Here is a 56,503-nt window from a genome sequence, read left to right on the forward strand (position 1 = left end):
GGCGCTGGCGCGGCTCGCGGCGCTGGTGGAAGCCGGGTGACGCACCGATCGCGCCGGTAGCGAAACAGCGATGCGGCAGCGTAAAACGCCGCCGCGTGCGACACTCGTCCGCACCCGATCCATCCGGACCCGCACGAGGAGACTCTCGCGATGAGCGCCGCACGCCCCGCCACCTGGTATTTCGATTTCGTTTCGCCGTTCGCCTATCTGCAGCAGGAACAGTTCGACCGGTTGCCGCCGGCCGCCGCGTTCGAGCCGCGGCCGATCGTGCTCGGCGCGCTGCTCACGCACTGGGGGCAGAAAGCGCCGGCCGAGATCGCGGCCAAACGCGTCTTCACCTATCGTCACGCACAATATCGCGCGAACAAGCTCGGCATCGCATTCCGGATGCCGCCCGCGCACCCGTTCAACCCGATCAAGCCGCTGCGCCTCGCGATCGCGATGGGCAGTTCGCGCGACGCGATCCAGCGGATCTTCCGGCATATCTGGCGCGACGGCCAGGACGTGTCGACGCCGGAAGGCTTCGCCGTGCTGTGCGAAGCCGTCGGTTTTCCGGAAGGCGTGACGGCCGTTGAAGCACAGCCCGTGAAGGACGCCCTGCGCGCGAACACCGATCAGGCGATCGCCGACGGCGTATTCGGCGTGCCGACCTTCGCACTCGACGGCGACCTGTTCTGGGGCGAGGACGCGACCGACATGTTCGTGGACTGCGCGACGTCGCGCACGTGGCTCGATTCGCCCGAGGTGCGCCGCATCAGCGCGCTGCCGGAGGGGATCCGGCGCGGCTGACGGCAGCCATCCGGAGCCGCCTTCTCCTCCTGCCTCGAACGTCGCGCCCATCGATGCGAGCCGCACGACCTCGCACATCAATGCGGCGCACAACGCGGGCCCGTCGCGCAGCCGGGCAGGCAGGCCCACAGGGCTTGCCCGCCTTTTCTTTTATTTTCGATCGGCGCATGCGTGACGCTGCGCGGTCCGGCAGATTCGCTCGCATCGCGCACGGCAATCGTGCATCCGGCGCAAGGTCCGCGACGCGCTGACGAATTGTCCAGTTCAACCAATTATTTTTACAACGGTCGTACCCGCTCGCACGCAAACGTCGGACGATTCGACCCTGGCCCACCGCACGGCGCTCTCCCATCCGTCCCCACCACTCAACCCCGTTTTATCAGGGGATTCCCGGTATTTTTTCGCATTTTCTTCGAAATAACGGGTGACATACTTGCCCCCCGTTGCGCTCCGGGCGAGCGCGCTTCCAGATCCTGCCGGCCGCGCGTGATGCGTTGCGGGTCCGCCGGGGTCGCAGAACATGAACAATTTCGACACCACGATCCAGATCTTCCTCACCCACGTGACGTTCGGCCCGCTGATGAATCACGCGATCCGCGTGATTGCCGGCCTGTACACGTTCAAGGGCTTCGTGCTCATTCCCGTCCTGTGCTGGCTGTGGTTCCAGCCGGGCCCGCACCGCGAGCGGCAACGCGAACTGGTGGTCGCGACGATCGCGAGCGGGCTCGTCGCGCTCGCCATCGGCCGGGTGCTTGCCCAGGTGCTGCCGTTCCGCGTGCGGCCGATCTATAACCCCGACTTGCACCTGCACTTCCCGTCGGCCGGACTGCGTGCCGCGACGTTGCAGGCATGGAGTTCGTTTCCGAGCGATCACGCGATGCTGTGGATGGCGATCGCGACCGGCATCTTCATCATCGCGCGACGCATCGGCATCGTCGCGCTGCTGTATTCGGTCGTCTTCATCTGCCTGCCGCGCGCGTATCTCGGCTTTCACTACCCGACCGACCTGATCGCGGGCGCCGCGATCGGCGTCGCGATCGCGTGGTTGCTGACGCGCGACGCGATCCGGTCGCGCTTCGCGCCGCAGGTGCTGGAGATGATCCGGCGCTTTCCCGCGCCGGCCTATACGCTCGCATTCCTGCTGTGCTTCGAGCTGATCACGCAGTTCGACGAACTGCTGACGCTCGCGCAGTCGGTCACGCATACGATGTAACGGGCCGGTGCCGCGATGCTGCCCCTGCTGCTGTCGTTCCGTCGCCCTGGTACGCGCTGCCGGCCATGCGCGGCGGCGGCACGCCGCGCGACGGCCATGCACGTCAGTCGCGATCGGGCGCGCCGAGCGGAAAGAATGAGCGAAACGGCCGTGCCTCGTCGACCGCGCGCGCAAACGACGGCCGCGCCAGCAGACGCTTGCGGTATGCGATCACGTTCGCAAACTTCGGATCGATCCGGTGCGTCCAGTCCGCGTAGAACAGGAACGGCGCCGCGCCGCAATCGGCGAGGCTGAAATGATCGCCGGCCGCCCATTCGCGATCGGCCATCTTCTTGTCCAGCCACGCGTACGACGTATCGAGCATCGCGCGCGCATCGGCGACGCCGCGTGCATCGCGCTCGGCTTCCCGGCGCAGCGCGTCGTGCACGACCTTCTGCTGCGGCGTCGACACATAGTTGTCGAAGAAACGATCCATCATCCGCACCTCGAGCGCGGCGTGGGGATCGTCGGGCAGCAGGCGCACGGGCCCCGGATGGTTCAGACCGAGATACTCGATGATGATCGACGCCTCGATCACCGTGCGGCCCGCCTCGACCAGCACCGGAAAGCGCTTCAGCGGCCACAGCGCGGTCAGCTCCTGCATCGGCTTCGGATCGTCGTGCGCGAGCAGGCGATACTCGAACGGCGTGCCGTTCTCGTACAGCGCGGTCAGCACCTTCTGGCAGTAGGACGAAAAGGGATGGGCGTAAAGCGTCGGCATCATCGCGCCTCTCTCAGGGTTTCGGCGTCGCGTCATGCGGCGCCATGTGATCGGATACCTTGACGACGAACGGCGCCGGGCCGTTTCGACATCGGTCCGGAAATTATTTTCGGCTTCGGATCGCTACGACCGGCCGTCCCTCACGACGCGCCCTTCGGCACGCCAGCGCAGCATCCCGCCGCCGAGGTTCGCGACCGCGTCGAAGCCCGCCTTCAGCAGGATCACGGTCGCCTGCGCGGAACGCCCGCCGGCCCGGCACACGGTCACGACCGGCCGGTCGCGCGCGATCTCGCCGGTACGCGCGGCCAGTTCGCCGAGCGGGATCGGCGTCGCGCCTGGCAGGTGGCCGAGCGGACCCGTGAATTCGTCCGGCTCGCGCACGTCGACCACCTGCACGGCCGGCAGATGATCCTCGAGCCATTGCGGATCGATTTCCCAGAAGCCGGCGAACGTATAGACGAGCGGCGCCCAGTCGGGCGCCGCCTGCACGTCGGGCGCGTTCGCGGCAACGCCGCATTGCAGGTTCGCCGGCACCGCGACGTCGATCTGGCGCGGATGCGCGAGCCCGAGGTTGCGCATGTAACCGGCGAAATCGTCTTCGCTGAGATCGCCGCCGAGGCGCGGATTGAAGCGCCGCTCCTCGCCGACGCTCGTCACCGTGAGCCCGCGATAGTCGTGCGCCGGATACAACAGGCACGCGGCCGGCAGCGTGAAGAGCCGGCCGTGCACCGCGCGATACAGCGCACGCGGGTCGCCCTGCTGGAAGTCGGTGCGTCCGGTGCCGCGGATCAGCAGGCAATCGCCGGTGAAGGCCATCGATTCGTCGTCGAGCACGAGGCTGATGCAACCGCTCGTGTGGCCGGGCGTCATACGCACGGTCAGATAGCGCGCGCCGAACGCGCAGCGGTCGCCGTCGTTCAGGTAGCGGTCGGCGCCCTGCGCACCGCTCGCGGCCGAGATCGCGATCGCGCTGCCCGTGCGCTGCTTCAGCAGCCACGCGCCTGTCACGTGATCGGCATGCACGTGCGTGTCGACGGTCGCGACGAGCCGCAGCCCGAGCTCGTCGAGCAGCGCCGCGTCGCGGCGCACCTGCTCGAACACGGGGTCGATCAGCAGCGCTTCGCGCGACGCGCGGTCGGCGAGCAGGTACGTATACGTCGACGATTGCGGGTCGAAAAGTTGCCGGAAGATCATCGCGAAGGTGCTCCGTCGCAGGTTGATGCGTATTGTCCGGCCCGCGCCGCCGCTATCGCCGCGGCTGCCGCGCGGGCCGCCCCGTCGTGGTTCTGCACTGCCGGCATCCGGCCGGCACGGCGCGTCAGCCCGGCTGCTTCACGTAGCGCAGGTACGGCTTCAGCGTCCGGAAGCCCTGCGGATACTTCTGCTTCGCCGCATCGTCCGACACCGACGTCGGAATGATGACATCGTCGCCGGGCCGCCAGTTGACCGGCGTCGCCACCGTATGCTGCGCGTTGAGCTGCAACGCATCGAGCAGGCGCAGCACCTCGTCGAAATTGCGTCCCGCGCTCATCGGATAAACGAGCATCGCCTTGACCTTCTTGTCCGGCCCGATGACGAACACCGAGCGCACGGTCGCGTTGTCGACCGCCGTGCGCGGGCCGCCGCCCGCATTCGGATGAATCATGTCGTACAGCTTCGCGACCTTCAGCTCGTCGTCGCCGATCAGCGGATAGTTGACCGCGTGACCCTGCGTCTCGGCGATATCCGCCACCCACTTCCGGTGATCGCTGACCGGATCGATCGACAGCCCGATGATCTTCGTGTTGCGCTTGTCGAATTCCGGCTTGAGCCCCGCCATGTAGCCGAGTTCGGTCGTGCATACCGGTGTGAAATCCTTCGGATGGGAAAACAGGATCGCCCAGTGGTCACCGATCCATTCATGAAAGCGGATCGTTCCCTCGGTGGTCTCCGCGGTGAAATCGGGCGCGTCCTCGCCTAGTCGAATCGACATGTTCGTCTCCGTCAAATGGGAATCGTCACGACGCCCGCGCCGCGGCTTGCGCGCGACGCGCGATCGTCCACGCGCGAAGGGCAGGCATGGCACATGCCGGGTTCCGCGCGTTCATATAGCCTAGTTCAAAATGCGCGCACCACCGGCATGCGGCGTACGGCACGCGTCATGCTCTGGCCGATTCCAACGACGAATGCGGCACCGCTGCACGATGCGCCCAACCGGGCGCGTGTGCGGGGCTGTCTTACACTAGCGGCTGTTCTCGTCTTACGTTCACAGGAATGCCATCGACATGTCGATGACGATCGATCCGAAGCAGGCCGCCGCGCTGCTGGCCGTCGCCGACACCGGCAGCTTCGAGCAGGCGGCCGTGCGCCTGCACGTGACCGCATCCGCCGTCACGCAGCGGGTCCGCGCACTGGAGGCGAGCCTCGGCACGCCGCTCGTGCTGCGCACGCGGCCGTGCCGCCCGACGGTGGCCGGCCAGCGCGTGCTGCAGCACCTGCGCCGCGTCGCGCTACTGCAGGCCGACTTGCAGAGCACGCTCGCGACCGAGCGCGAATCGCCGATCTCGGTGACGATCGCGCTGAACGCCGACAGCCTCGGCACCTGGTTCCTGCCCGCGCTGACGTCCGTGCTCGCGGGCGAGCGCATCCTGTTCGAGCTGATCATCGAGGACCAGGACCACACGTTCGCGCTGCTGGAAAGCGGGATGGCGGTCGGCTGCGTGACGACCGAGCCGAAGCCGATGCGCGGCTGCATCGCGACGCCGCTCGGCACGATGCGCTACCGGCTGCTCGCGGCCGCCGCGTTCGCGGTGCGCTGGTTTCCGCGCGGGCTGAACCGCGCGAGCGCGCGCAAGGCGCCCGTCGTCGCGTATTCGCGGCGCGACACGCTGCAGTCGTCGTTCCTGAAGGAGAAGTTCGGGTTGCCGGACGGCGCCTACCCGTGCCACTACGTGCCGGGCACGCATTCGCACTTTGCGGCGGTGCGGCACGGGCTCGGCTACGCGATGGTGCCGGAGCCGCTGATCGGCACGACGCCGCTCGATGCGCAGGGGCTCGTCGATCTCGCGCCCGCGCATCCGACCGACGTCACACTGTACTGGCATGCATGGACGGTGCAGTCGCCGACGATGGCGTCGCTGTCCGAACGCGTCGTCGAGGCGGCGCGCCGGCTGCTCGCGCCGCTGCCTTGACGCGCGGATGATCGGCACCGCCGACGCGGTACGCGACGCGGCGAGAATCCCTGCCGCGCCGCCTATACTTTTTCCATCGGCCTCGCGAACGCGCCGCGCGGTCGATCAAGCCGATCCGTCCGTTCCCTTTCCCGCAAGGAGAACATCATGTCCCGCCGCTATATCGATTGCCGCGAGTTTCCCAGCGCGATGAACTGCTCGGTCGCGATTTCCGCCGACTCCGACAACGAACTGCTGGAAGCCGCTGTACAACATGCGGTGCTGGTGCACCAGCACACCGACAGCGCCGAACTGCGCACGCAACTGAAAGCGCTGTTCCGCGACGGCACGCCGCCGGCCGACGCACCCCGGCAAGCGTAACCCGCCGGCTAGCCCGATATCGACAGACGGGTTGCCACGTCGCCCCCGTCGCCTCTACGCGCCCTGCTTCGCGCCACGTCGCGCCGGCGCTCCCGCCGGCCGGCGCATTCCACCTTACGCGCGGCGCTGTGCGAAATACGCGCCGACCGCATCGATGAAAGTATCGATGTCCGCGCGCGACACGTCGCAGTGCGTGACGAAGCGCGACGCGTACAGCATCTGCGTGAGGATCCCGCGTTCCTTGAGCCACGCCTCGAGCGGCGCGCAATCGGCTTCGGGGAATTGCGCGAACACCATGTTCGTCGCATGCGACAGCACCTTCACACCGTCGATGCGCGCGAGGCCCGCCGCGAGATGCGCGGCATTCGCGTGATCGTCGGCGAGACGCTCGACGTTGTGGTCGAGCGCATACAGGCATGCGGCCGCGAGAATCCCCGACTGCCGCATCCCGCCGCCGAGCACCTTGCGCCAGCGCTGCGCGCGCTCGATCAGCGTGCGGCTGCCGACCAGCACCGAGCCGACCGGTGCGCCGAGCCCTTTCGAGAAGCAGATCGACACGGTGTCGAACGGCGCGCACAGCTCCGCGATCGGGCGCCCCGACGCGACGGCCGCGTTGCACACGCGCGCGCCGTCGAGGTGCGCGGACAGCCCGCGGCTGCGCGCGAACGCGACGGCCTCCTGCACATAGCCTTCCGGCAGGACCTGACCGCCGATCGTGTTTTCGAGCGCGAGCAGGCGCGTGCGGGCGAAGTGATTGTCGAGCGGCTTGATCGCCGCGGCGATCTTCGCGAGCGGCAGCGTGCCGTCGGGGGCGTTCTCGATCGGCTGCGGCTGGATGCTGCCGAGCACGGCCGCGCCGCCGCCTTCGTACTTGTAGGTGTGCGCGAGCTGGCCGACGATGTACTCGTCGCCGCGTTCGCAATGCGACATCAGCGCGGCCAGGTTGCTCTGCGTGCCGCTCGGGAAGAACAGGCCGGCTTCCTTGCCGGCCCGCTCGGCCGCCACCGCCTGCAGGCGCAGCACGGTCGGGTCGTCACCCCAGACGTCGTCGCCGGTCTCGGCGGCAGTCATTGCGGCCAGCATTGCCTGGCTCGGACGTGTCACGGTATCGCTGCGTAAATCGATCATCGCTATGCCCTGAGTAAACGCGGACCGGCATCCCTGCGCCCGGCCCTGCCGAAACGAGACTCAGAGTGTACGCAATTCACGCAGCGCCTGCCGGCCGAAGAGCCGCAAACGCGCGCGTCAGTATCGCGGCGGCGGCGGCTGAACGCCTGCCGGCGGCATCGGCGGCGCCGCGCGCGGCGCGCCGCCGTATCCGCCACCGCCATACCCGCCACCACTGCCGCCGCTCATTCCACCCGGCACCGGCACGCGGTTGCCCGTCGCGTACATGCATTGCAGGTACGCGTAGTCGTAGCGGCGCTGGACGTCGTAGGCCGAGCCCTGCGCGGCGCCCGCGCCGACGACGCTGCCGGCGAGCAGCCCCGCACCGGCACCGACTGCCGCGCCGGTGCCGCCGTTGAATGCGGCGCCGGCCGCCGCGCCCAGCGCGGTACCGACGGCCGCGCTGCCGACCGCGCTCGCGGTCGACGCCTGCCCGGCGCTCACGCCGCCCGATTGCTCGAACGCGTACTGACGGCAACTGCCGTCGTCGGCGCGGAACTGGTCGAACGACTTGCCGGTGCCGGGCAGCGCCATCACGCTCGGCCCGGTCGGCATGTACGCGCATGCGCCGAGCAGGCCGGCCAGCGCCAGTGCGGCCGGCACGCGCAAGAATCGAAATGCGGATGTCATCGTCGCGGCTCCATTATTGCGGCCGCGCCGGCACCGATCGCCAGCCCGACTTGCAGGTCTTCACATGCGGGTAGTAGTGCTTCGACGCGTCGCAGTAGTACCAGAGGTTCGCGTCGCCATCGCCCTGCGGCTGTCCCTTCTCGACATACTCGGGTGGCGGGCCGGGGTCGACCGGTACCGCGACGACGGGCGGCGGATAGTAGTAAGGCGCAGGGACGACAGGGTAGTAATACGGGTAGCCGAAGCCGGGGCCGACATAGACCCCGACCCGGGCGGCATGCGCCACGCCGCCCGTCGCGAGCGCCACCGCGACTGCCGCGCCCAGCGCGAGCTTCGATCCATTCACGTCACGTTCTCCGTCAGGCCGGTTCGCCGATGCGAACCCGATACCCCGAACGCTACGCCGCGCGCGATGCGGCATCCATTACGAGCGCGCGCGCGAATGTTGCGCGACGTTACCACCGCGACAGACCCCACCTGCGACACCCCGGCCGCACGGACACGCGTGTTACGCAGCTAACGCGTCGCAACGGATCGGCCGCCGGCGGCTGCGTGGCGGCCGGCCGAGCGCCCGCGCCCGCATGCGCGAAACCGTTCCGATGATGCGACGCGCCATATTGCCGCACGTGCGTCAGACCGCCACGTAGCGCCCGCGCGCGCCACGAACGGCCTTCTTGATACGAATCAACGATTTATCCCGAAATCGCACGAGGCGGGCTGGACATCTGCGACGAGTTGGCGCATTTCGCGGTGCAACATCGCGGCACATACTCCAGCCAACCCCGACGCCTGTCTGCCGGGGGCCGCCGGCACCCGCCGGCGGGTATCGTCAGCTTCGGTCATCTGGTATGGACACCGCACTTTCGGCCCTCGATCTGGCCCGCCTGCAATTCGCGTTCACCGTCTCCTTTCACATCGTCTTTCCGGCGCTGAGCATCGGCCTCGCCAGCTTCATCGCCGTGCTCGAATACCGCTGGCTGAAAACCGGCAAGCAGTACTACAAAACCCTCTGCCTGTTCTGGTCGAAGATCTTCGCGGTCGCGTTCGGGATGGGCGTCGTCTCCGGCGTCGTGATGAGCTACCAGTTCGGCACGAACTGGTCGGGCTTCTCGAGCTTCGCCGGCGCCGTCACCGGGCCGCTGCTGATGTACGAGGTCATGACCGCGTTCTTCCTCGAAGCCGGCTTCCTCGGCATCATGCTGTTCGGCTGGAACCGCGTGAGCCCGCGCGCACACTTCGGCGCGACGCTGATGGTCGCGATCGGCACGCTGATCTCGACGTTCTGGATCCTCGCATCGAACAGCTGGATGCAGACGCCGCAGGGCTTCGAGATCGTCGACGGCCGCGTCGTGCCGACCGACTGGTTCGCGATCATCTTCAACCCGTCGTTCCCGTACCGCCTGTTCCACATGGCGATCGCCGCGTTCATCGTCGCCGCGCTCGTGGTGGCAGCAACGGGCGCATGGCACCTGCTGAAGGGCCGCCGCGACAAGAGCGTGAAGAAGATGTTCTCGATGGCGCTGTGGCTGCTGCTCGTGCTCGCGCCGCTGCAGGCCGTGATCGGCGACCAGCACGGCATCAATACGCTGAAGCACCAGCCCGCGAAGATCGCCGCGATCGAAGGGCTGTGGGAAACCGAGAAGGGCGGCACGCCGCTCAACCTGTTCGGCATCCCGGACATGAAGGCGGAAACGACGCGCTACGCGGTGAAGGTGCCGCACCTCGGCAGCCTGATCCTCACGCACAGCTGGGACGGCGAAATCCGCGGGCTGAAGGACTTCCCGCCGGAAGACCGCCCGAACTCGACGGTCGTGTTCTGGAGCTTCCGGATCATGGTCGGCCTCGGCTTCGCGATGATCGGCCTCGCCACACTCGCGTGGTTCCTGCGCCGCCGCGGCCGCCTGTATGAATCGAAGTGGTTCCAGCGCTTCGCGCTCGTGATTGGCCCGACCGGTTTCGTGTCGCTGCTCGCGGGCTGGGTGACGACCGAAGCGGGTCGCCAGCCGTGGGTGGTCTATGGCGTGATGCGCACCGCGCAGGCCGTGTCGCCGCTGTCGGTGCAGCAGGTCAGCCTGTCGATGATGACGTTCGTGATCGTGTACTTCCTCGTGTTCGGCACCGGCGTGTACTACATGCTGAAGCTGATGAAGGCCGGCCCCGCGCTGCCCGACGTGAAGCACGACCCGAAACACGACATGCCCGACACGCGCCCCGATCACACCGCGCGCCGCCCGCTGTCGGCCGTCGACGAACCGCTCGAGACCGTCTGAGCCCCCCATTTCCGCATACGAGAAAACCTATGGACGTCACCGTAATCTGGGCCGCGATCATCGCACTGGGGCTCTTCATGTACGTCGTGCTCGACGGCTTCGACCTCGGCATCGGCATCATCTTCCCGTTCTTCCCGGACGAGAAGGAACGCGACCTGATGATGAATACGGTCGCACCCGTGTGGGACGGCAACGAGACGTGGCTCGTGCTCGGCGGTGCCGGGCTGTTCGCGGTGTTCCCGATCGTCTATTCGACCGTGCTGTCCGCGCTGTACCTGCCGCTGATCTTCATGCTGGTGTGCCTGATCTTCCGTGGCGTGTCGTTCGAGATCCGCGCGAAGGCGCGGCGCACCAAGCAGCTGTGGGACCTCGCGTTCATCGGCGGCTCGGCCGGCGCGACGCTGTTCCAGGGAATCGCGCTCGGCGCGTTCCTGCAGGGCATCAACGTGAAGGATGGCGTGTTCGCCGGCGACGCGTTCGACTGGCTCACGCCGTTCAGCCTGCTGACGGGCCTCGGCCTGATCGTGACCTATGCGCTGCTCGGCTGCTGCTGGCTCGTCGCGAAGACCGAAGGCGACCTGCAGCGCCGCCTGCATCGCGTCGTGTGGCCGCTGACCCTAGTGCTGCTCGGATTCATCGCGGTCGTCAGCCTGTGGACGCCGCTGCAGGATCCCGCCATCGCCCAGCGCTGGTTCGATTCGGGGCTGTTCTGGCGCCTGCTGCCGGTGCCGTTCCTGGTCGCCGCGTGCGCGGTGTGGATGCGCCGCGCGGTGCGTAACCGGCACGACATGACGCCGTTCGTGCTCGCGCTGGCGCTGGTGCTGCTCGGCTATGTCGGCCTGCTCGTCACGCTGTTCCCGTATGCGATTCCTCAGACGATGACGATCTGGGAAGCGGCCGCGCCGCGTTCGAGCCAGACCTTCACGCTGGTCGGCGCAGCGGTTATCCTCCCGATCATCATCGCCTACACGACGATGGGTTACTGGGTATTCCGAGGCAAGGTGCGCCATGAAGACCAGCATTACTACCACCACTGATTCCGCCTATCGTCCGCCCGAGGCGCCACGGCCGCGCATGCGCGGCTGGATGTGGTTCGTCGTTCTGTGGGCGGGCGGCGTGATCGGCGCCGTCACGCTCGGTTACGCGTTCAAGATCTTCATGAACCTGACGCTGTTTGCGGTGAAATAAGCGAAACGGTCGCCCCGGTCGAAAGACGATCCGGGCGGCCGTTTTCTCGTTCACGGCCGCGGCTTCGCACCGGTCACCGCTCGCACGACGTCGTACACATCGCCTTGTCCATTGCACTGAAGAAAGTCTGGTAGTAATCGGGCTCGACGACGGTCTTCATCCGCGAATCGCCGTTGCTGTCCCACACCGTACGGTCGAAGCGCGCACGCACGATCGCGTCGCGCGCCGACGTCGCGCGGACCGAGACGACGGCGGCCACGCGCTCGTGATCCGGTTTCGCGGGCAGGCCGCCGATCTTCGCCTTCAGCGCGCCGCGCAGCAGTTGCCGCCACTTCGGAATCAGCGTGTCGCTGCGGCCGCCCTCGATCAGCCCCATATCGCGGTCGACCGTCACCGGCGCATAGCCTTGCGCGCGCAGCACGGCCGCCACCGCGTCGAGCGCGCGCGCCTGCGTCGCGCCCGCATAGCGGCGATCGGTCATCATGCGCAGCGTCTGTTGCTCGTTGTCCGTCAGGTCGACTTCGGTCTGGCTGGAGCTGTAGCGCACCAGCGATCCACCGCTACCGATCTGGCGTTCGTTTTGCGGCTTCGCCGCGCACCCCGTCAGCATCGCGAGCAGCCCGGCGCAGGCGAGCGCCAGCGCGCCATGGCCGCGCATCGATGGCACCGATGACACCGGCGGCACCGCCGCCACGCGACGCATCGCGCGCCGCGCCGCTCGCCGGTCGTGAAGGCGGCGGCGAATTCCGGTTGATCGGCAATCGGGTGGCGCTATGATCGTCATCGCGGTTTTCTCCTGTCGGCGCCATCATAGGGACGCGCCGCAGCCGCCACAAACGACATTTTTTGACCCACTGTGTAGCTTTTCTTCGCGATCTCACGATGCGCCGATTGCCGCCCCTGAACGCGCTGCGCAGCTTCGAAGCTGCCGGCCGCCTGCAGAGCCTCACCCTTGCTGCCGAGGAACTGAACGTGACCCAGAGCGCGATCGCGCAGCAGATCCGCGTGCTCGAATCGTTCTTCGGGCAGAAGCTGTTCGAACGCGACGGGCGTTCGCTGCGGCTCACGCCGCGCGCGCGGCATTACCTCGTCGACGTCGCGAGCTGTCTCGGCCGGCTCGCGCAGGCGACCGGGCAGATGTTCGAGCCCGTCGGCGGCCATTCGATCCGCGTCAATGCATCCGTGTCATTCGCGCATGGATGGTTGCTGACGCAACTGGCCTTGTTCCAGGCCGCGCATCCCGACATCGACGTGCAACTCGTCACGAGCGCCGACATGGAGCGCGACCAGATCGACGAGACGTGCGACATCGTGATCCGCCGCTATACGCCGGAGCTGCGTCGCAAGGGTTTCGTGTCGCGCCCGCTGCTCGCGAATGTCGCGCTTCCCGTGTGTGCACCCGGCCATCCCGCTCTCGAACAGGTGCGCGTACCGGCGGACCTGCGCAATGCGCCGCTGCTCCACTACGCGGGGTTGCCGCAGGCGTGGCAATACTGGTTCCACCAGGCCGGCACGGACGCCACCGAGACGCTGCGCGGGCCGTTCTATCGCGAGTTTTTCCTGTTGGTCCAGGCCGCCGCGAGCGGGCTCGGCGTATGCCTCGCGCCGCGCGCGGTGGTGCGCGACGCGCTCGCGAACGGCCGGCTCGTCGCACTGTTTCCGGAAGTCCACCTGGAAGGGCCTCCGTTTCATTGCCTGTATCGCAACGACGACGATCCGGCGCTGCGCACGTTCATCGACTGGCTGTTCGCGCGGGCCGAGGAACTGGACGGGCCGCCGCCGCAGTAACCGGCGGTGGACGGATCGGCGGCGATGTCTACGTCACCGCCGATCGCGCAACGCCGCGTCGATCTTGCGGTCGGTCTTGTACTGGCTCAGCGCATACACCGACCAGATCGCGGCCGGCAGCCAGCCGATGATCGTGAGTTGCAGGACCAGGCAGATGATCCCGGCAATCGGGCGGCCGATCGTGAAAAACTGGAACCACGGCAGCAGCAGGGCAAGCAGAAGGCGCATGAACGATCCTCTCGGTACGTCGTTGAACGGGTGATGCGCAGCCAATATGACGGGTTGCTCACCTCATTTCAAGCCCGTGCCCGACGCGGCCGCCGGCGCTACGCCGAATCGGCCAGCCACTGCGCGACGCGCGCAATGCCCGTCGACGCCACCGCGTGCGCAATCCGTTCCGCGACCCGCATCGGGTCATCGGTCGCGCCCCGCGCCGGACGCCGCCCGACGGCGGCATCCGGCATGCGGCGTCAGCGCCCGATACCGAGCCCCGGCAGCACGCGCGTGTTCTCGGCCACGACCGCATGCAGCAGGTGCGGGTCGGCGCCGAGCAGCTCGAGGATCGTCGGCGCGACCTGCTTCGTGCCCACGAGATCGTTCACGGTGCGCGCGTGATGGACACCCGGATACGACACGAGCAGGCCGAGGTGGCTGTCGTCCGGTGCGTTGCCGCCGTGTTCCTCGTCCTTCTTCGTGCTCGACGTGTAGATCACGCCCGGATTCGGCTGGACGATGATGTCCGGCGTACGGCCGTTGGCCGGATCGCCGAAGCGGTCGGCCAGCGCCGCGCCGTACAGGACGTACGCCTGCGCACCGTCCGCGCAGATCCCCGGCGCGTTGCAGCCGAGGTTCGCCTTCAGCGTCTCGACCACGGCCGTGCGCTGGCTGCGGTCGCGCAGCCAGATCAGGCCGACGTCGTCGGTCTGCACGAAGCCCGTGCCGACCAGGCCCGAACCGTCGTTCAGGTTGCCCGTCGTCGTGTTGTTCTGGCCGAAGTTGCCGTTCGGGTCGAGGTAGTTGTTCGTTTCGAGCAGCTTCGTCAGCGTATCGCCGTTCTTCACGAGCTTCGTGTGATCGGTCGGCGACTGGCCGTGCTTCGACGTGACGATCACGGCCGTCGACGAATACAGGTTCGCCTGCTTCAGCGCCGCGACGATATGGCCGATCGAGTTGTCGATGTACGTGATCGCGTTCGCGACCTGCCCGTTCGGCGTGAAGTCGGCATCGAGATAACCCCCGCCCTTCGCGACCGGCGACTTCTGCGCGACGCTCAGCGTCTGGAAGTCGCCGCCGAACAGCGTCGGCACCGGCGCGCTCTTCGTGCCCGTCGAGTCGCGGCCTTCGATCTGGTTGATCAGCGCCTGCACGTGCAGGTTGTCGAAGCGCGCGGTGTGCGAATAGACGTCCGTGTAGTCGGTATTCGTCGCCGGGTCGATCGAGTTGATCTCGGTGCGCATCATGTCGTCGACGCCGTTGCCCGACGGGCCGTTCAGCCAGTCGTAGCCCCACGCGTGCTTGTCGGCCCACGCGGTGTGCGCGTTCGGCACGCCGGCCTTCACGGCTTCGAACACCGTGTTGGTCTTCACGTAGTTGTGCGGATAAACGGACACGCACTGGCCGTTCACGCGCGCGTGCGGAATCGCCTGCGGGTTGAACGCGCCGCCGCCGTCGAGGTGCACGAGCTTGCCGCCGTTGATCGCGTCGATGCCGGTCGTTTCGTCGAACACGACGTTCCAGCCTTGCTTGCCCGAGCAGGTCGTATCGCTCGGCGCATACAGGTTGCGGTCATACGACACGTCGTAGAACAGGCCGGCCGTCTTCGGCGAGCCGCCCGTCACGAGCGCCGCGAGCCCCGGGAACGAATCCGACAGGCCCGGCGTGTACGCATTCGTGTACGTCACGCCGCTCTTCGCGAGCACCGCGATGTTCGGGCACGTGTTCGCGCCGATGCAGCGCGCGAGATCCTGCTCGTGCAGACCGTCGACGCTCAGCAGCAGCACGTGCTTCACGACGCGGCTCGCGTGGCCGTGGTCCTCGCCCTGACTGTTGCCGTCCTGCTGCGCCGCGTGCGCGCCTGCGCCTGCGCCTGCGAGCGCCAGCGCGCCCGCCACCATCGCCACCAACTTCCGCTGCTTACCAAGGAAAGACATGATCACCCCACCTCATCGATTGATGTTGAACTGCGTGACTTGCCATCAGGCGCGCAAAATATCGCCGGATCGTGGGGCGCTTGGATGAAGCGGGGCTTTCTGTTTTCTGTCAAACGTAACCAATCGCAAGCGACACGACGCGGTCGCACAGCAACGTGACCTGGCGCACATTGCGACGTGCGCGCTCACCGGCGGGCACCGCGCCGGTGCATCGGTCAAACCTTCCACCGAGTCACCCGCCGCGCGATTTTTTTTCGGCTTGGCCCGCGACTATTGGCGTGTGATAAAGGGTTTTCCCTGACCCGGAGCACGAGTATGTCGACCCTGGAAGCTCTCCGGTTCGTGCTGGACGATGCACGCACCCCCGAAATCATTCGCCACCACGTCGTCGACGCGCTGCAGTACGCGTTGCGCAACTACGGACAGGTGTTCACCGCGAAGGAAATCGAATGGCTGACGCAGTGGGACGATGCGCGTCTGCCGCTGGCCGCGAGGAAGGAACTGGACAAGCGCGAACCGGCGGTCGCCGCGCGCTGAAAAAAAGCCGCCGCGCCCGCTATGTGCGGACGCGGCGGCGGATGACGGTAAGGCTTACTGCAGCCCGAAGTCGACGCGGGTCGTCGCGCCCTTGTCCGAGATGCCCTTCGCGTCGAGCTTCGGCGCGACGACGAACACGCGGCTCGAATCGATCTTCCCGTCGAGGTACTGGCGCACGGCCTGCGCGCGCTGCTGCGCGAGCGCGCGCAGCGCATTGTCGTCGGCCGGCGCGTGATCGGCGAGCGCCTGCTTCATGTCCGCGTCGGGCAGCGTCTTCTGCAGGCCGACCAGGTTGCGCGGCTTCTTGAAGTCGGCGGCCTTGTACGCGCGCGTCAGGTACTTCGAGTATTCGGCCTTGTCGACCTTCACCGACATCGGATCGATGCTCTCGCCCTGGCCGACCACGTCCTTCAGCTTCTGCTGGCGCACCAGACGCTCGACGTACGCGTCGCGCAGCCCCGGCGTGTCCTGCGCCGGATCGACGCGGCCGATCAGGTCGAGACGGATCGACGACTTCTCGGTCAGCATCTTCACGACGGTGTCGAGCTTCTTCTGCTGCGCGTCGGTCAGCTCGTACGAGCCCGGCGCGAACTCGACGTAGCCGAGATCCTCGCCGCCGCCGCCGAACGCGTTCGCGAGCAGCGAGAACGGCGACGTGACGGCCTTCGCGATCAGGTTCAGCACCGCGCGCCAGATCAGCCCGCCCACGCTGAATTCCGGATTCGACAGCGAACCCGACACCGGCAGGTTCACGTCGATCTGGCCGCGCGTGTTCTTCAGCAGCGAGATCGCGAGCTTCACCGGCAGCTTCGTCGCGGTGTCGTTGTCGACGTGATCGCCGAACGTGAGCTGGTCGATGAAGATGTGGTTGTTCGCCTTCAGCTGGTCGTTCTCGAGCGCGTAATGCAGGTCGACGTTGAGCTTGCCCTTCGTGATCGGGTAGCCGGCGTACTTCGCCGAGTACGGCGTCAGGTTGGTCAGCTCGATGTCGTGCGCGGTGGCCGTCAGGTCGAGCGCCGGCTTCTCGATCAGCGGGTTCACCGAACCCTTGATCGAGATCGGCCCGTTGCCCGCGAGGTTCGCGGCGACGTCGACCGGCGCGGCCGTCGTCGAATCGGTGCCGAACGCGCCGACCGTGCCCTTGATCGCGACGAGGTTCGCCGTGTAGTTCGGCTTGATGAAGTTGTCCGTGTACGTGACGCGGCCATCCTGCAGCACGAGCTGGCCGAAGTGCATCCGCACCGGGTTCTGCGGCGGCGGCGCGGCCTTCACGACCACCGTCGCCGACGCGGCGGCCGGCGCGGACGCCTGCTGCGCGGCCTGGGCGGCGGCCGGCGGCGTCATGCCGGGCGACAGCGGCACCGGCTCGCCCTTGCTCGCATCACGTGTAAGCGACTGCGCGGGGCCGGACTCCTTCGCGACCACGTCCTTCAGGTTCAGCCGCCCCTGCGCATCGAGCAGCACACGGCCGTAGAAGTTCGAGAACGTCACGCGCGCGGCGTCGACGTCGGTGCCCTTCTCGTCGTAGTTCACCTTCAGGTTCGACAGCGCGAGCGAGCGCCAGCCCGCGAACGGGTCGGACGTCGCCTTGTCGAGCATCCGCACGTCGACCAGCGCGACGTCGCCGCGATAGGTCGCGCGCGGCGTGTCCTTCACCTGCGCGAACGTCAGGTTGCCCTGCGCATTGAGCAGCGCGCTCGCGATCGTCGCGTTCAGCGCGCTGCCGAAGTACGGCTCGAACGCGGCGGCGTCGAGGCGGTTGCCGTTGATCTTCAGGCCGAGCTTCAGCGGCTGCGCGGTCACGTCGCCCGTCACGTTCAGCGAGCCCTTGCGGTTCAGCGTCGCCTTCAACTGCACGGGCAGCGGCTTCGTCATGTCGTCGCTCAGCTTCTGCACCGACAGCTCCAGTGGCTTGATTGCCAGCTTCACCGGACGCGGCGTCGACAGGTCGGTGAAGTTCGCGGACGAATCCTTCACGTTCAGTGCGTCGATCCGGTAATGCCACGACGGCGCGGCGGCCACGGCCTTGCGCGCGACCGTGCGCTTCGGCACCGACGCCTGCGCGGGTTCGGCCAGCGACGCAAGGTCGATCTTGCCGTCCTTCAGGCGCTTCACGTCGAGCGCGAGCCCGCTCGCGTCGACGCTCGCGATCTCCGCGGTACGCGTGGCGACGTCCACCTTCGCGATCTTCGCGCTCGCGTCGGGCAGCACGATCGCGGGCGCCTTGCTGTCGGGCGTCGCGAGCTTCAGCGACTTCAGGCTGATGGTGCTGTCGGCGACTTCCGCGGCGAGCGGCGTCTTGCCCCAGTCGGTCTTCGCGTTGACGGTCGCGCCGAGCGTGCCGTCGAGCACGCGTGCGCGCGTCGCCTCGCCGAGGTACGGCTGCAGCGCCGGCAGCGCGAGCGCGGCAATCGTCAGCTTCGTGTCGGCCTGCTTGTCGGCGAGATTGAACGCGCCTTCGGCCGTCACGTCGCCGCCGCGCGACAGCGACGTCGACAGCGTGTATTTCGCGGGTGTCTTGCCCTGCATCGAGAAGCCGTCGAGCGTCGCGGCGAGCTTCGTCAGCGACATCGCGGTCGGCGTCGCCGGCACGCGGTCGTCGACGTTGACCGTGCCGCCGTCGATCGCGAAATGACGGATCGTCAGGTCGAGCGGCGGCGCTTCCTTCGCGGCGGCGGTATCGGCCTGCGCGCCGCTGGCTGCGGCGACGGCCGCACCGGAAGCGGCTGCGGCCGACGCGGCCGGCTTGCCGGCTTCGGCCTTCGGGGCAGCGGCCGGCTGCGCGACGAGCTTCTCGACGTTCAGCACGCCCTGCTTGTCGCGCGCCAGGTCGACCACCGGCTGGTCGATCCTGATCTCGTCGAAGTGCATCGCGTTGCGCAGCGGCTCGAGGCTGGCCGCCGCGACGTGCACGCCGCGCGCGGCGAACAGCGGCGCGGACGCATGGTCCGTCACCTTCGCATCGTTCAGGTCGACGGTGCCCGACACGCGCAGCGCAGGCGTCTCGCCGCTCATCACGAAATTGACGGCGAGGTTGCTGCTCAGCAGGCCGCTCGTCACGGCCACCGGCAGCTTCGCCGGCACGTACGAGATCAGCTTCGGCACGTCGAGGCGATCGAACTTCAGCGCGATCTCCGATTCGCGCGACTGCGCGAACGGCTTGGTCTTGCCGTCGATCGAGATCGGGCTGCCGTCGAAGCGCGCGCGCAGCTTCGGCTCGACGAAGATGTCGGTCTTCGAGGCCAGCGTCGCGATATACGGAATGCCGAGCGTCCAGTTGTCGACGACGTGCTTCTCATTCAGCAGGCGATCGTCGAAGTCGATCCGGCCGTCGTTGATCTGGATGTTCGACACCGAGAACTGCGTCGGCTTGCTTGCGGGCTTCGGCGACGGCGCGGAAAACTTCTCGATCAGGTCGGTGAAGTTGAAGCGCTGCGCGTCGTAGCGGACGATGTGAAAGCGCGGCGAATCGAGCCGGATTTCGTTGACGATCGGCGCGCCGCGGAACAGCGACGACCACGACGGCCTGACAACGAGCTTGCCGATGTCGACGAAGTCGCCCTGGCCGCCACGCTCGCCGACGTGGATGCCGTCGGCTTCGAGGTTCAGCGTGTACGGGTTCAGCGCGATGCGCTGGATCGTGGCCGGCCGGTCGAGCTGCTGGCTCAATTGCTGTTCGGCGACGTGGCGGATCAGCGGCGGAGCCGCGAAGAACCCGAGCAGTCCGAACAATACGAGGAAGATCAGCACGCCGATGCCGATACGCCGGGTCCGGCGCGAGCGTGCAACGCCACCGAGGGCATGGAGGGTCGAGGATACGGTTTCTTTGTCTGCGCTTGCCATGCTTGAATGCCTCGGGAATGGATGCCGGGCCGCGCCGGAGAACCAGGCGGCCGCGCACGCTATCCCGAAAGTATAGGCTCAGGAGGTGACGGTACGAGAGTCGGGCGCCGTCGCGCCCGCCGGTCGGACAGCGGCGCCGGTCATCCGTTCATTTCCGGACGACGACGGGCGGCATCCACGACCCGTCGCTCGCCTGCGGCTTCGGTGCGTACAGGCGCAACGCGAGCGCGAAATCGGTGCGCGGCGCAGGCAGCCAGTTGCCCGCATGCGCGCCGCCCGGCGACGCCGACACGACGATGTCGATCGAGCCATCGTGATTGCGGCGCAGCCGGTCGCGATCGCCGAGCGAGCGGCGCGCCGACCCGACGTCGGGCAGCGCGCCGTTCGTCGTGTAGGGCGTGAGCGTCCAGAACGCGCGGGCCGGCGGCAGTGCGCCCGGCGCAAAATGCAGCACGTAGCGGTTCGCGCCGTTCAGCGGATGGCCATCGCTGTCGACGCGGACGACCGCGAGTGTCTCGTCGTCGCGCGTCGCGGTGCCGAACTGCGTGTAGGCCGCGTAGGCGCGCAGCGTGTAGTCCTGGCCGTACTTGCCGGCCGTGTCGCCGATCCAGCTCCAGCCGTTCGCGTTCAGCAGGTTCGACGGCGGCGTCGCAAGCCGCGCGCGCGCCTCGGCGACGCCGGCCGTCGCGGCCGTCAGGCGGTCGCCCGTCCACAGCACCGGGTAGCCGGCCGTCACGCCGATGTCGCCGAGCAGTTCCAGCGCATGCGCGTCGTCGACCGGCGCCGGGTTGTCCTGCAGCGCCTGCGCGAAGCGCGTGAAGAACGCCTTCGGGTCGAGTGCGGCCACCTGCTCGGCCGGCGTGCCGCCGCCCACCGCTTCGGACGGTGCGCTGCCCGCATGGACCGCGACCGACGCGCCGCGCGCGGCGCCTGTGTAAACAGACAGCGGCACCACGCGGATCGCGCGCTGCAGCTTCTTCACGTTCGTCAGGTCGCGCCCGCCGCTCGTCTGCAGCCGTACTTCGAGCCACGCGTTGCCGGACGGCACGTCGACACGCAGCGCGCCCTTCGGCAGCGCGCCCTGCCAGTCCTTCGCGACGAAGGCAATCGTTTGCGATCGCGCGCCGCCGCGGGCGCCGCGTGCAGCCACGCTCGACGACGACCACAGCACGTTGGTCCACATGTCGAGCGCGCGCGCATCCCAGTAGCGGCCTCGCGTGTCGGGCAGCGTGACGATCACGGGTTCGGCGGCGATGTCGAGCCAGCCGGTCGAGTCGAGGGTATCGACGCCCGGCAGCGGCGGATTGACCGCACCGACAGGCGGCAGCGCCTGCGCATGGCGCAGCGTGTTGAGCGGCGCCTGCCCCGGTTGCGCGCCGTCGCCGCCCGTCGCCGCTTCCTTCGCGACGTCCATCAGCACGAGCGGATACGCATAGACATAGGAGTCGGCGACTTCCGCTCGCATCCAGCCGGTTTTCCGCTGGATCGCGTCCGGTTGCGACGCGCACCCCGTGAGCAACGCCGCCATGGCCAGCGACGCGCACGCGCGCCGCAGAGAAACTGATTCCTGCAGGTTTTCAATCATCGATTACTGGCCGAATATCGTTCTTTTGAGTCAACGCCTTGTTCGTCTCGCGAACGGCGAATGCAAGGCACCCCAGCCTGCCCGGATGCCGTTTCGCTACTTGTCGCAACGGTGGGCGCTGATGTCAGGCCGGTATCATAGCGCCTAAGGGCATCCCCCAATATGCCGAATAACGGGTCGAGCGCTAGTTCGGTCGCCGTCGGAAAGGGCCGTGGCGGCGGGTTCGTGGCCAACGTCTGCAAATGGTGTCACTATTGACACCATTCATGACGGCAAGCGAATGGAAGATCCCCGATTGAATGGGGTGCGAGCCCGCGAACGTGCGGTTCAACGATCTGTTCAAGGTCTTCGAGACGCATTTCGGAGCGGCCCGCCAATCGGGTTCCGGCCACGCCATTTTCAAGACACCGTGAGACACCGTGGCGACGCGATCCTCGAGTGAATATCCAGAATGATCGCGGGAAAGCGAACGCGTATCAGGTGCGGCAAGTGCTCGACGCGATCGATCGACTGAAGGAACGGAAATCATGACCCAAGACCACTTTACGTACCGCGTAACGTGGTCCCCGGAGGACGGGGAACACGTCGGCCTCTGTGCGGAGTTCCCGTCTCTTTCGTGGCTCGACGCCACGCCGGAAGGCGCACTCGCGGGCATTCGCCGGCGCGTCGCCGATGTCGTGCGCGACATGACCGCAAACGGCGAGCAGGTGCCCGAACCGATCGCCGACCGCACCTACAGCGGTGAATTCAAGGTTCGCATCCCGCCGCAGGCGCACCGTGCGCTGGTCATCCAGGCCGCCGAGCAAGGCGTCAGCCTGAATCGCCTCGCGAGCGCCAAGCTCTGCGCCTGACCACGTAACGACCGCCCGGCTCACCGCCTGGAAGCCGGACGTTTGTTTCTGTCGCGTTGTGACACCCTGTGTACATCGACATGCGTCGCGTTGTCGCCGACGCTTGACCTTACCATCATGGGAATGTTGATACTGGAACCATTCGCGGCACGAACCGCGCTTTTGGGGAATCCGACATGACTGAACCACTTGCCTCCGCAGCGCTGCAAACGATCGAACTGAGCGTCGACGGCATGCATTGCGGCGGCTGCACGGGCCGCGTGCAGCGCGCGCTGGCCGCCGTGCCGGGCGTCGTCGATGCGGCAGTCGACCTCGACGCGCAGGCAGCGACGGTCACCGCGCAGGACACGGTCGAGCCCGGCCGGCTCGTCGACGCCATCCGTGAGGCCGGCTACCGCGCCGCCGTGCGCGACGCGGCCGTGGAAGCCGTCGCGACCGCGCCTGCGGCAGACGCGCAGCGCGGCGAAACCTCGTCGGCAGCAACGATCTCGCTTCCGCCCGCCGCCACCACGATCGAGCTCGATATTGATGGAATGACCTGCGCGTCATGTGTGTCGCGCGTCGAAAAGGCGCTGGCGAAGGTGCCGGGCGTCGCGCGCGCATCGGTCAACCTGGCGACCGAACGCGCCACCGTCGACGCGACGGCGGGCGTGTCCGCATCGCAACTGGCGGATGCCGTGAAGCAGGCCGGCTATGGTGCGACGCCAACGGCACCCGATCTCGCGATCCCGGCCACCGTACCTGCCACACCCGCCACACCCGCCACACCCGCCAGCATCGAGCTCGACATCGGCGGGATGACCTGCGCATCGTGCGTGTCGCGCGTCGAGAAGGCGCTGGCAAACGTGCCGGGCGTCACCCGAGCGTCGGTCAACCTCGCGACCGAACGCGCCACCGTCGACGCGTCGGCCGACGTATCCGCCGCACGGCTCGCCGAAGCGGTGAAACAGGCCGGTTACGGTGCGACGCCGGTCGCCGTCTCCACGGCGCCTGCAGCCGCCTCCACCGACCTCGACCTCGAACTCGACATCGGCGGCATGACCTGCGCGTCCTGCGCCGGCCGCGTCGAAAAAGCGCTGGCCGCCGTGCCGGGCGTCGCGCAAGCTTCCGTCAATCTCGCGACCGAGCGCGCGTCGGTGCATGGCGCCGGCGCGCTCGACGCCGCCAGGCTGATCGCGGCGGTCACCACGGCCGGCTACCGCGCATCGCTCGCTGCCACGCCTTCAGCCGGCGCAACGACCGGCGCCGACGCGCAACCGGCCAGCCCCGCGCAGGACCCCGACGCCCGCAAGCGCCGCGAAGCGGTGCGCGAACGCAACCTCGTGATCTGGTCCGCCGTGCTGAGCGCACCGCTCGTCGCGCCGATGCTCGTCGCGCCGTTCGGCATCGACCTGATGCTGCCCGGCTGGCTCCAGCTCGTGCTCGCGTCGATCGTGCAGTTCGGCTTCGGCGCGCGCTTCTACCGCGCAGCCTGGCACGCGGTGAAAGCGCGCACCGGCAACATGGACCTGCTCGTCGCACTCGGCACGTCGGCCGCGTACGGCTTGAGCCTGTGGATGCTGCTGCGCGATCCCGCGCATCCCGGCCACCTGTATTTCGAGGCGTCGGCCGTCATCGTCACGCTCGTGCGCTTCGGCAAATGGCTCGAGTCGCGCGCGAAGCGCCAGACCACCGAGGCGATCCGTGCGCTGAACGCGTTGCGCCCCGACCGGGCGCGCGTCATCGAGCACGGCGTCGAACGCGACGTACCGCTGGCGCAGGTACGCGTCGGCACCCAGGTCAGCATCCGCCCGGGCGAACGCGTCCCCGTCGACGGCCGGATCGTGTCGGGCCGCTCGCACATCGACGAATCGTTGATCACCGGTGAGAGCCTGCCCGTGCCGAAGGACGACGGCGACGCCGTCACGGCCGGCTCGATCAACGGCGAAGGCGCGCTCGTCGTCGCAACCACCGCGATCGGCGCGGAAACGACGCTCGCACGCATCATCCGCCTCGTCGAATCCGCGCAGGCCGAGAAGGCGCCGATCCAGCGGCTCGTCGATCGGGTCAGCGAAGTGTTCGTGCCGGCAATCCTCGGCATCGCGGTGCTGACGCTGGCCGGCTGGCTGATCGCCGGCGCCGGGATGGAAACCGCGATCCTCAATGCGGTCGCGGTGCTCGTGATCGCCTGCCCGTGCGCACTCGGCCTCGCGACGCCCGCCGCGATCATGGCCGGCACGGGCGTCGCGGCGCGGCACGGCGTGCTGATCAAGGACGCGCAGGCGCTCGAACTCGCGCAGCGCACGACCGTGATCGCATTCGACAAGACCGGCACGCTGACCGAAGGCAAGCCGTCCGTGACGGCGTTCGAGGCCGTGGGCGTGCCGCGCGGCGAAGCGCTCGCGCTTGCGGCGGCCGTGCAGCGTCAGAGCGACCACCCGCTCGCGCGTGCCGTGGTCGCCGCGCACGATGCGGACGTTGCCGCACGCGACGTAACGGCACCGCCGGCCGTGGCAGTCGATGCACGCGCGGTGGCCGGACGCGGCGTGGAAGCGCGCGTCGGCGGGCAGTTGCTCGCGCTCGGCAGCACGCGCTGGCGCGACGAGCTCGGCATCGCGGTGCCGCCGGAGCTCAACGCCCGCGCGGCCGAGCTCGAACGCGCCGGCAACACGATCTCGTGGCTGATGCGTGCCGATGCGCCGCGCGCATTGCTCGCGCTGATCGCATTCGGCGACACCGTGAAGCCGGGCGCCCGCGACGCGATCGCGGCGCTGTCGGCACGCGGCGTCGTCAGCGCGCTCGTGACCGGCGACAACCGCGGCAGCGCGGCGGCCGTCGCCGCGGCGCTCGGCATCGGCGATGTGCATGCGCAAGTGTTGCCCGACGACAAGGCACGCGTCGTCGCCGAGCTGAAGCGCACGCACGGCGGGGTCGTCGCGATGGTCGGCGACGGGATCAACGATGCGCCCGCGCTCGCCGCGGCCGATGTCGGGATCGCGATGGCAACCGGCACGGACGTCGCGATGCACACGGCCGGCATCACGCTGATGCGCGGCGACCCGGCGCTCGTCGCCGACGCGATCGACATCTCGAAACGCACATACCGGAAGATCCAGCAGAACCTGTTCTGGGCGTTCGTCTACAACCTGGTCGGCGTGCCGCTCGCGGCGCTCGGCCTGCTGAACCCGGTGATCGCGGGCGCGGCGATGGCGTTTTCCAGCGTCAGCGTCGTGACCAACGCGTTGCTGTTGCGGAGATGGAAAGGCCGCGCACGCTGATGCGTGCCGGTGGCGATGGCCGGACGGCAGAATGGCCGTTCGGCTATCGGCCGACAGGAAGGATCGGAAGGATTGACGGCATATGCCGGTTGCGGCGCACCGGATCGGCAATACGTGACGGCCGGTGGATTCAGTCCGATACGACCGGCTTGATCAACGTCGTCGTGATTGGCGCGAAGCCGCATGCACGATACAGCGCACGGGCCGCCGTGTTGTGATTGAAGACCGACAGACCGATCTCGGTGACGCCGTACCGGCGCGCCTCGGCGTCGAGTGCATCGAGCGTGCGCGTGGCCCAGCCCTGGCGGCGCCGGGACGGGACGATGTCGAGATCGTAGATGAACAGCGTGTGGTTCGGCCCTTCGGGTACGATCGCGTACCAAAGGTCGCCCACCGCGTCGCCGCTGGCGCCGTCGATGAGCATCACGAGGGTCTGGCCGGCGGTCAGCAGGCCGTCCGGCAGCAGCATGTCGAAACAGGCGCGCGCACGATTGGCAGCGTCTTCGACGGCGTTCTGTCCGGATAAAACGAGATCGCGCGCGTAGCCGTCGATGGCTCGCGTGCGGTACGCATGGAATTCGCCGGCCGTCATCGCCCGCATCTGCAGCATGGCCCGGTCACCGTAAAGACAATCGGACTTCCAGTGTAGCGGGACGGTCGCACCGGCGCGCAATGCGGCGGTGGAAAGCGGGCTGGCAGGTGCGGCGAGCGCTGCGCCGAATCAGCGAATCAGCGAATCAGCGAATCAGCGAATCAGCGAATCAGCGAATCAGCGAATCAGCGAATCAGCGACGGTACAGGACGATCGGCACAAGGTGCGCACGGCGCACGCGCTCGGCTTCGGCGCGACGCGCAGCGTACGAGTATTCGGCGTCGAGGGGCAGGTGCGGCGACACGAACAGGTCGTCGATCTTTTGCAGCAGGGCGAAGATGAAGCTCATGTGAGACTCCTGACAGATTTGGCTAGGGTTTTCCCTTAGATGAACGCAATTCTAAGGGTTTTCCCTGAACTCTGCCAGTGCGCCGCATCAGTTTGCCGCATGTGCGCGACAGCCGATCGCGACCGCGAAACAGCGCCCCTTGCCCCGCAAGGCTTCCAGGATAGGGTCGGAGCGATTAACGCGTCCGGCGGGTTCGCTTCGCGACGGCCGCCTCGCGGTTCGCCGTGCGCTGCAGCCGGTCGACTTGCGACAGGAGCGCTTCGTGGTGTTCCTCGAGCGTCATCAGCGTCGCCTGCTGCGTCGACAGATCGGCCGTGAGGCGATCGATCCGCTGCTGCTTGGCGGCCGCGTCCTGTTTCAGGTGCGCGATCTGCCGAGTTTGCAGTGCCAGCGCGACGAGCCCGGCCAGCACGACGACGGCCAGCGCCAGCAGCAGGCGATTGACGCGGCGCATCTCGCGATCGGCCGTGCGCTGCAGGCCGTCCACGTCGGCCTGCAGCGCGGCGAACCGGTCGGTCAGCGGGCGCAGGTGCGTGTCCGGATCGAAGACCGGTGCGGCCGGTTGCGCGCGTTCCGCCGACGGCTTCGTCACGAAAGACGCAGCGGAAGCCACCGGCTGCGGGGCAAGTGGCGGCGCAACGCCGGGCTGCGCGGTCGCTTCACTGGCGGTCGCGGAATTCGTGGCCATTGCCGGCTCGGCAGGTTGAACCGGCGCCTGCGGTTCGGCAGGCGCAGTGGCAACCTCCGGCGAGCGGGTCGGTTCAGCCGCTTCCGGTACCGCGTCGACGCTCGTCGCAGCCGGCGCGGATGGTATCGCCGCCGCTTCGCTTGCACCGGCAGCTGCCCGGCGTTTGCCGCCCGACGACGGGCGACGCTCCTTCACGGCATCGCCGGAAGATTTCCCTTCACGGGATTTGACGACCGCAATCTCGGCTACGGACTTCGCGACTTCAGCGTCTGCCGCTGGCGATTCGATCAACTTCGCCGCAGCGCCATCGGCCGCTTGCAGCGTGGTCGCCGCCTTTACGGCGCCGTCGACCGCAGGCGAATCGGCTGCCTTCGCGGCACCACCACCGGCAGATGCACCGTCGACGCTCGCAGCCACACCGCCTACAGATGTCGAAACACCTTCGACCGCCACCACAATCTCCGGCGGCACCGCGCCTTCGTCAGCTTCGTGCCCGGCCGCAGTCGCGCCCTCCGGCGCAATGAATCCGTCCAGCGTGGCCTGTCGCCCGTCCGCGGCGGCCACCGCCTCAGCGTCCGCTATTGCCTCGTCGCGCGCCGCAACCGGCGCACGCTCGCCCGGCTCGAGTACCGGATCGCCGAACAGGTCGAGCGTCCGTTCGTCCCGCGGCGCATCGCCGGCCGGCGCGTTGCCAGGCCGCGCCGTCGCCCTCGCGGACGTGCTGCCCGCGGCAGCGGCCGAGCGCTGGCGGGAACGGGACGACGAACGACTGGAACGGGAGCGGGGGCGAGGCGAGGAAACGGATTCGGTCATGGAAATCGGATGGCGGGGCCCGCAGGCGCGGAGCCGGATGTCGAACGGAATCGGTGGCCGGCCATTGTCGCATGCTCCGATGCCGATTCAGCCTATTCGTCGCCCGACAGCCCGTTGCCTTCTTCGAAACGCGTGACGCCCTTCAGCGCACGCAGCTTGTTGCAGATCGCCTGGTATTCGAGTTCCGACACCCGCGCGAGCGCGATGCGCACTTCGTCGTGCTCGCCCGTGTCGTCGGCGCGCTGCACGATGAACTGCTTCACGCGCGCACTGTCCGGGCCGAGCGCCGCATGCAGCGAATCGAAGTTCAGCGTGCCGCTCACGACCGTCAGCGCAAGCTGCCGGCGCTGGCGCACCGTGAAATAGCGGCGCTCCAGCGGCTTGATGCCGGCCAGGATGATCAGGATGATGATCGTCGCCGAAATCGACGCGACGTAGAGGCCGCCACCCACCGCGAGGCCGATCGCGGCGACCGACCACAGGCTCGCGGCCGTCGTCAGCCCGCGCACGATCTCGCCGCGCAGCAGGATCGAGCCCGCACCGAGGAAGCCGATGCCCGACACGACCTGCGCGGCGATCCGCGACGGATCGAGCACGATGTGCTCGCTGCTGCCGAGCACGTCGGCGAATCCGAACGCCGACACGATCATGATCAGCGTCGAGCCAACGCACACCAGCATGTGCGTGCGCAGGCCGGCCGCCCACGACAGGCGCTCGCGCTCGAAGCCGATGACGCTGCCGAGCGCCGCCGCGAGAACCAGCCGCATCACGAGTTCCAGGTTGCTGAGCATCCGATTTCTCTCCTTTTTTGGTGCCGGCCGCGCGGAATGTTTTATCCTTGGCCCCGGCCGCGCCGATCCTCCGGGCCGCGCCGACACGTTTCGACCCAAGCGCTCAACCCCGTCATGCCCGTTTCCGACTCCGCTTCCGCCCAGGCCGCCCAGCTGCGCCACCATTTCGCGCACGTCGTCTTGCCGATCTGGCGGGGTTCAGGGTTCGACCACACATTGCAACTGCCGTTCGAGGCCGTCGATCCGGCCACCCACGCGCCGCTGCCCGTGACCCGTTATCGCGCAATGGCGTGCGCGCGGCAACTGTTCGTGTTCGCGCAGGCCGGCGACGCCGCGCACGCGGCCACGCTGTTCGACGCATTGTGCCGGCGCTTTCGCGACACGCGCCACGGCGGCTGGATCTACAGCGTCGACGCGCAGGGCGCGCCGCTCGATACGACCAAGGACCTCTATACGCACGCATTCATCGTGTTCGCATGCGCCGCGTGGTATGCGGCGTCGGGCGACGCCGCCGCGCGCGTGGTGGCCGAGGAGACCGCCGCGCTGATCCGGGATCGTTTCGCGCCGCGCCCTGGCGACGCGCTGCTCGACGCGGCACGCCACGCCGATTTCTCGTCATCCGGCAGCGGGGCGCTGCAGAATCCGCTGATGCACCTGACCGAAGCGTGGCTCGCGGCTGCCGATGCATTCGGCGACGCGGCGTTCGACGATGCGCTCGCGCACACCGCGCAAGCCGTCGAGCGCACGTTCGTCGATACGGCGACCGGCTGCGTGGCCGAGCTGCCGCTCGGCGCGGCACACAACCGTTTCGAGCCCGGTCATCAGTTCGAATGGTTCTACCTGGTCGATGCGGCCGGCGCGCGGCTCGCGCAGACGGGGCTCCCCGCCGCGCTGTCGCGTGCGTTCACGTTCGCGGAACAATATGGCGTCGATCCGCAGACGGGCGGCGTCTTCGCGGCGCTCGACGCGCAAGGCGCGTGCGTCGACGGCACGCAGCGAATCTGGGCGCAGACCGAATACCTGCGCGCGCTCGCGACGCACGGCGGCACGCCGGCCTCCGCGCCGCTCGCGCGGCAGATCGAGCGGTTCGCCGCGCGTTTCCTGCATCCGCGCGGCTGGTTCGAGTGCAAGACCGCCGACGGGCAGGTCGCGCGCGCCGACATGCCGTCGACGACGCCCTACCACCTCGCGACCGCCTACGCGGCGCTACCGGCCGGTTCGTAACCCGTGCCGGCGAACGACGGCGCCGCGCGCTCGCCGCGTGCGGCACGTCCGTCGCCCAACTCGAACACCGACACCGCCTGCATCAGGTGCGCGGTCTGGTCGTTCAGCGACGCGGCCGCCGCCGCGACCTCCTCGACCAATGCCGCGTTCTGCTGCGTGAGCTGATCCATCTGCGTGACGGCCTGGTTCACTTGCTCGATCCCGACACTCTGCTCGACCGACGCCGCAGTGATCTCCGACATCGTCTGCACGACGCGCGTGATCGACGCCGACACCGTCCGCATCGCCTCGCCGGCGCGCTCGACGAGTTCCGCGCCGCCGTTGATCTGCGCGACCGAATCCTCGATCAGCGCCTTGATCTCCTTCGCCGATTGCGCGCTGCGCTGCGCGAGCGAGCGCACTTCGCCCGCGACCACCGCGAAACCACGCCCCTGCTCGCCGGCCCGCGCGGCCTCGACCGCCGCGTTCAGCGCGAGGATATTGGTCTGGAATGCGATGCCGTCGATCACCGAGATGATCTCCGCGATCCGCCCCGAGCTCTGCGCGATGCCGCGCATCCGGTCGATCACGCTGTCGACCACGCCGCCGCCGTGGCTCGTCGCTTCGAGCGCCGCATCGGCCAGCGCGCTGGCCGCGCGTGCGCTGTCGGTGTTCTGCCGGACGGTCGCGGTCAGTTCCTCCATGCTGGCGGCGGTTTCCTCCAGCGACGCGGCCTGTGTGCCCGTGCGCGCCGACAGGTCGGCGTTGCCGCCCGCGATCTCGCCCGCGCCGAGGTGGATCGCATCGGACGCGTGGCGCACCGTGCGCACGGTGCCCGCGATACTCGTCTGCATCGTGGCGAGGCCGCGCAGCATCCGGTCGATCTCGAACACGCCGCCGGCACGCACGGCTTCGTCGAGCCGGCCCTGCGCGATCCGCTCGAAATGGCGGCCGGCTTCCTCCAGCGGCGCGACGACCGCGCGCCGTGCGGCCGCATAGATCGCGGCGCTCGCCGCGAGCATCGCCACGAGCAGCACGATGCCGACCGACTTGAACCAGAGCATGCCGCCGTCGATCGTGTCGAGGGCCGCGCGGCTCGATGCGCCGCCGTAGTCGGTGAAGCGGTGCAGTTCGGCGATGTAGGCGTCCTGGATGCTTTGCGTCGGCTGGTCGAGGAAGGCCTGGATGTTGTCGGCGTCGAGGAACTGCACGAGTTCGCCCAGCGCGCCGCGCAGCGCACGATAGCGCTCGGTCAGCGCCGCGACGCGCGCCCGGTTCGTGTCGTCGACCGCCTGCGCGGCCGTCAGCACGGCGAACGCCTTGTCCGCTTCCGCGAGCGACGCGCCCGCATGGCGAATGATGTCTTCCGGCTTGGGGCCGCCACGCACCATCCGCGTGCCGGCGCGCGACAGGTTGATGCGCGCGTCGAGCAACTGCTCGGTCGCCCGGCTGGCCGCGTCGACCTGCGCGATCGCGACGTTCGACAGGTCGTCGACACCGCTGCGCGTCGACGTGAGCGCCCAGAAGCCGAGCGCTTCGATCGCGAGCAGGAAGAGGCAAAACACGGTCAACACGCCGAGCAGACCCGACGCGAGCTTGATTTTTCCGAACATGGGGGAGATTCCTGGAGAGCGGACGATGAGGCAATGCCCCGGCATTAGCGGCATTTCTTCGTCGGACTTTAGGAACGGAAGGCGGCAACGTGCGCGTTGCCCGCGCATTCCTGCGGAATCGCCTGCAAACCGGGAGATCTTCGGCATTTGACGCAACAATCTCGTCGCATCGCACCGGAATTTGCGCGAAACGTGGACGAATTTCCTTGCTTATCCGCAGCCCCCTTCCTAGAGTTCAGCGCAAGCGGGCACTCATTTCGAGGGAAGTTCGATGACCGACATCACGGACCACGCGCGCGGCGCATTGCGCGCGCAACCGTTCAGCATGCTGCTGGGCACGGAGCTGATGCACATCGGCGACAACGAAGTGTCGCTGTGTCTGCCCGTGCGCGAAGAACTGCGGCAGCAGCACGGTTTCGTGCACGGCGGCGTCATCAGCTATCTCGCGGACAATGCGCTGACGTTCGCCGGCGCGCTCGTGCTCGGCCCGCGCGTGATCACCGCCGAATACAAGATCAACTACCTGCGACCGGCCGTGAACGGCACGCTCGTCGCGCGCGCGAAGCTCGTCTATGCGGGCCGGCACCAGGCGACCTGCCAGTGTCACGTGTTCGTCATCGACGGCGACCACGAACGGCTCGTCGCGATCGCGCAAGGCACGATCAACCGCGTCGGCGACGGCAAGATGCCGGATGCGCCGGAGGAAACGGCCTGAACGGCCAGCACGCGATTACCGGCGGTCTGGCTCGTGAGTCGCGCCGCTAAACCGCCTCATCCCCCGTCAACGGCAAAAAGCGCGGCGCCACGCGCGCCCGCACGTTCCCGTTCTCGTCGGTTCGATAGATCCCGCGCGCCACGTTGTGCGGATGCGCGACCGCGTCGGCCACGCTCAGCAGCGGCGCGAAACACACGTCGGTGCCTTCGAGCAGCGCGCGCCAGTGCGCGGACGGCTGCTGCGCGAACACCTCGGCGAAACGGGCCTTCAGCGCCGGCCAGCGCGCGCGGTCGTACTGCGAGGCCGGATCGACGTCGGTCAGCCCGAGCCGTTCGACCAGCAACGCATAGAACGGCGGTTCGAGCGCGCCGATCGTCACGCATTCGCCGTCCGCGCAGCGATACACGTCGTAGAACGGCGCATCGTGGAACAGGCTCGGCTGCGCACCGTCGAGCTGCCCGTTCGCGCGTGCCCACAGCGCCAGCGAGCCGAGCATCGACACGATGTCGACGATCGCGCCGTCGACCACGCGCCCCGGCCCGCCGCCGCGCACGTCGAACAACGCGCAGACGATCCCGAACGCGAGCCCGAGCGCGCCGCCCGCATCGCCGACGACGGTCGGCGGCAAGCCCGGCCGGCCGTCGTTCGGTGCCGATAGCGACAGCAGCCCCGTCAACGCGACGTAATTCAGGTCGTGCCCGGCCGCGGCCGCGAGCGGGCCATGCTGGCCCCAGCCGGTCATCCGCCCGTACACGAGCTTCGGGTTGCGGCGCGCGCAATCGTCGGGGCCGAGGCCGAGCCGCTCCATCACGCCGGGCCGCAAGCCCTCGATCAGCGCATCGGCCTGCGCGATCAGGGCGAGCGCGGCGGCGTGGCCCGCCGGTGACTTCAGGTCGAGCTCGACGATCGTCTTGCGTTCGCGCAGCAGGTCGCCGTCGCGGGCCCGCAGCGCGTCCGGCGCGCTCGTACGGCCGGACGGGCGCGCGATCAGCGTGATGCGTGCGCCCATCCCGGCGAGCATCCAGCCCGCGAGCGGGCCGGGGCCGAGACCTTCGAATTCGACGATGTGGATACCGGAAAGCGGCGTATCGAGCGGCATGCGATTCTCCTGTTCCGGCCGACACCTTAGTGTGCGCCGGCCCGTGCTTCGCGCACCGGATCGCGTCCGTCACGTGCGCCTCAAACGAAAAATCCCTGCGCAGCGGATTCCGCTTCGCAGGGATCATGACAAGCAATGCTCGTCCCGGTTCGCGCGTCAGAACGCGTCGCCCGGCACCCGCACCCAGCCTTCCATCAGCACGCGCGCGCTACGGCTCATGATCGCCTTGGTGACGGTCCACTCGCCGCTCTCCTGCTGCTGCGCTTCCGCGCCGACGCGCAGCGTGCCCGACGGATGGCCGAAGCGCACCGCGTTGCGTTCACCGCCGCCCGCCGCCAGATTGACGAGCGTGCCGGGGATCGCCGCGGCCGTACCGATCGCGACCGCCGCCGTGCCCATCATCGCGTGATGCAGCTTGCCCATCGACATCGCGCGCACCAGCAGGTCGACGTCGCCTGCGTTCACGCGCTTGCCGCTCGACGCGACATAATCGGCCGGCTTCGCGACAAACGCGATCTTCGGCGTGTGCTGCCGCGTCGCGATTTCATCGAGCGTATCGATCAGGCCCATGCGCAGCGCGCCGTGCGCGCGGATCGTCTCGAACTTCTCGAGCGCCTTCGCATCACCGTTGATCGCGTCCTGCAACTCGGTGCCCGTATAGCCGATCGCTTCCGCCTCGACGAAGATCGTCGGGATGCCCGCGTTGATCATCGTCGCCTTCAGCGTGCCGACGCCCGGCACCGCGAGATCGTCGACGAGGTTGCCGGTCGGGAACATCGAGCCACCCGCGCCTTCTTCCTCGGCGGCCGGATCCATGAATTCGAGCTGCACTTCGGCGGCCGGGAACGTGACGCCGTCCAGCTCGAAGTCGCCCGTCTCCTGCACCGCGCCGTTCGTGACCGGCACATGCGCGACGATCGTCTTGCCGATGTTCGCCTGCCAGATCCGCACGGTCGCGATGCCGTCGCGCGGCACGCGCGCCGGATCGACGAGCCCGCCGCTGATCGCGAACGGACCGACGGCCGCCGACAGGTTGCCGCAGTTGCCGGTCCAGTCGACGAAGGCCTTGTCGATCGCGACCTGGCCGAACAGGTAGTCGACGTCGTGGCCGGGCCGCGTGCTCTTCGACACGATCACCGTCTTGCTGGTGGACGACGTCGCGCCGCCCATCCCGTCGATCTGCTTGCCGTACGGATCGGGGCTGCCGATCACGCGCAGCAGCAGCGCGTCGCGCGCGGCGCCCGGCGCCTGTGCGGCGTCCGGCAGGTCCTGCAGCCGGAAGAACACGCCCTTGCTGGTACCGCCGCGGATATAGGTCGCGGGAATCCTGATTTGAGGAGTGTGAGCCATGTGTGCGTTATCCCTGTGTGACTCGATCAAGCCGCCTGCGACGATTCGAGGAAGTCCTGCGCGAAGCGCTGCAGCACGCCGCCCGCCTCGTAGATCGACACTTCCTCGGCCGTATCGAGCCGGCACGTCATCGGCACCTCGACGCGCTCGCCGTTCTTGCGGTGAATCACGAGCGTCAGGTCGGCGCGCGGCGTGCGCTCGCCGATCACGTCGAAGGTCTCGGAGCCGTCGATGCCGAGCGTCGTCCGGTTCGTGCCCGGCTTGAACTCGAGCGGCAGCACGCCCATGCCGATCAGGTTCGTGCGGTGGATCCGCTCGAAGCCTTCGGCGGCGATCGCCTCGACGCCCGCGAGCCGCACGCCCTTCGCGGCCCAGTCGCGCGACGAGCCCTGGCCGTAGTCGGCGCCGGCCACGACGATCAGCGGCTGCTTGCGATTCATGTACGTCTCGATCGCTTCCCACATCCGCATGACCTTGCCTTCCGGCTCGACGCGCGCGAGCGAGCCCTTCTTCACCGCGCCGTCGACGACTGCCATCTCGTTGATCAGCGTCGGGTTCGCGAAGGTCGCGCGCTGCGCGGTCAGGTGGTCTCCCCGGTGCGTCGCGTACGAGTTGAAGTCTTCTTCCGGCAGGCCCATCTTCGCGAGATATTCGCCGGCCGCACTATCCAGCAGGATCGCGTTCGACGGCGACAGGTGGTCGGTCGTGATGTTGTCGCCGAGCACCGCGAGCGGGCGCATCCCTTGCAGCGTGCGCTCGCCGGCCAGCGCGCCTTCCCAGTACGGCGGACGGCGGATGTACGTGCTCTGCGCGCGCCAGTCGTACAGCGGCGCCGCGCGCTCGCCCGCATCGGCGCTGCGCGCGAACATCGGCTCGTAGACCTTGCGGAACTGCTCGGGCTTCACGCTCGACGCGACGATCGCATCGATCTCCTCGTCGGTCGGCCAGATGTCCTTCAGCGTGACGGGCTTGCCGTCCTGGTCGTGACCGAGCACGTCCTTCTCGATGTCGAAGCGGATCGTGCCGGCGATCGCATAGGCGACGACCAGCGGCGGCGACGCGAGGAACGCCTGCTTCGCATACGGGTGGATCCGGCCGTCGAAGTTGCGGTTACCGGACAGCACGGCCGTCGCGTACAGGTCGCGATCGACGATCTCCTGCTGGATCTTCGGGTCGAGCGCGCCCGACATCCCGTTGCAGGTCGTGCACGCGAACGCGACGATGCCGAAGCCGAGCTTCTCGAGTTCCGGCAGCAGGTTCGCTTCTTCCAGATACAGCTCGACCGCCTTCGAGCCCGGCGCGAGCGAGCTCTTCACCCACGGCTTGCGCACGAGGCCCTTCGCGTTCGCGTTGCGCGCGAGCAGGGCCGCGGCGATCACGTTGCGCGGGTTGCTGGTGTTCGTGCAGCTCGTGATCGCGGCGATGATCACCGCGCCGTCGGGCATCTCGCCCGCCTTCTCTTCCCACTGGCCGGCAATCCCGCGCGCGGCGAGATCCGACGTCGGCAGCCGCTTGTGCGGGTTCGACGGGCCGGCCATGTTGCGCACGACGCTCGACAGGTCGAACGTCAGCGTGCGCTCGTACTGCGCGTTGGCGAGCGTATCGGCCCACAGGCCCGCCGCCTTCGCATAGGTCTCGACCAGCTTCACCTGCTCGTCGCTGCGGCCGGTGAGGCGCAGGTATTCAGTCGTCTGGCCGTCGATGAAGAACATCGCGGCCGTCGCGCCGTATTCGGGCGCCATGTTCGAGATCGTCGCGCGATCGCCGAGCGTGAGGCTCGCCGCGCCAACGCCACGGAATTCCAGATACGCGCCGACCACCTTTTCCTTGCGCAGGAACTCGGTCAGTGCGAGCACGACGTCGGTCGCGGTAATGCCGGGCTGACGCTTGCCGGTCAGCTCCACGCCGACGATGTCGGGCAGGCGCATCCACGACGCGCGACCGAGCATCACGTTCTCGGCTTCGAGGCCACCGACGCCGATCGCGATCACGCCGAGCGCGTCGACGTGCGGCGTGTGGCTGTCGGTGCCGACGCAGGTGTCCGGATACGCGACGCCGTCGCCGCTGACCTGGATCACCGGCGACATTTTCTCGAGGTTGATCTGGTGCATGATGCCGTTGCCCGGCGGGATCACGTCGACGTTCTCGAACGCCTTCTTCGTCCACTCGATGAAGTGGAAGCGATCCTCGTTGCGGCGATCCTCGATCGCGCGGTTCTTCGCGAACGCGTCCGGATCGAAGCCGCCGCATTCGACGGCGAGCGAGTGGTCGACGATCAGTTGCACGGGCACGACCGGGTTCACCTTCGCCGGGTCGCCGCCGCCGTCGGCGATCGCGTCGCGCAGGCCCGCGAGGTCGACGAGCGCCGTCTGCCCGAGGATGTCGTGGCACACCACGCGCGCCGGGAACCACGGGAAATCGCGTTCGCGCTTGCGCTCGATGATCTGCTTCAGCGAATCGGCGAGTGTCGCCGGATCGCAGCGGCGCACGAGGTTTTCGGCGAGCACGCGCGACGTGTACGGCAGCGTGTCGTAGGCGCCGGGCGCGATCGCGTCGACCGCGGCACGCGCGTCGAAATAGTCCAGCGACGTGCCGGGCAGGGGTTTGCGGTTGGCGGTATTCATGATGTGGGGCGGGAATCTGGGTATGACGTTCCGCGCGCGCCGGCGGCCCGCATCACGGGCGCCGGTGCGCGCGGCGGGCGTTCAGCGCTTCTCGATCGGCACGAACTGCAGGTCTTCCGGACCGGTGTAGTTCGCGCTCGGGCGGATGATCTTGTTGTCGACGCGTTGCTCGATGATGTGCGCGCTCCAGCCCGACGTGCGCGAGATCACGAACAGCGGCGTGAACATCGCGGTCGGCACGCCCATCATGTGATACGACACCGCGCTGAACCAGTCGAGGTTCGGGAACATCTTCTTCGCGTCCCACATCACCGATTCGAGGCGCTCGGCGATGTTGAACAGCTTCACGTCACCCGCCTCCTTCGACAGCTTGTGCGCGACGCCCTTGATCACCTTGTTGCGCGGATCGGAGATCGTGTAGACCGGGTGGCCGAAGCCGATCACGACTTCCTTGTTCTCGACGCGGCGGCGGATGTCGGCTTCGGCGTCGTCCGGCGAGCTGTAGCGGCTCTGGATCTCATACGCGACTTCGTTCGCGCCGCCGTGCTTCGGCCCGCGCAGCGCGCCGATCGCGCCGGTGATCGCCGAGTAGATGTCCGAGCCCGTGCCCGCGATCACGCGGCCGGTGAACGTCGATGCATTGAATTCGTGCTCCGCGTACAGGATCAGCGACGTGTGCATCGCCTCGACCCACGACTTCGACGGCGTCTTGCCGTGCAGCAGGTGCAGGAAGTGGCCGCCGATCGAGTCGTCGTCGGTTTCCGTTTCGATGCGCTTGCCGTTGTGTGAGAAGTGATACCAGTACAGCAGCATCGAGCCGAGCGACGCCATCAGGCGGTCGGCGATGTCGCGCGCGCCCGGCAGGTTGTGGTCGTCCTTCTCCGGCAGCACGGTGCCGAGCACCGACACGCCCGTGCGCATCACGTCCATCGGGTGCGCGGACGCCGGGATCTGCTCGAGCGCCACCTTCAGCGCGCTCGGCAGGCCGCGCAGGGCGCGCAGCTTGGTCTTGTACGCGGCCAGTTCGGTCAGGTTCGGCAGCGTGCCGTGCACGAGCAGGTGCGCGATTTCCTCGAATTCGCACGATTCGGCGACGTCGAGAATGTCGTAGCCACGATAGTGCAGGTCGTTGCCGGTCTTGCCGACCGTGCACAGCGCCGTGTTGCCGGCCGTCACGCCCGACAGCGCCACCGACTTCTTCGGCTTGAATGCGCCTGCGGCGGCCGGTGCTGCTGCGTCTTTCGTCTCGCTCATGTTTCCGTTCTCCAATGTGTATCGGGGGTGTCATCGGTCGGTTGAACCGGCGCCGCGGCGCCGGGCCCGACCGATGCGAAGCGTTCCGGAACCGTGTCCCGGCGCGCGGGCCGCGTTACTTCTTGCCCTGCGCGAACAGCTCGTCGAGCTTGCGTTCGTATTCGTGATAGCCGAGGAAGTCGTACAGCTCGGCGCGCGTCTGCATCGTCGGCACGGCGGCCTTCTGCGTGCCGTCGCGGCGCAGCGTTTCGTAGAAGTTCAGTGCCGCCTTGTTCATCGCGCGATACGCGCCGCAGCAGTACAGCGCGATGTCGACGTTCGCCTCGCGCAGTTCGTCGAGCGTGAACAGCGGCGTCGAGCCGAACTCGGTCAGGTTCGCGAGGATCGGCACCTTCACGGCCGCCTTGAAGCGGCGGTAGTCGTCGAGCGACTTCATCGCTTCCGGGAAAATCATGTCCGCGCCGGCTTCGACATAAGCGATCGCACGCTCGATCGCCGCGTCGATCCCTTCGGCGGCGGCCGCATCGGTACGCGCCATGATCACGAACTGGTCGTCGGTACGCGCATCGACCGCGGCCTTCACGCGATCGACCATTTCGTCGGTCGGCACGACTTCCTTGCCCGGACGGTGGCCGCAGCGCTTCTGGCCGACCTGGTCTTCCAGGTGCACGGCCGCGACGCCGGCCTTGATGAACGAGCGCACCGTGCGCGCGATGTTGAACGCGCCGCCCCAGCCCGTATCGATGTCGACCAGCAGCGGCAGGTCGGTCGCGTTGGTGATCCGGTTCGCGTCGATCAGCACGTCTTCCATCGTGCTGATGCCGAGGTCGGGGATCCCGAGCGAGTTCGCGGCGACGCCGCCACCCGACAGGTACACGGCCTTGAAGCCGACGGCCTGCGCCATCTTGGCCGCGTACGCGGTGATCGCGCCGACCACCTGCAGCGGCTGTTCCGCCGCGACTGCCGCGCGGAATTTCGCGCCGGCGCTCTGAAGATGCGTGTTGCTCATGAACGGCCTCCTGATGGAATGCCCGATAACAGCAAGGACCGGGCCAGCTCGCGAAACCTCGCTAACCCACTGATTCTTAAGCAACCGGCACGAGCGATACAGCGCCCTGCGATTTCAATTCGGCAATTTCATGTTTCAAAAATGAAATCGCACGCGCATAATCGATCGTCATGGACCTCTCCTCGACCAAGCCTGCCGGCCCGGCCGATCGCGCGGCGCGCCCGCGCATCTGGGCGATGGGCATCAGCCGCCTGCGCGAGCTCTTTCGCGAGATCGCCGGCGAATTCGACGAACGCGCCGACGTGCGCATCGTGACGCGCGCCTATGAGGATGCGCTCAGCGCGATCGCCGAGGCCGGCGCCGCGCGGCCCGACGTGATCGTCGCAGCCGGCTCGAACGGCGCCTTCCTGAAGACGCGTGCGCAGGTGCCGGTCGTGGTGGTATCGCCGACCGGCTTCGACGTGATGCAGGCGCTCGCGCGCGCCCGGCGCGACGCGTCGCGGATCGCGCTCGTCAGCGCCGGGGAAACGCCGCCCGAAGTGCGCCGCTTCGTCGCCGCGTACGGCCTCGACGTGCAGTTTGCGTCATATCAGTCCGCGCAGGAAGCGGAAGCCTGTGTGCACGACCTGCGCGACCGCGGCATCGAGACGATCGTCGGCCCCGGCCTCGTTACCGACCTCGCGGCCAGCGCCGGCATGGGCGCGGTGTTCCTGTATTCGCATGCGTCGGTACGCAAGGCCGTCGATACGGCGCTCGAAGTCGCATACGCGACGCACGCCGAGGCATTCCGCCGCCAGCGGCTCGACAACCTGCTGCAGCACCTGCGCGACGGCGTGGTCGCGCTCGATGCGCGCGGCCGCATCGAGGCGATCAACGAGCGGCTCGCGTCGGCGCTCGGGGTCGAACCTGCGGCGGCCGTGGGCCGTGCACTCGTCGACCTGCGGCCCGAGCTGCGTACGCTGCGCGGCGAGGACGGCGACGCGCTCGCAACCGTGCGCGGCGTGCGTTACGTCGTGCATCGCGGGCCGCTCGTCGATCGCGGCGTCACCTCGGGCAGCGTGCTGACGTTCCAGGAATCGCGCGCGGTCGAACGGCTCGATCGCGCCTTGCGTTCGCAGCCGACCACGCAGCAGTTCGCCGCGCGCTATGCACTCGACGACGTGGTCGGCGCCTCCGCGCCGATGACGCGCGTGCGCGACCTCGTGCGCCGCTACGCGAAATCCGACGCGACCGTGCTCGTGCTCGGCGAAAGCGGCACCGGCAAGGAAATGATCGCGCAGAGCCTGCACGCGCTGTCCGCGCGGCGCAGCTACCCGTTCGTCGCGGTCAACTGCGGCGCGTTTCCGGAAGCGCTGCTCGAAAGCGAGCTGTTCGGTTATGAGGAAGGCGCGTTCACTGGCGCGCGGCGCGGCGGCAAGACCGGCCTGTTCGAAGCCGCGCATCGCGGCACGCTGTTTCTCGACGAGATCGGCGAGATGCCGCCGTCGCTCCAGAGCCGGCTGCTGCGCGTGCTGCAGGAGCGCGAGGTGATCCGCCTCGGCTCGACCGAGCCGATCCGCATCGACGTGCGCGTGATCGCCGCGACACACCGTCCGCTGCTCGCGGCCGTCGAGGCCGGCACGTTCCGTGCGGATCTCTATTACCGGCTCAACATTCTGAACGTCGGCCTGCCGCCGCTGCGCGAGCGCGCGGCCGACATCCCCGCGCTCGCCGCGACGCTGCTCGTGCAAGCCGCGCGCCGCGAATCGCGCCTCGCGGAACGCCTGCGCGATGCCGGCGATGCCGCGCGCGTGCTCGAGGCAACCCGTGCGACGCTCGCGCGCTACCGGTGGCCCGGCAACGTGCGCGAACTGCAGAACGTGATCGAGCGGATCGCGGTGGAACTCGCCGAAGCAGCCGATGAAAACGATCCCGCGGCTGCGTGCGGCGCGCTCGATTCCGACGCGCTGCAGGCAATCGCGCCCGAACTGTTCGCCGCGCCGCCCGACACGGCCGACTCCGACGACGCGCAGACACTGCACGCACGCCGCCGCCGCGCGGAAGCCGACGAGATCCGCGCGGTGCTCGACGCGTGCGGCGGCGACCGCGACCGCGCATGCGCGATGCTCGGCATCAGCAAGACGACGCTGTGGCGGAAGCTGTCGGCGAAATAGGTCCGGCGCGCGGCCGGCCCGTCAGTCGGCCTTGTGATAGTGGCGGTACGCCTTCGCGCGATTGCCGCACGACGACATCGAACACCAGCGGCGACTGCCGTTCTTGCTGTCGTCGATGAACAGCCACTGGCACGCATCGTTCGCGCAGCGCTTGACCTTCGCGAGCCGCGCGCCGCCGAGCAGGTCGATCGCCGACCACAGCACCGGGCTCAGCAGCCCCGCGAGCGTGGCGCCTGACGCGTCGATCCGCCACGCATAGCCGCCGTCGATGCGCGCCAGCGCGACACGCGGCGACGCTTCCGCCAGAAACCCGCTCAGCAACGCGAGATCGTCGGCGTGCGGCTCGCGTTGCTCGGCCTGCGCATGAAAGAGCCGATACAGCGCCTCGCGCAACGCGAGCGCTCGCGCCAGCATCGCCGGCTCGCCTTCCTTCACGCCACCTGTACGACATGCTTCCGCCAGGCCGGCCGGCACGCCTGCGTGCTCGCGGCACCACGCCAGCAGGTCGTCTATCGTGCCGAAGGTTTCCGTCGGCGGATCGCTGCCGCGCCAGTACAGCGTGTTCATGAAATCGATGCCCAGCGTTTCGGGCGGCGCCGGAATCAGGCAGTCCATCGTGACGGAAGGTTGCGTTTTGCTCATGACGCGATCGTATCTAACCATCATGCCGGTTGACAAGCTTCCGGACGCTTTCTAACATAACCAGCATGGTGGTTAAAACCAGGTTCACGGCACTGCGCCCTTTCAGTTCAAGGAGACACAGATGATCGATCACCTTTCCTTCCGAGTTATCCACAACGACCGCAGCCGCGCGTTCCACGACAGCACGCTCGGCGCGCTGCGCTACAAGCGGCTGGCATGGTGCTTGTAGGCAGGTTTGCCGTACTGACGTCCCCCCTTCAGTCCAAGGAGCCACAGATGATCGATCACCTTTCGTTCGGCGTTGCCCACATCGGCCGCAGCCGCACCTTCTACGACAACGCGCTCGGCGCACTCGGCTACAAGCGGCTGTACAGCGACGACGGCTCCATCGGGTACGGCACGACCGAGCCGGAACTGTGGTTGCAGCACGCGGCGCGCCCCATCGCCGCCGATCCCGACTCGGGGTTGCACCTGTCGTTCAAGGCGGCTTCGCCGGTCGAGGTCGACGCGTTCTACCGTGCGGCGCTGGAGCATGGCGGCCAGGACAATGGCGGGCCAGGCAAGCGCGAACACTACGGCCCCGGCTATTACGCGGCGTTCGTCGTCGATCCCGACGGATATCGGCTGGAAGCGCATTGCGAACTGGACAACATCGTGTGATGGCGCACCGCGTACAAATGCCAAGGGCCCGATTCCGCGCGGTGCGGAATCGGGCCCTTGGTTTTAGTGCCTGGCGACCAGTTACTGCGCGCCGCGCGTGTGCTGCAACTGCTCGCCGAGCCCTTCGATCCCGAGGCGCACCATCTGGCCGGCCTTCAGGAACACCGGCGACGGCTTGATACCCATGCCGACGCCCGGCGGCGTGCCGGTCGTGATCACGTCGCCCGGCTGCAGCGTCATGCAGGTCGACAGATAGGCAATCAACTGCGCGACGGTGAACACCATCGTGCGCGTGTTGCCGTTCTGATAACGGTGACCGTCGATCTCGAGCCACAGGTCGAGACGCTGCGGATCGGGCACTTCGTCACGCGTGACGAGCCACGGGCCGATCGGGCCGAACGTGTCGAAACCCTTGCCCTTGTCCCACTGGCCACCGCGCTCGATCTGCCATTCGCGCTCGGACACGTCGTTGACGACGCAATAGCCCGCAACGTAATCGAGCGCGTTCGCTTCGGCGACGTCCTTGCACTTGGCGCCGATCACGACGCCCAGCTCAACTTCCCAGTCGGTCTTGACCGAACCCTTCGGGATGTCGATGCCGTCGTTCGGGCCGCAGATCGAACTCGTCCACTTGCCGAACACGACCGGCTCCTTCGGCACCGGCATGCCGGCTTCGGCCGCGTGATCGGCATAGTTCAGGCCAATACCGATGAACTTGCCGACGTGCCCGACGCACGCGCCGATGCGCGGCTCGCCGGATACGAGCGGCAGCGTGGCCGGATCGATCGCGCGCAGTCGCGCGAGACCCGCGTCGGACAGCACATCGCCGGCAAGATCCGGCACGTGCGCGGACAGGTCGCGAATCCGGCCGTCCGCGTCGAGAATACCGGGCTTTTCCTGGCCGGACGGGCCATAGCGAAGCAGTTTCATCGTGCTCAACCTCTGTTGTCGAATGGGACAGGATACCGGCCGACGCGACCTTTTGCGGCCGCGCGCCGGACTGATTGTCGATCGTCGATTGCGCGCGTCGATACCGCATCCGGCGGGCGGTTCGACGCGCGAGGGTCGCGCGGGCGCAGCGATCGCGGCGCCGCACGAACAGTACGGCGCGCATCGAACGGGCGGCCGCCGGTCTGCGCATCGGCGACGACGGCCCGGCACCCGCGACGCGTGCCGGCCCATGCCGGCCGGCTTCACGCGCGGCCGTGCCGTCGTTGGCCCGCCAGCCTTTGTACCATCGGCCGCGCGCCGTGAAATGACACGCGACGGATACCGACTATTGGTGCACCCGCAGACGCTGCGGCGCAGCATTGGATGCTCGTGCATGGACCGACCGGTCGGGACGGCCGGCATCGCCTGCCATCAGACCATGAATACTGGATATTCGGGGTGCCCCTGTCATCGGGAACGTTTGCCAATCCGTTCTTATCCGGTAACGATCGGTAAAAAGACGCTGCATTGCACACTGTATGTTTATTGCTAAGCTCGCACGAATGGCTTTCATCGCCATACGCGGGCCCGCCCTATGCGCGTGCAGAACCGGCCAGCGTGCGTCGCCAGCCGATCGACGGTAATCCCCAACCTCACACCGACAATGCAGACAACCAACGACCCGCTTCCCGGCTGCGACGCTCGGGAATCGATGGCCGCTATCGACCGGTATCGCGCCCCCGCGCTCGACAAGGGACTCGACATTCTCGAACTCCTGTCCGAGCAGAAAGAAGGACTCACCCGCACTGAGATCACGAAGGAACTCGGCCGCAACGCGAGCGAGATCTACCGGATGCTCGAACGCCTCGTCGCACGCCGCTACGTGATGCGCTCGACCGGCGGCGATCGCTACATGCTCAGCCTCAAGCTGTTCGCGCTCGCGCACCGGCATCCACCGATGAACCGGCTGATTGCCGAAGCGCTGCCGCCGATGCAGCGCTTCGCCGATGCGGCCGAACAGTCGTGCCACCTGTCCGTCTACGATCGCGGCAACCTGCTCGTGATCGCCCAGGTCGACGGCCCCGGCTCGTGGGGCGTGTCGGTCCGGCTCGGCTCGCGCGTCGGGCTCGCCGATACGGCGTCGGGACGCGTGATGCTGTCGTTCCAGGGCCCCGAGCAGCGCGCGCACATGCTGACCGAGCATCGCAAGGTCAAGGGCGAGGCACCGCTGAACGAGCAGGAACTCGCGTATGCGTGCCAGTCCATCCGGCAGGATGGCTACCTGCGCCAGGACAGCCGCCAGGCCTATGGCGTGACCGACCTGACCGCGCCGATCCTCGGGCCGTCCGGCCATGCGATCGCGGTGCTGACCTGCCCGTTCATGCGCCGGATCGACGCGCACACGGCCCCGTCCGTCGACCACGTCGTCGAAGGGCTGCGTAACACGGCCGCCGATCTGTCGATGGGCCGCACCGAGATCTGCTGACCGGCAGACTCCTCCACGAAGCACACCGGGCGCGGCGCAGCGGCGCCGCCCCTGGTTGCACGCGCTGCTCGCGCGATGCCCGCACGATGCGCGTATGCGGTGCCATATCGTGCGCCCGCGGCGCTACGCTAAAATAGCGGCCCTCTCAAAAACTACGACGGCCGGTTGTCGCGGCCGTCGTGTCCGATGGATGTCATGGCCAAACTTCTGAACGATCAAGAATTCCAGCGTTTCTCCGAACTTCAGCAGAAGCAGGCAAGCTTCACGATCACGCCCGACGAAGCGGACGAGCTGCGCGATATCGTCGCGCGCGCGCAGCAGAAGCGCGACGATCGTGCCGCCGCAATGCAGGCGATCGAAAACTACATCGAGCAGTTCGACATCACGCCCGACGAACTCTTCTCGCCCGAGCAGATCGGCGACGCGGCCCGCACCTACGGGCTCATCACGGCGACCAAGAAGGAACGCACGCTGCCGCCGTCGATCACGTTCAACGGCAAGCCGTACCAGTGGACCAAAACGCTTCCGGACGACGTGCGCGGCGCGCTGTTCGACGCATTCACGTCCGGCGAGTCGGTCAAGCGCTTCATCGCGATGCCGAAAGACACCGCACGCTGTGCGCTGACGATCGCCCGCCTCGAGCGCGAAACCGGCGCCGTCTATGCCGATCCGCACCTCGAGGAACTCGCGATTTCGCGCGATCAGGTGAACGACGCAGCGTCGAAACTCGCCGCATAAATGGGGCCTCGGGCACGGTTCATGCGTGCCCGAACCCCGGCGTGACGCCCGCATTGGCTGGCGCCGCGCTCCCGGGAGCAACGCCTCCGCCTGATCCCGAAAAGTCTCACCTCAGCTTCCCGAAAGCGCTCACCGACACCTCCCGAACAAGCTCACCTCAAGCTCCCGGAGACGCTCACCAACGCCTCCCGAATGTCCTCACCGGATGCTCCCGCAAGCGCTCACCGATGTGTCCTGGAAAGGCTCACCAGCGGCTCCCGCAGGGACTCACCGGCCGTTCCCGGGAAGGCTCACCGCATGTTCCCGTATCGGCTCACCACACGTTCCCGGAAACGCTCACTTGCAGCTCCCGAAAAATCTCACCTTTACGGTCGATCCGAATTGGTGACGCCGGAATGCGGGGCGCAAACGCTTGAACACATCGCGTAAAACGGCCGCGTGGAGAGGTAACGTGGCGTTCGGCAAGCCCCTTCGGACGCGGTCTGGATCAGCGTGACAAACTGAGTCGATACGTTCGCGGGCCTCATCCAGAAACCTGCCCAGATACTTTGCATTCCTGAGTGAATACGTTCGCAACACGGCGAATGGCGGGAGACATCCACCTGCATACCGATGCCTCCCGGCTTCGCGCAGCCGGCCAACGCTACGGCTGCAACTTCATCCTGAAGCCCACGACGCCAGGCTCCTCCGTCGTCGACACCGCAAAACCGCACGACTTCGCGAGCGAGATCATCGCCGAGTTCTCGCGCAGCGCCTCGCCGATCATCCAGGCGGTTCCGCGCGAGCGCGCGTAGTCGATGATGCGAGCCATCATCAGCCTGCCGAGCCCTTTGCCCTTCTGATCGGGGCGTACCGCGATCGCGAACTCCGCTGTCTCGTTGTCGGGATCGGCGACCGCGCGCGCCACCGCGAGCGTGTGGTCGCGCCCCGACACATCGGTGAACGACACGATGAAAGCCATCTCACGGTCGTAGTCGATCTGCGTCATGCGCGCCACCTGCGAATGATCGAAGCTGCGCACCGCGCCGAAGAAACGCATCCGCAAATCGTCCGGCGTCATCGCGCCGAGCAGTTCGTTGTGCGCGGCCTCGTCTTCCGGACGGATCGGGCGAATCGTCACCGTCTCGCCGCGCCACTCGAACGTCTGTTCGAGGTGCCGCGGATACGGCATGATCGCGAGCCGGCTGCGACCCGTGGCCAGCGTGATGCGTGGCGCGATCACGCGCGCGCCGTCGGACAGCACGCGCAGCGTGACCGACAGCGCGACGACTTCGCGCACGTCGCACACGACCTGCGACAACGCCGTCAACGCGTCGAGCGTCGGCTCGACGGGCGTGCTGCGCGCATACGGCGAGCGCTCCATCACCGCGCGCGCGAGCACGGTATTCAACGGCGGCAGGCCGTAGACGACGAATGGCGCCGAGACGCCGTCCGCAGGCGGCACGGCATAGCGAAACACCGGACCGAAGTTCGAATCGTCGTACATGTCGACCGTGACATCGACCACTTTCTTGCCGACCGGCTCGGCAGCCTGCTCACCATGCAGGCCGAAATGGGCCAGCCAGCGCAACGCGGCGTCGCCGGCCAGTTCATGCTGGCCGGCTTCGACCATTCGGCGCGCTTCAGCCTGCGCCGACGCGACGCATTCGGCCGGCTGCGGCGGCGTGCCTTCGGGCGTCTGCATCAGCAGTTGCCGCCCGAGGTTGTAGTCGACGAGACGTGCATACGCGCGCGCGAGCCGCTGCGGTGTCGTATGAACCGGAATGCCGTTCGCGTGCAGCGCATCGCGCGTGGCCGCGTCGACCGCACCGAAGAAGCACGCGAGGATGCCGCGATGCGCGTACTGCCGCGAGTCGATCAGCGTGCGCGCAACCGACTCGGCCGGCGCACTGTGGGATGTCGAATGGACGACGAACAGCGTGCCCGATTGCGGGAACGGCGCAAGCGCCTTGATCGCCGCGGCAAAGTGCTCGGGGCGTGCATCGTCGCCCAGCGTCAGCGGATTGCCGGGCGCCGCGAGATGCGGCAGCGCGGCCGACACGGCCGACGTTGCCGCCGGCGACCAGTCGGCCAGCGCGACGCGTACCTCCGCGACCGCATCGACCGCCAGCTTCGCGACACCTGCATCGCTGGTAACGAGCGTCGCCGCGCCACGCGCGGTAACGCGGCCGACGCCAAGCGTCTCGATCTCGTCGAGCAGATCGTCGAGCGCATCGACACGCACCATGCCCGCACGCTGGAACGCGGCCGTATAGAGTGCATCGCCGGGATCGGCACGCCCGGTGCGCAACGCGAGGACCGGCTTGTTGCGTGCAGCCGCACGCGCGGCCGACATGAACTTGCGCGCGGCGCGCACGGTATCGAGTTCGAGCAGGATCGCGCGCGTGCCGGGATCGCTCGCCAGATAATCGAGCACGTCGCCCGCATCGACGTCGGACTCGCTGCCGAGCGCGACGACATGCGAAAAACCGAGGCCGCGCGCATCGGCCCAGCCGAGCACCGCGTTCGTCAGGGCGTTCGATTGCGACACCCACGCGACGCCGCCCGATCGCGCCGTATACGCCGGCGCACCGAAATGCGCATGCCGCGCTGGAGACAACACACCGAGGCTACCGGGCCCGACGATACGGAGCACGAACGGCTTCGCCGCCTTCAGCGTGCGATCGACCGCGGCGCGATCGGCATCCGTGCGCGCCTCGCCGACGATCACCGCGACGCGCGTGCCGAGCTCGCCGAGCTTGCGCACGATGCCGGCCCAGGTTGCGGGCGGCGTGCAGATCACGGCAACCGACGGCGCCGCTGGCAGCCGGTCGACGTCCGACACGACTGCATGCCCGTTCAACTCGCGATACTTCGGGTTGACGGGCCACACGGGCCCCTGGAATGCGCCGTCGAGCACGCGCGACCACACCATCGCGCCGATACTGCCCGCACGCGACGACGCGCCGACGACTGCAACGGACTTGGGCTGGAACAACGCATCGAGATGGCGAACGGTCACATCGGCTCCCTGCGGTGACGAAAGACGACACGATCGGCATCCGGCCCGAGAGGCCGTGCGCCGATCGACGCGAACCCCAAGCATAGGCGAAGCGCATGCGGCTGCCTATATGCCGAACGGCTGACTATTCGACAAGCGTCAACGCCCGCACCATGGATCGGCAACACACACGGCAATGCATCGCCGCACGGTGCAGACAACGCGGCACGATGCTGCGGCCACTTGCTCAAAGGTGAGGATTTACAGGAGCCATGGTGAGTATCTTCGGGATTTGCACGACGCAGCACGCGAACACGCGAAAGGTGATGAGAATCCACGGCACGCATGCACCGCGAAAATCGCGAATGCCAATGCGCATGCGCGGCGTAATTGCACGTTTGTTTACGGGAATTCGCCGCGATATACGGCCGAATCGCGGCGAATTCGCAAAACGGGATCCGTTAATTGCGCGGCATTGCGCATCCACTCGCCAGGGAAAATCGCATGGCGACTGCGCAAAAACAAAACGGTGCGACAGCCGCATGGCCATTCGCACCGTCAGCCGGCACACCAAAGGTGAGGATTTTCGGGAGTCAGTCCTTGATCAGGAAACGCGCGCGATTCTTGCCAAGCCAGGTCGGCGCCCGCCCGCGGCCACTCCACGTTTCGCCGGTCTTCGGATTCAGGTACTTCGGCGGCAGCGACCGCTTCGGCTTCGCGGCGGCAGCGACGGCGGACCCTATCGGACGAAAACCGAGCTCCTCCGGCGTAATGTCGTATTCCTCGATTTTCGCGCGGATTTCGGCAATCGCGTCGGCAATCGCCTTTTCACGTTCCTTGTCGATCTTTTGCTGAAGCCGTTCGAGCTGTACGGACAGTTGCCTGTAGGTCGCCATATGGATGGGACTCCGTGAGTGTTATTCGTGAAAGATAGGTAACACCAAGCAAACAGAAAAGCGCTTCGCCCGATCGTGGTCTCCTCAGCCGGTCATTTCGGGATCAATAACCGCTCTTCTTCTTGCATGCGAAGAGAAGATTTCGCACGGCGTCATCCGTCGATTGCTGGATCACTTCGAAATCCCCGTTGCACATCGCCCGGGCATTGTCCGTGCAATTGCTCCAGTCGCTGCCGGTGCATTGCACCTGCGTCGTCGGACGCCCGTCCGACGTGAACAGCGGCGCGCTGCCGCCACACCCGCCGAGCCCGGCAACCAGAGCCAACAATGCGGCCGCCCGAGACCGCCGACAGACCGACGCAAGCATGTGTTTCATTGTTCTTCCCGTCAACCTTTTTTTGAATGTCGCGAGTATGCCATGCGCGGCCCTTCCCCCGTCAGTTCGGCACACGGTCCGGCTGCCCACGCGCCTTGTACGGCAAGCTCCGGCGCGGATCGTCGGTGATGCGAACGAAAACCTGCTCGACGTCCGGAAGCGCCTCGAATTCGCGCTGCAGCGCCTGGCGATCGAACGCCGTCTCCGCGCATCCTTCCACGTAGATGAAACGTCGCTGCACGGTGATCCACAGGCTCGTGCCGCGCAGGCGATCCGAACCGGCGAAATGCGCCTTCGCGGCATCGGCGATCGACGCGTCATACATATACGAGTTCGGCTTCGTGCAGCGGTGGGCGAGCCAGCAGGTCGTGCCGCGCTCGGCGCGGTAATGCGCGTCGTCCGACATCTCGGCGTGCGTCATCCACGGGCCAAGCGGCAGCGGGCATTCAGCCACGTCCCGAGACAACGCGACGAACGGATCGTTGTACCAGTTGCGCCGCGCCTCCGGCGCGTCGGCGTCGCCGGACTGCGCGAGCGCGGAAGTCGCCAGCAACATGGTCAGCCACCCTGCGATACCGATCCGCTTCATCGTGCTCTCCTGTTCGATGCCTCACGTCCGGCCGGATCGCCATCGCCGATCGGCCTACCGGTCGATGCCCAGCGCCGCCAGCTTCTTGTAAAGCGTCGCACGGCCGATCCCGATGCGCGCGGCTGCCTCGACGACCTTCCCGTCACAGGCCGCCAGCGCATCGGTCAGGAACTGGCGCTCCCACGCCGCCAACGCTTCGGCATACGACGCGACCGGCGCGTCGGATGTACCCGATGCATCGCCCGCGCGCGGCTCGACCGGCGTCGCGGTCACCCGCTGCGCGGCCGCCGCGCCGTCCGGCGAAAGGCGCACCGGCCCGAGAAACGGCGCGAGCGCGCGTGCATCGATCACCGAACGATCCGACAGCATCAGCGCGCGTTCGAGCGTATTGCGCAACTCGCGCACGTTGCCGGGCCACGGATACGCACACAGCATCCGCAGCGCATCGTCGGTCAGTTCGCAATGCGCGGCGCGCCCGTGCTGCGCGGCCAGTTCCTCGAGCGTCGCGTAGACGAGCGCCGCGATGTCGGATGCGCGCTCGCGCAGCGGCGGCGCATGGATCGTCAGCACGTTCAGCCGGTAATAGAGGTCCGCGCGAAAACGCCCGGCCGCGACGAGCGCCGGCAAGTCAGCAGACGTCGCGGCGATGATCCGGACGTCCGCGCGCACGATGCGGTTCGAGCCGACCGGCTCGAACTCCTTGTCCTGCAGCACACGCAGCAGCTTGCCCTGCAACGGCAGCGGCATGTCGCCGATCTCGTCGAGAAACAGCGTGCCGCGATCGGCCAGCTCGAACTTGCCGACGCGCCCCTTGCGGTCGGCGCCCGTATACGCGCCGGGCGCCGCGCCGAAGAATTCGGTTTCGAGCAGCGTATCGGGAATCGCAGCGACGTTGACCGTCACGAGCGGCTGGAGCGCACGCGCCGACGCCGCGTGGATCGCGTGCGCGAGCAGTTCCTTGCCGGTGCCCGTCTCGCCGAGCAGCAGCACCGGCGAATCGACCTGCGCGGCCCGCCGCGCCTGACGCTTGGTTTCGAGGCTCGCGGCGCTCGTGCCGACGAAACTCGCGAACGTGTATTTCGCGCGGCGCGCCTGCGCGAGCGAACGCTGCGTCGCGATCAGCTGCTGCTGAAGCTGCGCATAGCGGGAAATGATCGGCGTGAGCGTCTTCAACTGGTCGAACAGCGCAAAACCGATCGCGCCGACCGTCTCGCCCGCCTCGTTCTTCAGCGGCAGGCGCGTGACGACGAGCGGCTCGCGCCCCGTCTCCATGATGTCGAGCAGGATCGGCTGCCCGGTCGACACGACCTCGCGCATCAGGCTGTTCGGAATCACGGCTTCGCAGTCGAGGCCGACGGCCTGCTGCGGATCGGCGAAGCCGAAGCGTGCCGCGTAACGATCGTTCATCCACACGACGCGCGCATCGCGATCGACGACCACCGTGCCCGCGCTCGAATCCTCGAAGGTCCGGAACAGCGACTCGGCGGCGCGCCGCAGCACGTCGCCGTAGTTGACGGGCAGGCGGGCCCAGTCGTTCATCATCGTGTCTTCGTCTCCGTGTATTTTCGACCGGATGTCTCCGGAACGAGACGGATTATCTCACTCCGGAGACACGCCGCAAGGCATTGTCCGGGAAAGAGCTGCCCGATTTCACGCGTCGGCCGGACGGCCATTTCGTCTCCCGATGGAGACGTTTTATGTAGAATCGTCAGACATAGGCCGGCGCGGGCCCGCCAGCCTCCGGCGGACCCATGTCCGGCGGCGCAATCCGGCCGATGGCACGAAACCTGCACGAACCTGAGCCGGTCCGCGGCGCATCGCGCGATCGAACAACAACCAAAGCCATTAGGAGACTCCCTTGTCTTTCGTGATCGTCCTCGCCGCGCTGGCGTTCCTGATGTTCGCCGCGTATCGCGGCTACAGCGTGATCCTGTTCGCGCCCATCGCCGCGCTCGGCGCGGTGCTCCTGACCGAACCCGCCGCCGTCGCACCGGTCTTCTCCGGCATCTTCATGGAGAAGATGGTCGGCTTCGTCAAACTGTATTTCCCGGTCTTCATGCTCGGCGCCGTGTTCGGCAAGGTGATCGAACTGTCCGGGTTCTCCGAGTCGATCGTCCATGCGGCGATCCGCTACATCGGCCGCTCGCGCGCGAATGCGGTGATCGTCGCGGTATGCGCGCTGCTCACCTATGGCGGCGTCTCGCTGTTCGTCGTGGTGTTCGCGGTCTATCCGTTCGCCGCCGAACTCTACCGCCAGAGCAACATCCCGAAGCGGCTGATGCCCGGCGCAATCGCGCTCGGCGCGTTCTCGTTCACGATGGATTCACTGCCCGGTACGCCGCAGATCCAGAACATCATCCCGACCACGTTCTTCAAGACGACTGCCTGGGCCGCGCCCGCGCTCGGCACGATCGGCTCGCTGTTCATCATCGTCGTCGGCCTCACGTATCTCGAATGGCGCCGCCGTTCGGCCATGGCGAAGGGCGAAGGCTACGGCACGTCGCTCGTCAACGAGCCGGAGCGCGTCGAGGCGACGTCGCTGCCGAATCCCGCACTGGCGATCCTGCCGCTGATCCTCGTCGGCGTGTCGAACTTCGCGTTCACGAAGCTGATCCCGCAGTGGTACGGCGCCGCGTCGTACACGGTCGCGCCGGACGTGCTGCCGGGCGTGCATGCGCCGGTCACGGCATCGATCAAGACGGTCGTCGCGATCTGGTCGGTCGAGGCCGCACTGCTGCTCGGCATCGTGCTGGTCGTGCTGACCGCGTTCAAGCGCGTCAGCGACCGCTTCGCCGCCGGTTCGAAGGCCGCCGTCGGCGGCGCGCTGCTTGCCGCGATGAACACCGCGTCGGAATACGGTTTCGGCGGCGTGATCGCCGCGCTGCCGGGCTTCCTCGTCGTCAGCGATGCGCTGAAGAGCATCCCGAACCCGCTCGTCAACGCAGCCGTGTCGGTCAGCTCGCTCGCGGGCATCACGGGCTCCGCGTCAGGCGGCATGAGCATCGCGCTCGCTGCGATGTCGGACCTGTTCATCAAGGGCGCACAGGCCGCCAACATTCCGATGGACGTACTGCACCGGGTCGTCGCGATGGCCAGCGGCGGCATGGACACGCTGCCGCACAACGGTGCGGTCATCACGCTGCTCGCGGTCACCGGCCTCACGCACCGCGAGTCGTATCGCGACATCTTCGCGGTCACCGTCATCAAGACGCTCGCCGTGTTCTTCGTGATCGCCGTGTACTACACGACGGGGCTCGTGTAAGTACCTGCCAGGGGCGGCGTTTCGTACGCCGCCTCCCGCCGCACCTGCGCTTCAGGATCGGACCGCATGCGAACCGGAACAGATTCCGGAATTCGCATCCGGTCCGATTTCATTTCCCCGCTCGCAAACCCGGTCGAATCCGTACCCGCCGGGCGCTTGCGCAGCAGCCGCGCCGCGATTCGGCGTCCGCCTGCGCACACCCATTGTTACCCGCAACAAAACACTGCGTTGGGCGCGATCGCATTTTTCGCACGCGTGCTCCGGCCTACACTGGGTTCAACGTCGCACGGCGCTTCGACGAACGAAGTGCAGCGATTCACCGGAATCCAGGAGGTCCCGATCATGAAGCGCCTGATTCAAGCCGTTGCCATTACCCTCGCCATCTCCGCCCCGCTCGCCGCGCAAGCCCAGTCGAACCAGCCGCTGACGCGCGCGCAGGTGCGCGCCGAAGTCAAGGCGCTGAAACAGGCCGGCTTCCAGTCGAGCGACTGGTTCTACCCGGCCAGCATCGTGTCCGCCGAAGCGAAGATTGCCCGCCAGCACGACGCCGGATACGGCAGCGACCGCGGCGCGTCGTCGGAGTCGGGCCAGTAATCCAGCTTCCGGCCCGCTCGACGATGCACCCCTGCGTCGTTACGCCTTCACGGGCTGGATCAGCTTCGCGCATGCCGCTGCCTGCGGATCGCCCGCGGGCAGTTTGCCGCATACGCCATCGAACTGCTTCACGACCGACCTGACCGACGCGTCGTGCGCGCCGCTGCCGCGCCAGCGGTTCAGTTGCGTGACGACCTTGGTCAACGCGCGCAGGTTCGCGCCGTAGAACGCGTCACGGGTCTTGTCGGCCTGCGCGAGCACACTCGCGGCAATCGCCTCGATACGTGCCGAATCGTCCGGCGCCAGCTGGACCGCATTCGCAAAGTAGGTGGCGCCCCAGCGCAGCTTCGTCGCCGGCCCGCTCGCCGCGTCGTATGCCTTGCGATACCAGTCGAGCGCGGCGGCCTTGTCGCCGCGCGCCTTCGCATTCGCGGCCAGCCCGGACATGAAGTAGTACGGCGTGGACGAACGCGGCAGCTCGGCCTTCAACAATGCATCCGACTCGTCGTACAGCCCCGCGTCGGTCAGCGTGTCCGCGCCTTCGCTGACGAGCGCCTGCCGCTCGTACGCGTTCGCGGCGCCCTGCACCGACGCGGCGATCTGCTTGCGTGCGGTATCGGCCAGCGCCGGTGCGGCGAGCGGCGCGCCCTTGCGCGCGTCGTCGCGCGCCAGCAGCACGCGGCCGTGCAATGCCATCAGCCGGTCGATCGACGACAGTGTCGTGTCGGTCGACAGGCGCGCGAGCGCCGTGTCGTACGCGCCGCGCAGCTTCGCCCGCTGCGCGTCGTCGCTGCCGAGATACGCGACCACGCGCGCGGGCGCCGCGACCAGCACGTCCGAATCGGCCCGCGACAGCACCGGATCGTGCAGCACGGTGCGCAGCGAATCGGCAAGCGCCGCCTTGTCGAGCGCACCGGCCTGCGCCGGATCGTCCGATGCGGCGACCACCGCCGACTTCAACGCGAAGCGTGCGGCTTCGGCCTTCGCGCCGGCCGCCCGCGCGCGCTGCGCGAGCGACTGCAGCGTCTCGGCAACGCGATCGGCCGGCACCGGCAGCGCGCCGTCGGTGTCCCACGAATAGTCGGCCAGCAGGCGCCATTCGTCCGGCGTCAGCGACGCGCCGTTCTTCAGCGCCGTCGCCAGCGTCTGCCGCACCGGGTGGGCCGCCGTCATCCCGAGCGACAGCGCCTGCATATAGCGGTCGAGATCGGCTTCGCCCGGCAGCCGCGTCACTTCGGTACCGTCCGGGCGGAACAGGATCATCGTCGGATAACCGTGCACCTTGAAACGCTCGCCGAGCTTCTGCGCGCTTTCGGTATCGCCGTCGAGATACACGGGCACGAAGAACGACGAGCGCGTCTTGAAGGCCTGCTGGCTGAAGATCGTCGACTTCACCTGGTTGCACGACGGGCACCACACCGCGCCCCAGTACAGCAGCAGCGGCTTGCCGGTGCGTTTCGCGAGCGCGAACGCCGCATCGACGTCGCCGTGCTGCCACGCGATACCGGGCGGCAAATGTGCACCATCGAACGATGCGCT

Annotated in this window: 49 protein-coding genes (2 of these 49 running past the window's edge); 20 read left to right on the top strand and 29 right to left on the bottom strand. The window is 67.8% G+C overall.

Going from position 1 to position 56,503, the window contains the following annotated elements:
- The 3 genes from U5809_RS14690 to U5809_RS14700 all read left to right on the top strand — a co-directional run.
- On the top strand, positions 1–40 hold the 3' portion of the coding sequence (locus tag U5809_RS14690) for an SRPBCC family protein (RefSeq protein ID WP_309287537.1). It extends 437 nt beyond the left edge of the window; only the last 40 of its 477 coding nucleotides appear in the window; its start codon lies beyond the left edge, outside the window; it ends in the stop codon at positions 38–40.
- Positions 41–150: 110 nt separating this feature from the next.
- Positions 151–789: a 2-hydroxychromene-2-carboxylate isomerase gene (locus U5809_RS14695; protein ID WP_322087046.1), complete on the top strand. Its 639-nt coding sequence runs from the start codon at positions 151–153 to the stop codon at positions 787–789.
- 520 nt (positions 790–1,309) lie between these two features.
- Positions 1,310–2,002, top strand: coding sequence for a phosphatase PAP2 family protein (locus U5809_RS14700; protein WP_282508326.1), 693 nt, complete (start codon positions 1,310–1,312; stop codon positions 2,000–2,002).
- Between the two features lie 103 nt (positions 2,003–2,105).
- Here the strand turns inward: U5809_RS14700 and U5809_RS14705 are convergent, their stop codons facing one another.
- The 3 genes from U5809_RS14705 to U5809_RS14715 form a co-directional block, all read right to left on the bottom strand.
- Positions 2,106–2,765 (bottom strand): glutathione S-transferase family protein, encoded by a 660-nt coding sequence (locus tag U5809_RS14705; protein WP_282508325.1) that lies wholly within the window; start codon positions 2,763–2,765, stop codon positions 2,106–2,108.
- A 120-nt stretch (positions 2,766–2,885) separates the two neighbouring features.
- Positions 2,886–3,956, bottom strand: a complete 1,071-nt coding sequence (locus tag U5809_RS14710) for an MBL fold metallo-hydrolase (protein WP_322087047.1) — start codon at positions 3,954–3,956, stop codon at positions 2,886–2,888.
- A 124-nt stretch (positions 3,957–4,080) separates the two neighbouring features.
- The gene (locus tag U5809_RS14715; protein WP_176047666.1) at positions 4,081–4,734 is read right to left on the bottom strand and encodes a peroxiredoxin; all 654 of its coding nucleotides are present in this window, start codon (positions 4,732–4,734) and stop codon (positions 4,081–4,083) included.
- Between the two features lie 292 nt (positions 4,735–5,026).
- Here U5809_RS14715 and U5809_RS14720 point away from each other — a divergent pair, with 292 nt between their 5' ends.
- On the top strand, positions 5,027–5,932 hold the full coding sequence (locus tag U5809_RS14720) for an HTH-type transcriptional regulator ArgP (RefSeq protein ID WP_282508324.1): 906 nt from the start codon (positions 5,027–5,029) through the stop codon (positions 5,930–5,932).
- A 147-nt stretch (positions 5,933–6,079) separates the two neighbouring features.
- A complete protein-coding gene (locus U5809_RS14725; RefSeq protein WP_122948195.1) occupies positions 6,080–6,292 on the top strand; it encodes a DUF1059 domain-containing protein in 213 nt (70 codons plus the stop codon).
- Between the two features lie 114 nt (positions 6,293–6,406).
- On the opposite strand, the gene ltaE is transcribed toward U5809_RS14725, so the two are convergent.
- The 3 genes from ltaE to U5809_RS14740 form a co-directional block, all read right to left on the bottom strand.
- Positions 6,407–7,420, bottom strand: a complete 1,014-nt coding sequence (gene ltaE, locus U5809_RS14730) for a low-specificity L-threonine aldolase (RefSeq protein WP_322087048.1) — start codon at positions 7,418–7,420, stop codon at positions 6,407–6,409.
- Positions 7,421–7,537: 117 nt separating this feature from the next.
- Positions 7,538–8,089 carry a YMGG-like glycine zipper-containing protein gene (locus tag U5809_RS14735; RefSeq protein ID WP_322087049.1) on the bottom strand — a complete coding sequence of 184 codons (552 nt, stop codon included), beginning with the start codon at positions 8,087–8,089 and terminating at the stop codon, positions 7,538–7,540.
- A gap of 13 nt (positions 8,090–8,102) precedes the next feature.
- Positions 8,103–8,435 (bottom strand): hypothetical protein, encoded by a 333-nt coding sequence (locus U5809_RS14740; RefSeq protein ID WP_322087050.1) that lies wholly within the window; start codon positions 8,433–8,435, stop codon positions 8,103–8,105.
- A 502-nt stretch (positions 8,436–8,937) separates the two neighbouring features.
- Between U5809_RS14740 and U5809_RS14745 the strand changes: the two genes are divergently transcribed.
- The 3 genes from U5809_RS14745 to U5809_RS14755 are packed head-to-tail and all read left to right on the top strand — an operon-like array spanning position 8,938 to position 11,547.
- Positions 8,938–10,359, top strand: a complete 1,422-nt coding sequence (locus U5809_RS14745) for a cytochrome ubiquinol oxidase subunit I (RefSeq protein ID WP_322087051.1) — start codon at positions 8,938–8,940, stop codon at positions 10,357–10,359.
- 29 nt (positions 10,360–10,388) lie between these two features.
- Positions 10,389–11,396: a cytochrome d ubiquinol oxidase subunit II gene (gene cydB, locus U5809_RS14750; RefSeq protein WP_282508320.1), complete on the top strand. Its 1,008-nt coding sequence runs from the start codon at positions 10,389–10,391 to the stop codon at positions 11,394–11,396.
- Complete coding sequence (locus U5809_RS14755) at positions 11,368–11,547, top strand: hypothetical protein (RefSeq protein ID WP_322087052.1); 180 nt, start codon at positions 11,368–11,370, stop codon at positions 11,545–11,547. The genes cydB and U5809_RS14755 overlap by 29 nt, the downstream gene beginning before the upstream one ends.
- A 73-nt stretch (positions 11,548–11,620) precedes the next feature.
- Here the strand turns inward: U5809_RS14755 and U5809_RS14760 are convergent, their stop codons facing one another.
- Positions 11,621–12,205, bottom strand: coding sequence for a hypothetical protein (locus tag U5809_RS14760; protein WP_322087210.1), 585 nt, complete (start codon positions 12,203–12,205; stop codon positions 11,621–11,623).
- A 224-nt stretch (positions 12,206–12,429) separates the two neighbouring features.
- On the opposite strand from U5809_RS14760, the gene U5809_RS14765 reads away from it, so the two are divergent.
- Positions 12,430–13,335 (top strand): LysR substrate-binding domain-containing protein, encoded by a 906-nt coding sequence (locus U5809_RS14765; RefSeq protein ID WP_322087053.1) that lies wholly within the window; start codon positions 12,430–12,432, stop codon positions 13,333–13,335.
- Positions 13,336–13,368: 33 nt separating this feature from the next.
- On the opposite strand, the gene U5809_RS14770 is transcribed toward U5809_RS14765, so the two are convergent.
- Both U5809_RS14770 and U5809_RS14775 read right to left on the bottom strand, forming a co-directional pair.
- Positions 13,369–13,563 carry a YqaE/Pmp3 family membrane protein gene (locus U5809_RS14770; protein ID WP_322087054.1) on the bottom strand — a complete coding sequence of 65 codons (195 nt, stop codon included), beginning with the start codon at positions 13,561–13,563 and terminating at the stop codon, positions 13,369–13,371.
- Positions 13,564–13,805: 242 nt separating this feature from the next.
- A complete protein-coding gene (locus U5809_RS14775; protein WP_415877947.1) occupies positions 13,806–15,485 on the bottom strand; it encodes an alkaline phosphatase family protein in 1,680 nt (559 codons plus the stop codon).
- Between the two features lie 315 nt (positions 15,486–15,800).
- Here U5809_RS14775 and U5809_RS14780 point away from each other — a divergent pair, with 315 nt between their 5' ends.
- Positions 15,801–16,022 (top strand): hypothetical protein, encoded by a 222-nt coding sequence (locus tag U5809_RS14780; RefSeq protein ID WP_322087056.1) that lies wholly within the window; start codon positions 15,801–15,803, stop codon positions 16,020–16,022.
- Positions 16,023–16,076: 54 nt separating this feature from the next.
- On the opposite strand, the gene U5809_RS14785 is transcribed toward U5809_RS14780, so the two are convergent.
- A complete protein-coding gene (locus U5809_RS14785; protein WP_322087057.1) occupies positions 16,077–19,865 on the bottom strand; it encodes a DUF748 domain-containing protein in 3,789 nt (1,262 codons plus the stop codon).
- A 148-nt stretch (positions 19,866–20,013) separates the two neighbouring features.
- Positions 20,014–21,450 (bottom strand): DUF1254 domain-containing protein, encoded by a 1,437-nt coding sequence (locus U5809_RS14790; protein ID WP_322087058.1) that lies wholly within the window; start codon positions 21,448–21,450, stop codon positions 20,014–20,016.
- A 527-nt stretch (positions 21,451–21,977) separates the two neighbouring features.
- On the opposite strand from U5809_RS14790, the gene U5809_RS14795 reads away from it, so the two are divergent.
- Complete coding sequence (locus U5809_RS14795; RefSeq protein WP_282508311.1) at positions 21,978–22,301, top strand: type II toxin-antitoxin system HicB family antitoxin; 324 nt, start codon at positions 21,978–21,980, stop codon at positions 22,299–22,301.
- A 176-nt stretch (positions 22,302–22,477) separates the two neighbouring features.
- Positions 22,478–25,558: a heavy metal translocating P-type ATPase gene (locus U5809_RS14800; protein ID WP_322087059.1), complete on the top strand. Its 3,081-nt coding sequence runs from the start codon at positions 22,478–22,480 to the stop codon at positions 25,556–25,558.
- 130 nt (positions 25,559–25,688) lie between these two features.
- Here U5809_RS14800 and U5809_RS14805 read toward each other — a convergent pair whose 3' ends face one another.
- From U5809_RS14805 to U5809_RS14820, 4 genes are all read right to left on the bottom strand, one after another.
- Entirely contained in the window at positions 25,689–26,168 is a 480-nt protein-coding gene (locus tag U5809_RS14805; protein WP_322087060.1) for a GNAT family N-acetyltransferase, read from the bottom strand.
- Between the two features lie 175 nt (positions 26,169–26,343).
- Positions 26,344–26,499 carry a hypothetical protein gene (locus U5809_RS14810; RefSeq protein ID WP_167361908.1) on the bottom strand — a complete coding sequence of 52 codons (156 nt, stop codon included), beginning with the start codon at positions 26,497–26,499 and terminating at the stop codon, positions 26,344–26,346.
- 175 nt (positions 26,500–26,674) lie between these two features.
- The gene (locus U5809_RS14815) at positions 26,675–28,000 is read right to left on the bottom strand and encodes a flagellar hook-length control protein FliK (protein WP_322087061.1); all 1,326 of its coding nucleotides are present in this window, start codon (positions 27,998–28,000) and stop codon (positions 26,675–26,677) included.
- Between the two features lie 92 nt (positions 28,001–28,092).
- Positions 28,093–28,791, bottom strand: a complete 699-nt coding sequence (locus tag U5809_RS14820; RefSeq protein WP_322087062.1) for an MgtC/SapB family protein — start codon at positions 28,789–28,791, stop codon at positions 28,093–28,095.
- A 114-nt stretch (positions 28,792–28,905) separates the two neighbouring features.
- Here U5809_RS14820 and U5809_RS14825 point away from each other — a divergent pair, with 114 nt between their 5' ends.
- Complete coding sequence (locus U5809_RS14825) at positions 28,906–30,015, top strand: AGE family epimerase/isomerase (RefSeq protein WP_322087063.1); 1,110 nt, start codon at positions 28,906–28,908, stop codon at positions 30,013–30,015.
- On the opposite strand, the gene U5809_RS14830 is transcribed toward U5809_RS14825, so the two are convergent.
- The gene (locus U5809_RS14830) at positions 29,988–31,607 is read right to left on the bottom strand and encodes a methyl-accepting chemotaxis protein (protein ID WP_322087064.1); all 1,620 of its coding nucleotides are present in this window, start codon (positions 31,605–31,607) and stop codon (positions 29,988–29,990) included. The genes U5809_RS14825 and U5809_RS14830 overlap by 28 nt on opposite strands.
- Positions 31,608–31,878: 271 nt before the next feature.
- Between U5809_RS14830 and U5809_RS14835 the strand changes: the two genes are divergently transcribed.
- Positions 31,879–32,322 carry a PaaI family thioesterase gene (locus U5809_RS14835; protein ID WP_011353771.1) on the top strand — a complete coding sequence of 148 codons (444 nt, stop codon included), beginning with the start codon at positions 31,879–31,881 and terminating at the stop codon, positions 32,320–32,322.
- A 46-nt stretch (positions 32,323–32,368) separates the two neighbouring features.
- Here the strand turns inward: U5809_RS14835 and U5809_RS14840 are convergent, their stop codons facing one another.
- The 5 genes from U5809_RS14840 to prpB all read right to left on the bottom strand — a co-directional run bounded on the left by U5809_RS14840 (position 32,369) and on the right by prpB (position 39,658).
- Positions 32,369–33,421 (bottom strand): CaiB/BaiF CoA-transferase family protein, encoded by a 1,053-nt coding sequence (locus tag U5809_RS14840; protein WP_322087065.1) that lies wholly within the window; start codon positions 33,419–33,421, stop codon positions 32,369–32,371.
- A 156-nt stretch (positions 33,422–33,577) separates the two neighbouring features.
- Positions 33,578–34,771, bottom strand: coding sequence for a 2-methylaconitate cis-trans isomerase PrpF (gene prpF, locus U5809_RS14845; protein WP_322087066.1), 1,194 nt, complete (start codon positions 34,769–34,771; stop codon positions 33,578–33,580).
- 26 nt (positions 34,772–34,797) lie between these two features.
- On the bottom strand, positions 34,798–37,395 hold the full coding sequence (acnD, locus tag U5809_RS14850; RefSeq protein WP_322087067.1) for a Fe/S-dependent 2-methylisocitrate dehydratase AcnD: 2,598 nt from the start codon (positions 37,393–37,395) through the stop codon (positions 34,798–34,800).
- Between the two features lie 81 nt (positions 37,396–37,476).
- Complete coding sequence (prpC, locus tag U5809_RS14855; protein ID WP_166956119.1) at positions 37,477–38,649, bottom strand: 2-methylcitrate synthase; 1,173 nt, start codon at positions 38,647–38,649, stop codon at positions 37,477–37,479.
- A 115-nt stretch (positions 38,650–38,764) separates the two neighbouring features.
- Entirely contained in the window at positions 38,765–39,658 is an 894-nt protein-coding gene (prpB, locus tag U5809_RS14860) for a methylisocitrate lyase (protein WP_166956116.1), read from the bottom strand.
- Positions 39,659–39,828: 170 nt separating this feature from the next.
- Here prpB and prpR point away from each other — a divergent pair, with 170 nt between their 5' ends.
- Positions 39,829–41,811, top strand: coding sequence for a propionate catabolism operon regulatory protein PrpR (gene prpR / locus U5809_RS14865; protein WP_322087068.1), 1,983 nt, complete (start codon positions 39,829–39,831; stop codon positions 41,809–41,811).
- Positions 41,812–41,832: 21 nt separating this feature from the next.
- Here the strand turns inward: prpR and U5809_RS14870 are convergent, their stop codons facing one another.
- Positions 41,833–42,477 carry a CGNR zinc finger domain-containing protein gene (locus tag U5809_RS14870; protein ID WP_322087069.1) on the bottom strand — a complete coding sequence of 215 codons (645 nt, stop codon included), beginning with the start codon at positions 42,475–42,477 and terminating at the stop codon, positions 41,833–41,835.
- Between the two features lie 252 nt (positions 42,478–42,729).
- Here U5809_RS14870 and U5809_RS14880 point away from each other — a divergent pair, with 252 nt between their 5' ends.
- Positions 42,730–43,113 (top strand): VOC family protein, encoded by a 384-nt coding sequence (locus tag U5809_RS14880; protein WP_282508289.1) that lies wholly within the window; start codon positions 42,730–42,732, stop codon positions 43,111–43,113.
- An 81-nt stretch (positions 43,114–43,194) separates the two neighbouring features.
- On the opposite strand, the gene U5809_RS14885 is transcribed toward U5809_RS14880, so the two are convergent.
- Entirely contained in the window at positions 43,195–44,043 is an 849-nt protein-coding gene (locus tag U5809_RS14885) for an ureidoglycolate lyase (protein ID WP_282508288.1), read from the bottom strand.
- Positions 44,044–44,707: 664 nt separating this feature from the next.
- Between U5809_RS14885 and U5809_RS14890 the strand changes: the two genes are divergently transcribed.
- Together U5809_RS14890 and U5809_RS14895 are read left to right on the top strand one after the other, a co-directional pair.
- Positions 44,708–45,529 (top strand): IclR family transcriptional regulator, encoded by an 822-nt coding sequence (locus tag U5809_RS14890; protein WP_322087070.1) that lies wholly within the window; start codon positions 44,708–44,710, stop codon positions 45,527–45,529.
- Positions 45,530–45,715: 186 nt separating this feature from the next.
- Entirely contained in the window at positions 45,716–46,267 is a 552-nt protein-coding gene (locus tag U5809_RS14895; protein ID WP_034187659.1) for a hypothetical protein, read from the top strand.
- 643 nt (positions 46,268–46,910) lie between these two features.
- Here the strand turns inward: U5809_RS14895 and U5809_RS14900 are convergent.
- From U5809_RS14900 to U5809_RS14920, 5 genes are all read right to left on the bottom strand, one after another.
- Positions 46,911–49,268, bottom strand: coding sequence for a GNAT family N-acetyltransferase (locus U5809_RS14900; protein WP_322087071.1), 2,358 nt, complete (start codon positions 49,266–49,268; stop codon positions 46,911–46,913).
- A 572-nt stretch (positions 49,269–49,840) separates the two neighbouring features.
- Positions 49,841–50,143: an H-NS family nucleoid-associated regulatory protein gene (locus U5809_RS14905; RefSeq protein WP_176047711.1), complete on the bottom strand. Its 303-nt coding sequence runs from the start codon at positions 50,141–50,143 to the stop codon at positions 49,841–49,843.
- 103 nt (positions 50,144–50,246) lie between these two features.
- On the bottom strand, positions 50,247–50,519 hold the full coding sequence (locus tag U5809_RS14910; protein ID WP_282508284.1) for a hypothetical protein: 273 nt from the start codon (positions 50,517–50,519) through the stop codon (positions 50,247–50,249).
- A gap of 61 nt (positions 50,520–50,580) precedes the next feature.
- Positions 50,581–51,108 (bottom strand): BON domain-containing protein, encoded by a 528-nt coding sequence (locus tag U5809_RS14915; protein WP_322087072.1) that lies wholly within the window; start codon positions 51,106–51,108, stop codon positions 50,581–50,583.
- A 54-nt stretch (positions 51,109–51,162) separates the two neighbouring features.
- Positions 51,163–52,650, bottom strand: a complete 1,488-nt coding sequence (locus tag U5809_RS14920) for a sigma-54 interaction domain-containing protein (protein ID WP_322087073.1) — start codon at positions 52,648–52,650, stop codon at positions 51,163–51,165.
- 316 nt (positions 52,651–52,966) lie between these two features.
- Between U5809_RS14920 and U5809_RS14925 the strand changes: the two genes are divergently transcribed.
- Positions 52,967–54,370 (top strand): GntP family permease, encoded by a 1,404-nt coding sequence (locus tag U5809_RS14925; RefSeq protein WP_176047715.1) that lies wholly within the window; start codon positions 52,967–52,969, stop codon positions 54,368–54,370.
- A 342-nt stretch (positions 54,371–54,712) separates the two neighbouring features.
- The gene (locus U5809_RS14930; RefSeq protein WP_282511443.1) at positions 54,713–54,964 is read left to right on the top strand and encodes a DUF4148 domain-containing protein; all 252 of its coding nucleotides are present in this window, start codon (positions 54,713–54,715) and stop codon (positions 54,962–54,964) included.
- Positions 54,965–55,003: 39 nt separating this feature from the next.
- Here U5809_RS14930 and U5809_RS14935 read toward each other — a convergent pair whose 3' ends face one another.
- On the bottom strand, positions 55,004–56,503 hold the 3' portion of the coding sequence (locus U5809_RS14935; protein WP_322087074.1) for a thioredoxin family protein. The gene runs 99 nt beyond the window's last position; 1,500 of the gene's 1,599 nt are visible here — the last part of the coding sequence; its start codon lies beyond the right edge, outside the window; its stop codon occupies positions 55,004–55,006.

This window comes from Burkholderia sp. BCC1999 (assembly GCF_905339975.1).
GTDB lineage: Bacteria > Pseudomonadota > Gammaproteobacteria > Burkholderiales > Burkholderiaceae > Burkholderia.

What these genes read in the sequence shown, in the direction of transcription:
- U5809_RS14695 (WP_322087046.1), top strand. Translation starts at nt 151, where the DNA reads ATGAGCGCCGCACGCCCCGCCACCTGGTATTTCGATTTCGTTTCGCCG.
- U5809_RS14700 (WP_282508326.1), top strand. Translation starts at nt 1,310, where the DNA reads ATGAACAATTTCGACACCACGATCCAGATCTTCCTCACCCACGTGACG.
- U5809_RS14705 (WP_282508325.1), bottom strand. Translation starts at nt 2,765, where the DNA reads ATGATGCCGACGCTTTACGCCCATCCCTTTTCGTCCTACTGCCAGAAG.
- U5809_RS14710 (WP_322087047.1), bottom strand. Translation starts at nt 3,956, where the DNA reads ATGATCTTCCGGCAACTTTTCGACCCGCAATCGTCGACGTATACGTAC.
- U5809_RS14715 (WP_176047666.1), bottom strand. Translation starts at nt 4,734, where the DNA reads ATGTCGATTCGACTAGGCGAGGACGCGCCCGATTTCACCGCGGAGACC.
- U5809_RS14720 (WP_282508324.1), top strand. Translation starts at nt 5,027, where the DNA reads ATGTCGATGACGATCGATCCGAAGCAGGCCGCCGCGCTGCTGGCCGTC.
- U5809_RS14725 (WP_122948195.1), top strand. Translation starts at nt 6,080, where the DNA reads ATGTCCCGCCGCTATATCGATTGCCGCGAGTTTCCCAGCGCGATGAAC.
- ltaE (WP_322087048.1), bottom strand. Translation starts at nt 7,420, where the DNA reads ATGATCGATTTACGCAGCGATACCGTGACACGTCCGAGCCAGGCAATG.
- U5809_RS14735 (WP_322087049.1), bottom strand. Translation starts at nt 8,089, where the DNA reads ATGACATCCGCATTTCGATTCTTGCGCGTGCCGGCCGCACTGGCGCTG.
- U5809_RS14745 (WP_322087051.1), top strand. Translation starts at nt 8,938, where the DNA reads ATGGACACCGCACTTTCGGCCCTCGATCTGGCCCGCCTGCAATTCGCG.
- cydB (WP_282508320.1), top strand. Translation starts at nt 10,389, where the DNA reads ATGGACGTCACCGTAATCTGGGCCGCGATCATCGCACTGGGGCTCTTC.
- U5809_RS14755 (WP_322087052.1), top strand. Translation starts at nt 11,368, where the DNA reads ATGAAGACCAGCATTACTACCACCACTGATTCCGCCTATCGTCCGCCC.
- U5809_RS14760 (WP_322087210.1), bottom strand. Translation starts at nt 12,205, where the DNA reads ATGCGCGGCCATGGCGCGCTGGCGCTCGCCTGCGCCGGGCTGCTCGCG.
- U5809_RS14765 (WP_322087053.1), top strand. Translation starts at nt 12,430, where the DNA reads ATGCGCCGATTGCCGCCCCTGAACGCGCTGCGCAGCTTCGAAGCTGCC.
- U5809_RS14770 (WP_322087054.1), bottom strand. Translation starts at nt 13,563, where the DNA reads ATGCGCCTTCTGCTTGCCCTGCTGCTGCCGTGGTTCCAGTTTTTCACG.
- U5809_RS14775 (WP_415877947.1), bottom strand. Translation starts at nt 15,485, where the DNA reads ATGTCTTTCCTTGGTAAGCAGCGGAAGTTGGTGGCGATGGTGGCGGGC.
- U5809_RS14780 (WP_322087056.1), top strand. Translation starts at nt 15,801, where the DNA reads ATGTCGACCCTGGAAGCTCTCCGGTTCGTGCTGGACGATGCACGCACC.
- U5809_RS14785 (WP_322087057.1), bottom strand. Translation starts at nt 19,865, where the DNA reads ATGGCAAGCGCAGACAAAGAAACCGTATCCTCGACCCTCCATGCCCTC.
- U5809_RS14790 (WP_322087058.1), bottom strand. Translation starts at nt 21,450, where the DNA reads ATGATTGAAAACCTGCAGGAATCAGTTTCTCTGCGGCGCGCGTGCGCG.
- U5809_RS14795 (WP_282508311.1), top strand. Translation starts at nt 21,978, where the DNA reads ATGACCCAAGACCACTTTACGTACCGCGTAACGTGGTCCCCGGAGGAC.
- U5809_RS14800 (WP_322087059.1), top strand. Translation starts at nt 22,478, where the DNA reads ATGACTGAACCACTTGCCTCCGCAGCGCTGCAAACGATCGAACTGAGC.
- U5809_RS14805 (WP_322087060.1), bottom strand. Translation starts at nt 26,168, where the DNA reads ATGCTGCAGATGCGGGCGATGACGGCCGGCGAATTCCATGCGTACCGC.
- U5809_RS14810 (WP_167361908.1), bottom strand. Translation starts at nt 26,499, where the DNA reads ATGAGCTTCATCTTCGCCCTGCTGCAAAAGATCGACGACCTGTTCGTG.
- U5809_RS14815 (WP_322087061.1), bottom strand. Translation starts at nt 28,000, where the DNA reads ATGACCGAATCCGTTTCCTCGCCTCGCCCCCGCTCCCGTTCCAGTCGT.
- U5809_RS14820 (WP_322087062.1), bottom strand. Translation starts at nt 28,791, where the DNA reads ATGCTCAGCAACCTGGAACTCGTGATGCGGCTGGTTCTCGCGGCGGCG.
- U5809_RS14825 (WP_322087063.1), top strand. Translation starts at nt 28,906, where the DNA reads ATGCCCGTTTCCGACTCCGCTTCCGCCCAGGCCGCCCAGCTGCGCCAC.
- U5809_RS14830 (WP_322087064.1), bottom strand. Translation starts at nt 31,607, where the DNA reads ATGTTCGGAAAAATCAAGCTCGCGTCGGGTCTGCTCGGCGTGTTGACC.
- U5809_RS14835 (WP_011353771.1), top strand. Translation starts at nt 31,879, where the DNA reads ATGACCGACATCACGGACCACGCGCGCGGCGCATTGCGCGCGCAACCG.
- U5809_RS14840 (WP_322087065.1), bottom strand. Translation starts at nt 33,421, where the DNA reads ATGCCGCTCGATACGCCGCTTTCCGGTATCCACATCGTCGAATTCGAA.
- prpF (WP_322087066.1), bottom strand. Translation starts at nt 34,771, where the DNA reads ATGGCTCACACTCCTCAAATCAGGATTCCCGCGACCTATATCCGCGGC.
- acnD (WP_322087067.1), bottom strand. Translation starts at nt 37,395, where the DNA reads ATGAATACCGCCAACCGCAAACCCCTGCCCGGCACGTCGCTGGACTAT.
- prpC (WP_166956119.1), bottom strand. Translation starts at nt 38,649, where the DNA reads ATGAGCGAGACGAAAGACGCAGCAGCACCGGCCGCCGCAGGCGCATTC.
- prpB (WP_166956116.1), bottom strand. Translation starts at nt 39,658, where the DNA reads ATGAGCAACACGCATCTTCAGAGCGCCGGCGCGAAATTCCGCGCGGCA.
- prpR (WP_322087068.1), top strand. Translation starts at nt 39,829, where the DNA reads ATGGACCTCTCCTCGACCAAGCCTGCCGGCCCGGCCGATCGCGCGGCG.
- U5809_RS14870 (WP_322087069.1), bottom strand. Translation starts at nt 42,477, where the DNA reads ATGATGGTTAGATACGATCGCGTCATGAGCAAAACGCAACCTTCCGTC.
- U5809_RS14880 (WP_282508289.1), top strand. Translation starts at nt 42,730, where the DNA reads ATGATCGATCACCTTTCGTTCGGCGTTGCCCACATCGGCCGCAGCCGC.
- U5809_RS14885 (WP_282508288.1), bottom strand. Translation starts at nt 44,043, where the DNA reads ATGAAACTGCTTCGCTATGGCCCGTCCGGCCAGGAAAAGCCCGGTATT.
- U5809_RS14890 (WP_322087070.1), top strand. Translation starts at nt 44,708, where the DNA reads ATGCAGACAACCAACGACCCGCTTCCCGGCTGCGACGCTCGGGAATCG.
- U5809_RS14895 (WP_034187659.1), top strand. Translation starts at nt 45,716, where the DNA reads ATGGATGTCATGGCCAAACTTCTGAACGATCAAGAATTCCAGCGTTTC.
- U5809_RS14905 (WP_176047711.1), bottom strand. Translation starts at nt 50,143, where the DNA reads ATGGCGACCTACAGGCAACTGTCCGTACAGCTCGAACGGCTTCAGCAA.
- U5809_RS14910 (WP_282508284.1), bottom strand. Translation starts at nt 50,519, where the DNA reads ATGAAACACATGCTTGCGTCGGTCTGTCGGCGGTCTCGGGCGGCCGCA.
- U5809_RS14915 (WP_322087072.1), bottom strand. Translation starts at nt 51,108, where the DNA reads ATGAAGCGGATCGGTATCGCAGGGTGGCTGACCATGTTGCTGGCGACT.
- U5809_RS14920 (WP_322087073.1), bottom strand. Translation starts at nt 52,650, where the DNA reads ATGATGAACGACTGGGCCCGCCTGCCCGTCAACTACGGCGACGTGCTG.
- U5809_RS14930 (WP_282511443.1), top strand. Translation starts at nt 54,713, where the DNA reads ATGAAGCGCCTGATTCAAGCCGTTGCCATTACCCTCGCCATCTCCGCC.